Source organism: Romboutsia sp. 1001285H_161024_C4, assembly GCF_015550185.1.
GTDB lineage: Bacteria > Bacillota > Clostridia > Peptostreptococcales > Peptostreptococcaceae > Romboutsia_C > Romboutsia_C hominis.
Genome location: NZ_JADNAJ010000011.1, coordinates 1 through 57,671 on the forward strand (window position 1 = coordinate 1; position 57,671 = coordinate 57,671).

The 57,671-nt window shown below is 28.3% G+C and carries 50 protein-coding genes and 3 tRNA genes (1 of these 53 running past the window's edge); 45 read left to right on the forward strand and 8 right to left on the reverse strand.

Going from position 1 to position 57,671, the window contains the following annotated elements:
• The 3 genes from I1959_RS13365 to I1959_RS13375 all read left to right on the forward strand — a co-directional run.
• The coding region (locus I1959_RS13365; RefSeq protein WP_195238431.1) for a methionine adenosyltransferase domain-containing protein at positions 1-483 on the forward strand (483 nt) is incomplete at its 5' end.
• A gap of 181 nt (positions 484-664) precedes the next feature.
• Positions 665-1,762: a YkvI family membrane protein gene (locus I1959_RS13370; RefSeq protein WP_195238548.1), complete on the forward strand. Its 1,098-nt coding sequence runs from the start codon at positions 665-667 to the stop codon at positions 1,760-1,762.
• Between the two features lie 45 nt (positions 1,763-1,807).
• Positions 1,808-2,674 carry a hypothetical protein gene (locus I1959_RS13375; RefSeq protein ID WP_166504850.1) on the forward strand — a complete coding sequence of 289 codons (867 nt, stop codon included), beginning with the start codon at positions 1,808-1,810 and terminating at the stop codon, positions 2,672-2,674.
• 126 nt (positions 2,675-2,800) lie between these two features.
• Here I1959_RS13375 and I1959_RS13380 read toward each other — a convergent pair whose 3' ends face one another.
• Complete coding sequence (locus tag I1959_RS13380; protein WP_166504851.1) at positions 2,801-3,121, reverse strand: hypothetical protein; 321 nt, start codon at positions 3,119-3,121, stop codon at positions 2,801-2,803.
• A 209-nt stretch (positions 3,122-3,330) separates the two neighbouring features.
• Between I1959_RS13380 and I1959_RS13385 the strand changes: the two genes are divergently transcribed.
• Positions 3,331-4,515: a M20 metallopeptidase family protein gene (locus I1959_RS13385; RefSeq protein ID WP_166504852.1), complete on the forward strand. Its 1,185-nt coding sequence runs from the start codon at positions 3,331-3,333 to the stop codon at positions 4,513-4,515.
• A gap of 310 nt (positions 4,516-4,825) precedes the next feature.
• Positions 4,826-5,854 carry a BMP family lipoprotein gene (locus I1959_RS13390; protein WP_195238550.1) on the forward strand — a complete coding sequence of 343 codons (1,029 nt, stop codon included), beginning with the start codon at positions 4,826-4,828 and terminating at the stop codon, positions 5,852-5,854.
• Between the two features lie 74 nt (positions 5,855-5,928).
• On the opposite strand, the gene feoB is transcribed toward I1959_RS13390, so the two are convergent.
• Both feoB and I1959_RS13400 read right to left on the reverse strand, forming a co-directional pair.
• A complete protein-coding gene (gene feoB / locus I1959_RS13395) occupies positions 5,929-8,055 on the reverse strand; it encodes a ferrous iron transport protein B (RefSeq protein ID WP_166504854.1) in 2,127 nt (708 codons plus the stop codon).
• A gap of 29 nt (positions 8,056-8,084) precedes the next feature.
• Complete coding sequence (locus I1959_RS13400) at positions 8,085-8,312, reverse strand: FeoA family protein (protein WP_092923120.1); 228 nt, start codon at positions 8,310-8,312, stop codon at positions 8,085-8,087.
• Between the two features lie 145 nt (positions 8,313-8,457).
• Here I1959_RS13400 and I1959_RS13405 point away from each other — a divergent pair, with 145 nt between their 5' ends.
• Positions 8,458-8,925, forward strand: a complete 468-nt coding sequence (locus I1959_RS13405) for a metal-dependent transcriptional regulator (protein ID WP_092923123.1) — start codon at positions 8,458-8,460, stop codon at positions 8,923-8,925.
• Positions 8,926-9,035: 110 nt separating this feature from the next.
• A complete protein-coding gene (locus I1959_RS13410) occupies positions 9,036-10,697 on the forward strand; it encodes a ribonuclease J (RefSeq protein WP_195238552.1) in 1,662 nt (553 codons plus the stop codon).
• Positions 10,698-10,787: 90 nt separating this feature from the next.
• Here the strand turns inward: I1959_RS13410 and I1959_RS13415 are convergent, their stop codons facing one another.
• Entirely contained in the window at positions 10,788-11,582 is a 795-nt protein-coding gene (locus I1959_RS13415) for a tetratricopeptide repeat protein (protein WP_166504857.1), read from the reverse strand.
• Positions 11,583-12,238: 656 nt separating this feature from the next.
• Between I1959_RS13415 and I1959_RS13420 the strand changes: the two genes are divergently transcribed.
• From I1959_RS13420 to I1959_RS13440, 5 genes are all read left to right on the forward strand, one after another.
• Positions 12,239-12,418 carry a hypothetical protein gene (locus I1959_RS13420; RefSeq protein ID WP_092923302.1) on the forward strand — a complete coding sequence of 60 codons (180 nt, stop codon included), beginning with the start codon at positions 12,239-12,241 and terminating at the stop codon, positions 12,416-12,418.
• Positions 12,419-12,742: 324 nt separating this feature from the next.
• Positions 12,743-14,251, forward strand: coding sequence for a DUF1846 domain-containing protein (locus tag I1959_RS13425; RefSeq protein ID WP_092923132.1), 1,509 nt, complete (start codon positions 12,743-12,745; stop codon positions 14,249-14,251).
• Positions 14,252-14,531: 280 nt separating this feature from the next.
• Positions 14,532-15,644: a DNA polymerase IV gene (gene dinB / locus I1959_RS13430; protein ID WP_166504858.1), complete on the forward strand. Its 1,113-nt coding sequence runs from the start codon at positions 14,532-14,534 to the stop codon at positions 15,642-15,644.
• 118 nt (positions 15,645-15,762) lie between these two features.
• The gene (locus I1959_RS13435; RefSeq protein WP_092923138.1) at positions 15,763-16,644 is read left to right on the forward strand and encodes a cation diffusion facilitator family transporter; all 882 of its coding nucleotides are present in this window, start codon (positions 15,763-15,765) and stop codon (positions 16,642-16,644) included.
• Between the two features lie 33 nt (positions 16,645-16,677).
• Entirely contained in the window at positions 16,678-17,346 is a 669-nt protein-coding gene (locus I1959_RS13440) for a copper homeostasis protein CutC (RefSeq protein WP_195238553.1), read from the forward strand.
• Positions 17,347-17,405: 59 nt separating this feature from the next.
• Here the strand turns inward: I1959_RS13440 and I1959_RS13445 are convergent, their stop codons facing one another.
• Positions 17,406-18,044, reverse strand: coding sequence for a Crp/Fnr family transcriptional regulator (locus I1959_RS13445; RefSeq protein ID WP_243240048.1), 639 nt, complete (start codon positions 18,042-18,044; stop codon positions 17,406-17,408).
• Between the two features lie 105 nt (positions 18,045-18,149).
• Here I1959_RS13445 and hcp point away from each other — a divergent pair, with 105 nt between their 5' ends.
• The 11 genes from hcp (at position 18,150) to I1959_RS13500 (ending at position 27,583) form a co-directional block, all read left to right on the forward strand.
• Complete coding sequence (gene hcp / locus I1959_RS13450; protein WP_195238555.1) at positions 18,150-19,874, forward strand: hydroxylamine reductase; 1,725 nt, start codon at positions 18,150-18,152, stop codon at positions 19,872-19,874.
• 261 nt (positions 19,875-20,135) lie between these two features.
• On the forward strand, positions 20,136-20,813 hold the full coding sequence (locus tag I1959_RS13455) for an NAD(P)/FAD-dependent oxidoreductase (RefSeq protein WP_195238556.1): 678 nt from the start codon (positions 20,136-20,138) through the stop codon (positions 20,811-20,813).
• Positions 20,813-20,998: a DUF1858 domain-containing protein gene (locus I1959_RS13460; protein WP_092923153.1), complete on the forward strand. Its 186-nt coding sequence runs from the start codon at positions 20,813-20,815 to the stop codon at positions 20,996-20,998. The genes I1959_RS13455 and I1959_RS13460 overlap by 1 nt, the downstream gene beginning before the upstream one ends.
• A 180-nt stretch (positions 20,999-21,178) precedes the next feature.
• Positions 21,179-21,252 (forward strand) — tRNA-Cys (locus I1959_RS13465).
• Between the two features lie 11 nt (positions 21,253-21,263).
• Positions 21,264-21,339: transfer RNA gene (locus tag I1959_RS13470), tRNA-Asn, on the forward strand.
• 4 nt (positions 21,340-21,343) lie between these two features.
• Positions 21,344-21,418 (forward strand) — tRNA-Thr (locus tag I1959_RS13475).
• 173 nt (positions 21,419-21,591) lie between these two features.
• Complete coding sequence (locus tag I1959_RS13480) at positions 21,592-22,992, forward strand: MATE family efflux transporter (protein WP_195238557.1); 1,401 nt, start codon at positions 21,592-21,594, stop codon at positions 22,990-22,992.
• 99 nt (positions 22,993-23,091) lie between these two features.
• Positions 23,092-23,787, forward strand: a complete 696-nt coding sequence (gene sfsA / locus I1959_RS13485) for a DNA/RNA nuclease SfsA (protein ID WP_166504863.1) — start codon at positions 23,092-23,094, stop codon at positions 23,785-23,787.
• Between the two features lie 122 nt (positions 23,788-23,909).
• Entirely contained in the window at positions 23,910-25,175 is a 1,266-nt protein-coding gene (locus tag I1959_RS13490; RefSeq protein WP_166504864.1) for a 30S ribosomal protein S1, read from the forward strand.
• A gap of 229 nt (positions 25,176-25,404) precedes the next feature.
• Entirely contained in the window at positions 25,405-26,115 is a 711-nt protein-coding gene (locus tag I1959_RS13495) for a phosphatase (protein WP_195238559.1), read from the forward strand.
• A gap of 148 nt (positions 26,116-26,263) precedes the next feature.
• Positions 26,264-27,583, forward strand: coding sequence for a hypothetical protein (locus I1959_RS13500; RefSeq protein WP_195238561.1), 1,320 nt, complete (start codon positions 26,264-26,266; stop codon positions 27,581-27,583).
• A 76-nt stretch (positions 27,584-27,659) separates the two neighbouring features.
• Here the strand turns inward: I1959_RS13500 and I1959_RS13505 are convergent, their stop codons facing one another.
• Positions 27,660-28,973, reverse strand: a complete 1,314-nt coding sequence (locus I1959_RS13505; protein WP_195238563.1) for a conjugated bile salt MFS transporter — start codon at positions 28,971-28,973, stop codon at positions 27,660-27,662.
• Between the two features lie 323 nt (positions 28,974-29,296).
• On the opposite strand from I1959_RS13505, the gene I1959_RS13510 reads away from it, so the two are divergent.
• The 10 genes from I1959_RS13510 to ybaK all read left to right on the forward strand — a co-directional run bounded on the left by I1959_RS13510 (position 29,297) and on the right by ybaK (position 43,115).
• Positions 29,297-30,799 carry a helix-turn-helix domain-containing protein gene (locus I1959_RS13510; protein WP_195238565.1) on the forward strand — a complete coding sequence of 501 codons (1,503 nt, stop codon included), beginning with the start codon at positions 29,297-29,299 and terminating at the stop codon, positions 30,797-30,799.
• 418 nt (positions 30,800-31,217) lie between these two features.
• Positions 31,218-32,573: an alanine:cation symporter family protein gene (locus I1959_RS13515; RefSeq protein ID WP_092923177.1), complete on the forward strand. Its 1,356-nt coding sequence runs from the start codon at positions 31,218-31,220 to the stop codon at positions 32,571-32,573.
• 101 nt (positions 32,574-32,674) lie between these two features.
• Positions 32,675-34,327, forward strand: coding sequence for an amidohydrolase (locus tag I1959_RS13520; protein WP_092923180.1), 1,653 nt, complete (start codon positions 32,675-32,677; stop codon positions 34,325-34,327).
• Between the two features lie 367 nt (positions 34,328-34,694).
• Positions 34,695-36,668, forward strand: coding sequence for a YgiQ family radical SAM protein (locus I1959_RS13525; protein WP_195238567.1), 1,974 nt, complete (start codon positions 34,695-34,697; stop codon positions 36,666-36,668).
• A 214-nt stretch (positions 36,669-36,882) separates the two neighbouring features.
• Positions 36,883-37,269 (forward strand): hypothetical protein, encoded by a 387-nt coding sequence (locus tag I1959_RS13530; RefSeq protein WP_092923186.1) that lies wholly within the window; start codon positions 36,883-36,885, stop codon positions 37,267-37,269.
• A gap of 292 nt (positions 37,270-37,561) precedes the next feature.
• A complete protein-coding gene (locus I1959_RS13535) occupies positions 37,562-38,119 on the forward strand; it encodes an ECF-type riboflavin transporter substrate-binding protein (protein ID WP_092923189.1) in 558 nt (185 codons plus the stop codon).
• A gap of 19 nt (positions 38,120-38,138) precedes the next feature.
• Positions 38,139-39,845: an ABC transporter ATP-binding protein gene (locus tag I1959_RS13540; protein WP_195238569.1), complete on the forward strand. Its 1,707-nt coding sequence runs from the start codon at positions 38,139-38,141 to the stop codon at positions 39,843-39,845.
• Entirely contained in the window at positions 39,842-40,672 is an 831-nt protein-coding gene (locus I1959_RS13545; protein WP_195238571.1) for an energy-coupling factor transporter transmembrane component T family protein, read from the forward strand. The genes I1959_RS13540 and I1959_RS13545 overlap by 4 nt, the downstream gene beginning before the upstream one ends.
• A 169-nt stretch (positions 40,673-40,841) precedes the next feature.
• A complete protein-coding gene (locus I1959_RS13550; protein ID WP_092923198.1) occupies positions 40,842-42,632 on the forward strand; it encodes an aminopeptidase P family protein in 1,791 nt (596 codons plus the stop codon).
• Between the two features lie 3 nt (positions 42,633-42,635).
• Complete coding sequence (ybaK, locus tag I1959_RS13555) at positions 42,636-43,115, forward strand: Cys-tRNA(Pro) deacylase (RefSeq protein WP_092923201.1); 480 nt, start codon at positions 42,636-42,638, stop codon at positions 43,113-43,115.
• A gap of 74 nt (positions 43,116-43,189) precedes the next feature.
• Here the strand turns inward: ybaK and I1959_RS13560 are convergent, their stop codons facing one another.
• Positions 43,190-43,402: a DUF378 domain-containing protein gene (locus I1959_RS13560; RefSeq protein ID WP_092923204.1), complete on the reverse strand. Its 213-nt coding sequence runs from the start codon at positions 43,400-43,402 to the stop codon at positions 43,190-43,192.
• 172 nt (positions 43,403-43,574) lie between these two features.
• Between I1959_RS13560 and I1959_RS13565 the strand changes: the two genes are divergently transcribed.
• From I1959_RS13565 to I1959_RS13575, 3 genes are read left to right on the forward strand one after another with little or no spacing between them, the layout of a single operon-like run.
• On the forward strand, positions 43,575-44,414 hold the full coding sequence (locus I1959_RS13565; RefSeq protein WP_195238573.1) for a fumarate hydratase: 840 nt from the start codon (positions 43,575-43,577) through the stop codon (positions 44,412-44,414).
• A 9-nt stretch (positions 44,415-44,423) separates the two neighbouring features.
• The gene (locus tag I1959_RS13570) at positions 44,424-44,972 is read left to right on the forward strand and encodes a Fe-S-containing hydro-lyase (protein WP_166504870.1); all 549 of its coding nucleotides are present in this window, start codon (positions 44,424-44,426) and stop codon (positions 44,970-44,972) included.
• A 16-nt stretch (positions 44,973-44,988) separates the two neighbouring features.
• Positions 44,989-46,167, forward strand: a complete 1,179-nt coding sequence (locus I1959_RS13575; protein WP_092923210.1) for an NAD(P)-dependent malic enzyme — start codon at positions 44,989-44,991, stop codon at positions 46,165-46,167.
• 45 nt (positions 46,168-46,212) lie between these two features.
• On the opposite strand, the gene I1959_RS13580 is transcribed toward I1959_RS13575, so the two are convergent.
• Positions 46,213-47,055, reverse strand: coding sequence for a CvfB family protein (locus tag I1959_RS13580; RefSeq protein ID WP_092923214.1), 843 nt, complete (start codon positions 47,053-47,055; stop codon positions 46,213-46,215).
• Positions 47,056-47,393: 338 nt separating this feature from the next.
• On the opposite strand from I1959_RS13580, the gene I1959_RS15680 reads away from it, so the two are divergent.
• The 9 genes from I1959_RS15680 to I1959_RS13625 all read left to right on the forward strand — a co-directional run.
• Positions 47,394-48,128 (forward strand): GntR family transcriptional regulator, encoded by a 735-nt coding sequence (locus tag I1959_RS15680; RefSeq protein WP_092923217.1) that lies wholly within the window; start codon positions 47,394-47,396, stop codon positions 48,126-48,128.
• An 11-nt stretch (positions 48,129-48,139) separates the two neighbouring features.
• Complete coding sequence (gene nagA / locus I1959_RS13590; RefSeq protein ID WP_092923220.1) at positions 48,140-49,270, forward strand: N-acetylglucosamine-6-phosphate deacetylase; 1,131 nt, start codon at positions 48,140-48,142, stop codon at positions 49,268-49,270.
• 18 nt (positions 49,271-49,288) lie between these two features.
• The gene (gene nagB / locus I1959_RS13595) at positions 49,289-50,038 is read left to right on the forward strand and encodes a glucosamine-6-phosphate deaminase (protein WP_166504871.1); all 750 of its coding nucleotides are present in this window, start codon (positions 49,289-49,291) and stop codon (positions 50,036-50,038) included.
• Positions 50,039-50,378: 340 nt separating this feature from the next.
• On the forward strand, positions 50,379-53,213 hold the full coding sequence (locus tag I1959_RS13600; protein WP_195238576.1) for an immunoglobulin-like domain-containing protein: 2,835 nt from the start codon (positions 50,379-50,381) through the stop codon (positions 53,211-53,213).
• A gap of 379 nt (positions 53,214-53,592) precedes the next feature.
• Positions 53,593-54,132 carry a helix-turn-helix domain-containing protein gene (locus I1959_RS13605; protein ID WP_092923256.1) on the forward strand — a complete coding sequence of 180 codons (540 nt, stop codon included), beginning with the start codon at positions 53,593-53,595 and terminating at the stop codon, positions 54,130-54,132.
• A gap of 17 nt (positions 54,133-54,149) precedes the next feature.
• Positions 54,150-55,193, forward strand: a complete 1,044-nt coding sequence (gene potA, locus I1959_RS13610) for a spermidine/putrescine ABC transporter ATP-binding protein (RefSeq protein WP_092923259.1) — start codon at positions 54,150-54,152, stop codon at positions 55,191-55,193.
• Positions 55,194-55,195: 2 nt separating this feature from the next.
• Positions 55,196-56,035, forward strand: coding sequence for an ABC transporter permease (locus I1959_RS13615; protein WP_092923262.1), 840 nt, complete (start codon positions 55,196-55,198; stop codon positions 56,033-56,035).
• A gap of 104 nt (positions 56,036-56,139) precedes the next feature.
• A complete protein-coding gene (locus tag I1959_RS13620; RefSeq protein WP_092923305.1) occupies positions 56,140-56,817 on the forward strand; it encodes an ABC transporter permease in 678 nt (225 codons plus the stop codon).
• Positions 56,814-57,671, forward strand: partial view of an ABC transporter substrate-binding protein gene (locus tag I1959_RS13625; protein WP_092923265.1) — the 5' portion only. The gene runs 198 nt beyond the window's last position; 858 of the gene's 1,056 nt are visible here — the first part of the coding sequence; it begins with the start codon at positions 56,814-56,816; the stop codon falls past the right edge of the window. The genes I1959_RS13620 and I1959_RS13625 overlap by 4 nt, the downstream gene beginning before the upstream one ends.

Genomic DNA, 57,671 nt, shown 5'->3' on the forward strand with positions numbered 1-57,671 from the left:
CCAACAGGAAGATTCGTTATAGGAGGACCACAAGGAGATACAGGTCTTACAGGAAGAAAAATAATAATAGATACTTACGGAGGATACTCAAGACATGGTGGAGGAGCATTCTCAGGAAAAGATCCAACAAAGGTTGATAGATCAGCAGCTTATGCAGCAAGATATGTAGCTAAAAATATAGTAGCAGCAGGACTTGCAGATAAATGTGAAATAGAGTTAGCCTATGCAATAGGTGTTGCTAGACCATTATCAGTATTTATAGATACTTTTGGAACTGGAAAAGTTGAAGAATCTAAATTAGTAGAATTAGTAAATAAACACTTCGATTTAAGACCAGGAGCAATAATAAGAGACTTAGACTTAAGAAGACCTATATACAAGCAAGTAGCAGCTTATGGTCACTTTGGTAGAACAGATATAGATTTACCATGGGAAAGAACTGATAAAGCAGAGCTATTAAGAAAAGAAGCATTAGGACAATAATAAATAGAGAGGTAATCTTTTAAAAGATTACCTCTTTATTTATTATTGATTCCAATGATTTCATCATAAAAATAGGCTAAATAATATAAACCTTAATATTATTTAGACAAGTAGTTAATATTTATATAGTAAACAAGCATATATATGTAATGAGATTTAATATCTATAAGGAGGAATTACTATGGGAGGTAAAAGTAGTATTAGTGAGATAATTAAATTTGCAGGAACATATATATCTGTATGTATAGGGTCTGGATTTGCTACCGGACAAGAAATAATGCAATTTTTTTCAGCACATGGGATAGTTAGTATATTGTCAAATTTAATATGTATGGGTTTACTAGCATATTGTGGATCTAGTTTATTAGAAATCGGGAAAACTCAAAAACTAAGAAGTAGCAATGATATATTTACATATTTATGTGGAAATTATATAGGTGGATTTTTTAAATTATTTATGCCTATATTTTTCTTTTGTAGCTTTATGGTTATGATATCAGGGGCAGGAGCATCTATAAATCAATATTATGGGATAGATAAACAAATAGGTTCCATAATAATAGGATTGCTAGCATTAGTATCTGTACTTATGGGAATGAATAAGGTTATAGATATCTTGGGTAATATAGGTCCAATTATAGCTATAATGTCAGTAGGAGTTGGAGTAGTAACTATTGCAAGAAATTATGAATCTCTTTGTGATGTTAATCAAATATTAACAACGATAGATGTTACTAAACCAGTAGATCACTGGTTAACTACAAGCATAATATACACAGGACTAAACCTAATAATAGCTACACCATTTTTAGTTGGAGTAGGTTCTACAGCAAAAAAGAAAAGCAGTTGTATATGGGGAGGCATTATTGGTGGAGTATTATTTATGGCAGCTGCTATAGCTCTTAATTTAGGAATAATGTCTGATATAGAAAATATATACATAACTGAAATACCTACTTTATACATGGCTGACAAAATTGGTCCAATCGTAGGGGCTATGTTCTCACTTATGTTAATTGCGGGAATATATACAACTGCAGTTCCGTTACTATGGACTGTATGCACAAGCTATTTTAAGGAAAAGAGTAGTAAGTTCACAGGCATAGCAATATTTTGTACTGTATTAGGAATAATCGGAGGAAGATTACCTTTTGCAACACTAGTAAAACTTATATATCCACTATCAGGTATGTTTGGAGTTATAATACTAATATCCATATTTGTAAATAAGATAAAAAATAATGTATTTGGTATTAATATTAAATATAAAGGTTTATAATATTTGATATAATAAATACATAATTAAAATACTAAGGAGAAAGATATGACAAAACAGCTAGAAATAGATTATGCATTTGGATATGTTTACGACAAAAGCAAGTTAGTAGTAATGTATCCAGTAGGAAGTAATATAATAGATGAAAACGAATATGAGATGGAAGTTGAAGTTGCTTTCTTAGAAGATGGAATAGAGGTTGCATTTGAAGAAAGTGACATAAAAGAAGCAAATGATACTATAAAACCATTAGAAATGTTTTTGATGAAACCAAGCAAAATAATACCATTTGTAACAAGTATAAAAGACTATGAAAGTAAAGAAGAAAATAAAAAATTATTAAAAGAATTTGATGAAGAATATAAAGTAAAGGAAAGTTACATAAATAAAGGATATGAGATAAGAGATGTATATCATGTATTTGAGAATGTGGTAAAATATATACCTCAAGAAAATTTAGATACTTTAAACATATTAAAAATAGAAAAAGAAAAATTTGATATGGACAAATTCATAGAAACTACTAAAAATAATTTAGATGAGGCTATAAACAGTGAATTAATACCTGTTAATATGGAAAAAAGTAACCTAACAAATAGATTATTCCTTAAAACATCAAAAGATACAAGTGCTAAATATGTAGTATTTGGAACAGATATAAGCACATATTCAGAAGGGATACTTTGTGCAAACAAAGAAATAATAAAAGATATGGATTTAGATATGGGAGATCTTGAAGTATCAAATACAAAAGATGTTGGATATCTTATAGAAGAAGTTGATGGATACCTAACATTTAAAATATCAAATTATAATAGTCAAACACCTAATGGAAATCAACTAGCACAAATAGTAGATTATAGCGGCGTATTTAAGAAAATGATGATTGATTTTATAGGTCAATTTATAAAATAAAGAATATATTTACATAAATAAAAAATAGAAAAAGTGTCTAGATTTATAGATACTTTTTCTATTTTTAATAAAAAAATTAAACATTATTAAAATATAAAGTAAGTTAAATAATAATTTTTCAAAAGTTTATCTATTATCATGTATTAATAATAAATAAGCTCCACCAGCTAGTTGATTATTACAATCTATTCTTCCAACTAAATCATTTCCCTTAGATATATAACCATCAGAGTCAACTTTACCAATAGGCGAATTATTTATATGGTGAGAATGAATAGTACCATCTTCTTCTACTCTCCCAATTGGATTATCACTAAGATCATACATAACATTATCACAAACTTTACCAATAGGACAGTCATGATATAAATGATTATGGACAATGTTATTAGCATCTAATCTTGCAACAGGTCTAGCATTATAAGGAAATCTAACCATTTCAAACATACTTATCACACCTCTCAAAATAAATGTAAAGATTTTGAAAATTAATACAATAATAAAATTCTATATTTATTAACTTACACCTTTTAAATAAAACAAAAATACATAATACATGAATTTAGGTATAAACAACAATATATATAAAATATATTTCTTAAAAAGGTTTTTGATACATATATTTTTATATAAATTATTTTTATAAAGGAGATTATATGTATACTGAATATATTAAAAGAAGGATAAAAGATATAGAGCCTTGGTTAATAGAGGTGAGGAGAGAATTTCACAAGTATCCAGAATTATCATTAAATGAATATAATACTAAAAATAGAATATTAAATTACTTAAAAGAAATGAATATAGAGTATACAGAATTTGAAAAACACAACGGAGTTATGGCTTACATTATAAAACCAGAAAATAAGATAACTATAGGAATTAGAGCTGACATGGATGCGTTACCAATAAATGAAGAAAACGAAATTAATTATAAATCAAAAAATAAAGGTGTAATGCATGCTTGCGGACATGATGCTCATATAGCTATGCTACTTGGAGCATGTAAGATTTTAAATGATATGAAAGATAAGTTACATGTAAATGTAAAATTTCTATTTCAACCAGCAGAGGAAACAGTAGGAGGAGCAAAATTTTTAGTAGAAGATAGATGTATGAAAAATCCAGATGTAAATTATATGTTTGGATTACATGTAATGCCATATTTAGAGACTGGATATATAGAGACAAAATATAATATATTAAATGCAAGCACTGATAGTTTAAAAATTATTATAAAAGGTAAAAAATCTCATGGAGCATACCCAGAATCAGGAAAGGATGCTATAGTAGTAGCTTCTAGTATAATTTTAGCACTACAAAGCATAGTAAGTAGAAATATATCACCATTAGATAGTGCAGTTTTGACAATTGGCAAAATTATGGGAGGAGAAGCTCAAAATATTATATGTGAAGAGGTTTCAATGAATGGAATATTAAGAACAATAAACAAAAATACAAGAAAAGAAATGATAAAAAGGATAGAAAATATAGTATCAGATATATGTAGAGCATTTGATTGTAAAGGAGAAGTATTATGGGGAAGCGATGGGTATCCTCCTGTAGTAAATGATGATTATCTAGTAGATATAGTAGCTGAAAGTACAGAAAAATTATTTGGAAAAGATAGATTTATACTAAAGGAGAAGCCATCTTTAGGAGGAGAAGATTTTTCTTATTATTTAGAAGAATGTAAAGGTGTTTTTTATCATATCGGTTGCAGGAATAGTAATCAAGAGGTTACTCAGCTTCATACTTCTACATTTAATATAGATGAAAGATGCTTAGAAGTAGGAACTCTAATGCATATAGCAAATGTTTTATATTTTAATAAAAATTAATTATAAAATTTTGTATATAGAAAAATTAAATAGTTAAACTTAAAAAATAAAATTTAAATTTATTTGTTGTTTTATATATTGACAACTATGTATAAAAATGTAATAATAAATAAAAATGAAAACAAAATAATACTAAATCAGCTTTAAAATAGTCCAGAGAGACTAAAAAGATATTAATGTTTACACTAGTAGTATAGAAATTACTATCCTTTTATCATGCTGATAAAAGGATTTTTTTATGAAATAAAAAAGTTTTATCTTTGGACAACTTAAAAAGGCGGGGTTTTGAATAAAACTAGGAGGATTTATCATGACATTTAAAAAGTTAGTATCATTAGCAACTGTAACTGTATTATCAGCATCATTATTAGTAGGATGTTCAGGCGGAGAAAGTGAAAAGAAAGATGATGGTAAATTAAAAATAGCTATGGTAACAGATGTAGCAGGAGTAAATGATCAATCATTTAATCAATCTGCATGGGAAGGTCTAGAGAAGGCAAAAAAAGATTTAGGAGTAGATGTTACATACTTAGAATCAAAGCAAGATTCAGACTATGCAAGTAACATAGAAACTTTAGTAGACCAAGATACAGATTTAATACTAGGGGTAGGTATGAAATTAGCACCAGCTATAGAAGAAGCAGCTAAAATGTATCCAGACCAAAAGTTTGCTTTAATAGATGAAACATATAAAGAAGTACCTAAAAATGTAGAAGCAGTGCAATTTAACTCAGAACAATCTGCATATTTAGCAGGTATAGTTGCTGGTAAAATGACTAAGACTAATAACGTAGGATTTATAGGTGGTATGGAGTTACCAGTTATAGAAGCATTCCAATATGGATATATGGCAGGGGTAAAAGCCACAAATTCAGAAGCTAAAATACAAGTTCAATATGCAAACTCATTTACAGACCAAGCAAAAGGTAAGGCTATAGCTAAGCAAATGTATTCTCAAGGTGCTGATATAATATTCACTGCAGGTGGAGATGTTGGTACTGGAGCTATAGAAGCTGCCAAGGAAGAAGGTAAATATGCTATAGGTGTTGATAGAGATCAAAGTTCTCTAGCGCCTAAAAATGTATTAACTTCAGCTATAAAAAGGGTTGACGTTGGTGTATATGATGTAGTCGAGAAGTTAAAAGAAGATAAGTTTGAAGGTGGAACAACAACAATATATGGCCTAAAAGAAGGTGCTGTTGGATTACCTGAAAGTACTAAAAACTTAGTACCACAAGATGTAATGGATTATGTAAATCAACAAATTGAAAAGTTTGAAAAAGGTGAATTAAAAGCACCTAAAAATGAAAAAGAATATAATGAAATGGTAAATCAATAGAATAATTTTTAATCTACTATAACTATAAAAATAGAGCTATCTTATAAGATAGCTCTATTTTGTATTTATTAATATTAAGCTAAGCCTAATATGTTAAATAAACAAGTTGTCATAAAGCAAATTGTAAATGCTATTACAGTAGGTAGTAAAAATCCGATTAAAGTCCATTTAGCACTACCTGTTTCCTTTTTTATAGTAATTAAGGTAGTAGCACAAGGCCAATGAAGTAAGCTAAATAACATAACATTAAGTGCTGTTAGATAAGTCCATCCATTATCTCTTAAAACTGTTCCTAAAGCTGAAAGTTCATCTAATTCAATCATTGAACCTGTAGCCAAATAAGACATTAGTAAAACTGGTATGACTATTTCATTTGCAGGTAAACCAAGTATAAAGGCCAGAAGAATAAATCCATCAAGACCTATAAATTTAGCTATTGGATCAAGGAAATTTGCTACATGAACTAGAATACTCATGTCTCCTATATAAATATTAGCAAATACCCATGTCACAATACCAGCAGGTATGGCAACTATAATTGCTCTGTATAAGACAAATAAAGTTCTATCAATAATAGATGTATATAAAACTCTTCCTACTTGAGGAGTTCTGTATGGTGGAAGCTCTAGTGTAAAAGTAGAAGGAACTCCTTTTAATAGTGTCTTTGACAACCCATAAGAGACTAAAAGTGTTATTAATATACCAAATACTACTATCAAAGCAATGCAAAGAGCAGTTACTATACTTGTAGAAGTGGAACTTGCAATGGCTGAAGAGAAAAATATTGTAGCTACAGCAATCAAAGTTGGAAATCTACCATTACAAGGAACAAAGTTATTGGTAAGTATTGCAATTAGTCTTTCTCTTGGAGAATCAATTATTCTACAACCTATAACACCAGCAGCATTACAACCAAATCCCATACACATAGTAAGACATTGTTTACCATGACAACATGCTTTTTTAAATAAATGATCTAAGTTAAATGCAACTCTAGGAAGATACCCAAAATCCTCAAGTAAAGTAAATAGTGGGAAAAATATTGCCATAGGTGGCAACATTACAGAAACAACCCAAGCCAGAGTTCTATACATACCAAAAGTAAGCATTTCATTTAACCAAACAGGTAGATGTATAGTTTCTAAAAAATTATATATATGTGGTTCTATACCAAAAAGTACATTAGATATCATCTGTGAAGGATAGTTTGCACCTTGTATAGTTAACCAAAGTATAAAAGCAAGACACAATAGCATTAAAGGAATTCCAAATACTTTAGATGTAATAATCTTATCTATTTTATCATCTCTCTTGTACTTTATATCACTTTTTATATTTATAGATAAATTATATAGTTCAGAAGCATATTCATAATTAGTCTTACTTATACTATCTCTTATTGATTTTTTATCTATATTTAGTGGAAGTTTTGATTTAATTAAATCAATTGATTTGTTACAGTCACCATCTACATAGTCATTCATAGATTTATAAATACTATTATCTCCATCAATAAGCCTTAAAGCAAGCCATCTAGATTTTATAAAAGGAATATATTCTTTTAAGTCTTTTTCTATAATACTTACATAACTCTCAATTTCTTTATTATATTTTATAATTTTATTATTATACTCGTATTGATTTAATACTACTTTATCTAAAGTACATAAAAGTTCATCAATTCCTTTTTTATTTCTAGCTGATGTCAAAACAACAGGTATTCCTAGATATTTTTCTATTTTGTCCTTATTAATAGAAATACCTTTTTTCTCAGCTTCATCAATTAGATTTATGCAAAGTATAACTTTATCAGTTAATTCCATAATTTGAAAAACTAGATTGAAATTTCTTTCTAAAGATGTAGCATCAGCAACAACAATAACTGCGTCTGGATTTCCAAAACAAGCAAAATCCCTAGCCACCATTTCTTCCTGTGATGCAGCAAATAGAGAGTAAGTACCTGGTAAATCTACTAAAGCATATTCTTTATTATTGTATTTAAAATCCCCACGAGCAGTGCAAACTGTTTTACCAGGCCAATTGCCAGTATGTTGCTTTAAGCCGGTTAAAGTATTAAAAACAGTACTTTTACCAGTGTTAGGGTTACCAGCTAAGGCAATGACATACTGGTTGGGCTTTCTTTCAATGTCAAACATATCTTTTAAGGATTTTGCTTTTGTAGAGTCATGAGTTAAACCCATAATAAATCCCCCCTTTATAAAACTAAAAATTAAATTCTAGAAACAATAATGTTATCTCCCTCTTCTTTTCTAAGGGCTATTTTTGCTCCTCTTATATCGTATACTGTTAAATTATTTTTAGGTCCTTTTCTTATAACATGAACTAATGCACCATCTGTAAGACCTAGAGCAAGCATTCTTTCTCTTATATATCCATCAGTTAAAAGTTGTTTAACTATAACTGTAGAGTTTATATCTATATCACTGAGCTTAGTCATAATGCACCTCCATAAAATTCAAACTTAGTCTAAGCTAACTTTCACACTAAATACTATGAAAAAATTATAAGAAATGTTACATAAAAGTACTATTAAAAATAGGCATTTAATATATTTAATATAAGACACATAGGAGGTTAAAACAATGAATAATGAGTATTACACATTTAATGAATATATAAAAAATAATAAACTTAGTCCTAGCGAAGAAGACTATATTGAGATGATATATAGATTATATCTAGAAAATAAGAAAATTAAAGTTGCTGAAGTTGCATTAGCGCTAAATGTAAAAATACCATCAGCAAGTAAAATGGTAAAAAGGCTGAGCGGTAAAAATTTATTGGAACATGAAAGATATGGATGTATAAATTTAAGTCGTGAAGGCAAGAAAATTGGAGAAAAATTATTAAAAAGGCATGACACTATAGAATCGTTTTTAAAAATTATAGGTGTTCAAAATAATCTTCATGAAGAAACTGAAAAAATTGAACATACTATTAGGGAAGAAACATTAGAAAAAATAAGTTTATTAGTAGGATTTTTAGGTGAAAATAAATCTATATTGAAAGAGTTTAAAGACTATATATTAGAAAAAGGCGATGCATATTAATAAAAATAACTAATAATTAAATATATATTGTTAAAAATAACTTATAGAATGATTGAATACAAAATATTAAATTTAACATAAATTGAACAAAAGAAAAGGAGACATACTTTATGAATAAGGATAGCATAAAAGTTATTCCACTTGGAGGTCTTGGAGAAATAGGAAAAAATATAACTGCGATAGAGTATAATAATGAAATAATCATTATTGATTGTGGGATATCTTTTCCGGATGAAGATATGTATGGAGTAGATTTAGTTATACCAGATATACGATATCTGTTAGATAAAAAAGATAAAGTAAAGGGAATGTTTTTAACACATGGACACGAAGACCATATAGGAGCTATACCATATATATTAAAACAGTTAAATATACCAGTATACGGAACGAAACTTACAATAGGACTAGTAGAGAATAAGTTAAAGGAACATGATTTGTTAAATCATGTAGATTTAAACCCTGTAAAAGCTGGTCAAAGTATAAAATTAGAAAATATGAAAATAGAATTTATCAGGGTGACTCATAGTATAGCCGATGCGTGTGGATTAGCCATACACACACCTTTAGGTATAATACTTCATACAGGAGACTTTAAGATAGATTACACTCCTATAGATGGGCGAATGACAGATTTAAACAGAATAGCTACACTGGGCAAAAAAGGTGTACTACTTTTAATGGCAGATAGCACAAATGTTGAAAGAAGTGGACATTCTATATCTGAAAAAACTATAGGAGAAACATTAAATAGAATTTTTACAAATGCTAAAGGAAGAATAATTGTAGCTACATTTGCTTCTAATATTCATAGAATGCAACAGATAGTAAATGCATCTGTAATGCAAAATCGTAAAGTAGTATTTAGTGGGAGAAGTATGGAAAATATATCTCAAGTAGCTATGGAACTAGGATATTTGCATATACCTACAGAATACATAGTAGATATAGATGATATAAGTAAGTATCCAAATAATGAAATAACTATAATAACAACAGGAAGCCAGGGAGAATCAATGGCGGGTCTTTCTAGAATAGCTTATGGATCACATAGAAAGATAATTATAGAACCAGACGACTTTTTTATAATATCTGCATCACCTATACCTGGTAATGATAAGTTAGTTTCTAGGGTTATAAACCAATTATTTAAAAAAGGTGTAGATGTTATATATGAGGATTTAGAAGAAATCCATGTGTCAGGACATGCCTATCAAGAGGAGTTAAAGCTTATTCATAGCTTAGTTAAGCCTAAGTACTTTATGCCAGTACACGGAGAATATAGACACTTAAAACATCATAAAGATTTGGCTATAAAGTTAGGAATGAAGCCTCAAAATGTATTTACCTTAGAAACTGGACAAGTGTTAGAAATAACTAATGAAGGGGTAAATGCAAATAAAAGAGTTCATACAGGGGTTATATTTGTAGATGGTTTAGGAGTTGGTGATGTAGGAAATATTGTACTTAGAGATAGAAGAGATTTAGCTAAAGATGGAATGGTAACTATTGTAGTTGCTATAAATAGAGATAGTTATAGTATAGTAGCAGGTCCAGACGTAATAACTAGAGGATTTATATACGCTAGAGAAGCAGAGGATTTAATAAATAAAATAAAGGAGGTATCAAAAGAAGAGATAGAAAAATGCCTAGAACAAGAAATATTGGAGTGGCAAATACTAAAAACAAATATTAAAAGATCCATAGAACAATTGCTATACCATAAAACTAAAAGAAGACCTATTGTTTTCCCTATAATAATGGAAGTATAGTATATAAAGATATATTAAATAATATAACAAAAAATTAAAAAGCCTTCTATTTGTTTATTTTAAACTAATAGAAGGCTTTTTAATTTTTTACTACTTATTAGAGTTAGAAAGTGCTTTTGAGTACCACTTTAAAGATTTAGTATAGTCTTTTTCAATACCAAGTCCATCTTTATACATATTAGCTACTTTTATCTGTGCATATCCGTTCCCACCTTCAGCTAATTTAAGGTATATATCAAATGCTTTAGTATAGTCGATTTTACCTAAAGTCCCATTATAGTAGTTATCAGCATCTATTAGTCTTTTATCCTCAATATCATCGCTAAAATTAGAATTTTCAATAACTAACTCTTCAAAGTTGCCAAAATCTTCAATAGTGTAAGGAATATTAATATCATTATTCATATTTATATTAGAAAAATCTAAGATATCATTATTAATCCAATAATTTAATGCTTTATTATAGTCTTTATTTTCTCCATAGCCATTATAGTATAAATAGTCCAAAACATCTTTGGCTAATATATAGCCTAAATCGACAAGTTTCTCTAAATAGGCATGAGCTTTACAATAGTCTTTTTTATCTTCAGAGAAAACATAGATTAATGCTAGGTTAAACATAGCAGTTAAATTTCCTAAATCCTTAGCCTTTTCAAAGTAATATACACTATCTTCTAAATTTTTATTTACCCCTTCTCCATTAAAAGATAAAACACCGAGCATGTTAAAAGCTTCAGCTATATTAAAAGTGGAAGCTTTTAAATATAAACCAAATGCTTTTTTAAAATTTTTTTCTACATCTAGACCATAATAGTATATATTTCCTAAATTAAAAAATCGAATCCCATTATTTATATATTTATTTTCTGTATTTATAAAACTCAAATATATCTCCTCCAATAAAGTTACATAAGACTTTAACACTTATTATATTACTAAATATAATATGAATGAAATTTATAAAGGGTGAATTAAAATATACTATATGTAGGACTATAGTGGAATTGTTTACGATATAGAAATTACCATATAAAATGAAAAAGGTTAAGGTTATAGGCATAGCTGAGAATTATGTATCTCATTATGTTTAGATGTTTAACAAATACTATATAAAGTTTAAATTATGTAGTTATTATAATGACAGTATCAATAGGAGCTTTAGCCTTTATGCTTCTTTATAAACTGGCAAATGTAAATATTTCAGAAATAATGAGAAAAGTAATTACGATAAAAGTCTTGGGATTTTATGATAATGAGGTAAGTATTTATATACAGAGAAAGTATAATGTTTGGTAGAATAGCAGGTTACAAAAGTTATATAATTGCATTTATATTTAAAATAGTATTATGATTAATTATCAATATATCCATGTATCATAATTAAAAAATGTAGAAATAGTGGAATTTCTCAAATCTGTCGATTAATGATGTAAATTGCAAATATAAAATTATATCAAAAATAAACCGTCCTACATAATATATCTTAAGAGTATAAAAACTCTAGAATATAAATGACAACAGGAGGTAAATATATGAGTAATATGTTAGACAGATTCTTTGGAGGCTGTGAAGGTGGATTTGGAGCATGGTGGATAATAGTACTATTTTTCTTATTCCTAGCATTTGGAGATGTATGGTGTGAAATAGATATATGTTCATGGATACCATTTTTAATATTATTATTAATAATATGTGGACAAGAAGGATTCTTTGATTGTTAAATTAAACTAAATATAATTAAATTAAAAGCTAAGAGTAAAATCTTAGCTTTTTAAATTATTTTAAAACAAAACTTAAAAAAATAAGTATTTTTGCTGATTTACTTGTATATTTTAATATATTTGTGAATACTTAATATATATAAATATATATATTAAAAATACAAAAAATAATCTTGAAATATTGAAAAGTTGAATGTATAATATAACCTTAAAGTGAAAATAAGAGAAAAAATATTACATTTTTAAACAAATTTCACTAATACGAATAAAAATATATATAAAAATACGGTTATCAAAAATTAAATAATTTAGTGAGGTGCAAAGATGAAGATAGGATTCGATCACAAGAAATATCTAGAAGAGCAATCAAAATATATCTTAGAAAGAGTTAATAATTTTGACAAACTTTATTTAGAATTTGGTGGTAAGCTAATAGGAGATTTACATGCTAAAAGAGTATTACCAGGTTTTGATGAAAATGCCAAAATAAAAGTACTTCAACACATAAAAGAAAAAGTAGAAGTTGTGATATGTGTTTATGCAGGAGATATAGAAAGAAATAAGATAAGAGGAGACTTCGGTATAACTTATGATATGGAAGTTCTAAGACTTATCGATGATTTAAGAAGTTACGAATTAGATGTAAACAGCGTTGTTATAACAAGATATGAAGGACAACCTGCTACAACAGTTTTCATAAATAAATTAGAGCGTAGAGGAATAAAAGTATATAAGCATGCCCCAACAAAAGGTTACCCAACAGATGTTGATACAATAGTAAGTGATGAAGGATATGGAGCAAATCCATACATAGAAACTACTAAGCCTATAGTTGTTGTTACAGCTCCAGGTCCAAATAGTGGTAAGCTTGGTACTTGTTTAAGTCAGTTATACCATGAAAACAAAAGAGGAAATGCTGTTGGATATTCTAAATTTGAAACATTCCCAGTATGGAATGTACCTTTAAAGCATCCTTTAAATATAGCTTATGAAGCAGCTACAGTAGATTTAAAAGACGTAAATATGATAGACTCGTTCCATCTTGAAAAATACGGTGAAATGTCTGTAAACTACAATAGAGATTTAGAATTATTCCCAGTTCTTAAAAAAATAATCGAAAAAATAACAGGAAAAGAATCTATATATCAATCACCAACAGACATGGGTGTTAATAGAGTTGGATTTGGTATAGTAGATGATGAAGTTGTACAAGAAGCATCTAGACAAGAAATAATAAGAAGATATTTCAAGACTGCTTGTGAATACAAAAAAGGACAAGTTGATAAAGGTGCTTTTGAAAGAATACAAGTTATAATGCAAGGACTTAACTTAAAGCCAGAAGATAGAACAGTTGTTATGCCAGCAAGAGAGTACAGCAACAAATTAAAAGAAGCTGCAAATAAAAATGATATGTGCCCAGTTGTTGCAATAGAATTAAATGATGGGGTAATACTTACAGGTAAAGGTTCAGAATTAATGGATGCAACTGCAGCAGCAACATTAAATGCTATAAAACATTTAGCAAATATAGATGATGAATTACATCTAATATCACCAGCTATACTTGAGCCAATTGTAAACTTAAAAACTAAAACTTTAGGAAGTAGAAATCCGGAGTTAAGTTGTGAAGAAGTTTTAACTGCACTTAGCATATGCGCTGTTACAAACCCAACTGCACAAGTTGTACTTGACAAATTACCTTTATTAAAAGGAGCTCAAGCACACTCAACAACTATATTAAGTAAAAGTGATGAACAAACATTTAGAGAACTTGGAATAGATGTAACATCTGATCCAGAGTATCCATCGCAAAATCTTTACTACGCAAATTAAAAATTGATATAAAAAATCAGACCATATTACAAATAGTAGTATGGTCTTTTTGTATACAATTACAAAATAAAAATAAATATAAAAATACGGTCATCAAGAACTAAAAATAACTTAGTTCCTTGGAATAACTATTTTAAAGGTTTTTTCAAAAATTTGCAAGTTATTTTTTAAAAAACTTTAAATAATATATAAAAAGCAGAATTGAGGCAAATAAAATATAAAAATAAACCAAAATTAATGTAAGATATATATATAAATCAAGATTTAAAAGGTGATTAAATTGGTAGATAATAGAAAAATAATTCATATAGATATGGATGCCTTTTATGCATCTATAGAGCAAAGAGATAACCCAAGTTTAAGAGGGAAACCTGTGATAGTTGGAGGGAGACCAGAAAGTAGAGGAGTTGTAGCTACTTGTTCATATGAAGCTAGAAAATATGGGATTCACTCAGCTATGCCATCAAAAACTGCATATAAGAGGTGCCCATATGCATATTTCATAAGGCCTAGATTTGAAGAATATCATAAAGTATCACAAAAGATAAGAAATATATTTTATAGATATACAGATTTAGTAGAGCCTTTATCTTTAGATGAGGCATACTTAGATGTTACTAAAAATAAAAAAGGAATAAAATATGCAACACAAATAGCTAAGATGATAAAGAAAGATATTTTAAGAGAAGTTGGATTAACTTCTTCTGCAGGGGTATCTTATAATAAATTTTTGGCTAAGCTAGCATCAGACTACAAAAAGCCTAATGGATTAACGGTAATAACACCAGAAAATAAACAAGAATTTTTAGACAAGCTCCCAATAAACAAATTTTTTGGAGTTGGCAAGGTAACAGCAAAAACACTAAATAATTTAGGAATAAAAAATGGATATGATTTAAGGCAATTAGATATTAGTGAATTAGAATCAATATTTAAAAATAGAGGTTATGTATTTTATCAATTTGCAAGAGGTATTGATTATAGAGAAGTTAAACCGCATAGAGAAAGAAAATCAGTTGGTTCAGAAACTACTTTAAAAAATAACTTAAGTATAGATGATGAGGAAGTTCTAGAGATACTTTCACAAATATGTGAAGATGTATCACATAGACTATCATATTCTAATAATTTAGGAAAAACTATAACTTTAAAAATAAAGTATGATGATTTTAGTCAAATAACAAGGAGCTTAAGTTTAAGAAATCCAATATATAAAAAAGAGGATATTAGAACTAATGTATATGAATTATTAAAAAATGTGGATACTAAAAATAAACAGATAAGATTACTAGGAGTAACCGTATCTAATTTAGTAGATTCTAAAAAAGAATGCACAAATGTAACTATATTTGAATATATAAATAATATGAATAACAATACTAATTTAAATTAAAATCCATGAAAAGCATAAATATGCTTTTCATGGATTTTTTAGTTTAAAGGTAAATGATAGTTATTACCAGATTTTAAGAGATTTCATATAATTTTATTTATTACTAAAAGGAGGCACTATGAATAGTAATCTAAGAGAAGTAAAAAAAATATTATGGATAATTTTATTTGCAAATTTAATCGTAGCTTTGTTGAAGATAATAATAGGAGGTTTTATTAAAAGTGCTAGTATGATGGCTGATGGATTTCACTCCTTATCAGATGGAGCGTCAAATGTGGTAGGAATAGTAGGCATAAGTATAGCCATAAAGCCTAAAGATAGAGAGCATCCTTATGGACATAGGAAGTTTGAAATTCTTGCAAGTATGTTTATAGGAGCTATGTTAACTCTGGTAGGAATAAATATAATCATAGAGTCTATAGATAGATTTAAAAATATTGTAGAACCATCAATTACAATTGAAAGTCTGCTTATATTAATTTTCACATTATTTATAAATATATTGGTGAGTAAATATGAGTATAAAATGGGAAAAAAATTAAATAGTCATATCCTAATAGCAGACTCAATGCATACAAAAAGTGACGTGTTTGTATCGATAGGAGTTTTAATAACTTTATTTGGTATAAACATGGGTCTTCCTCCAATTATTGACCCGATAGTATCAGTAGTAGTAGCTTTATTTATACTTCATTCCGCATATGAAATACTAATATCGTCTATAGGCGTATTAGTAGATAAAGCTATTATAGATGAAAAAGTTATAAATGATATTGTAATTAGATTTGATGAAGTTAAAGATGTGCATAAAATTAGAAGTAGAGGAAGTCAAAATGATATTCATATTGATATGCATGTATTAGTAAATCCAAATTTAAGCACAGAAGAGGCACATATATTAGGTCATAAGATAGAAGATGTTATAAGAAAAGAAATAAATGAAAATTGTCAAGTTATAGTTCATACAGAACCTTATTATAACGATAGAATTAATGTATAATAGTTATAAATTATACTTAAAAAGGGAGAGAATATGTTAGAAATAATAGGGATGTCAGTTGAAGACGCTAAAACTATAGAAGCTTGTGGAGGTGATAGAATAGAACTTATTAGTGCGCTAACAGAAGGAGCTTTAACTCCAAGTTTTGCTACTATAGAAAAGGTAGTAAATAACGTAAATATACCTGTTAACGTTATGATAAGAAATCATGAAAATAGTTTTGTATATAGTGAGTATGATATAGAAATAATGGAAAAAGATATAGAGATAGCTAAAAGTTTAGGTGTAAATGGAGTAGTGTTGGGGCTTTTAGACAAAGAAAATAATATAGATGAAGTAAATCTACAAAGATTGCTTAAAAAATGTAAAGGAATTGATGTAACTTTCCATAAGGCTATAGATTTTACAAATGTGATTAAAAGTACTGAGATATTAAATAAATATAATATAACAAATATATTAACAGCAGGTGGTACTAAACGTATAGATTATAATATAGAAAAAATAAAGTCTATGATAGAAGTATCAAAAGATATAAATATACTACTAGGTGGGGGACTCAACTTTGAAAATATAAACACAATAAAAGAATCAACAAATGCCACGGATTACCACTTTGGGACAGCTATAAGAATTGATAATAGTCCTTTTGGTAGAATAGATGAAAATAAATTAAAAGAATTAATTAAAATAATAAAATAGACAATAAAATATAAAAGAGCAAAGAAGACATAATTGTTAAGTCTTACTTTGCTCTTTTTTTACTCCATTAATAACTCTTCTAAAGTTTCTATATCCAATATTTTAATTGTATCTTTTGAATAATCTATAAGTCCATCAGATTTCATTTTCATAAGCTCTCTAGATAAAGAAGGTCTAGGGATACCAAGCATTTCAGAAAGCTTTTGTTTTGTTATGCCAAGTTTTATAAATTTACTTTTCTGAATAGTATGTTGTGTAATTAGATAGTTACTTAGTTTTTGACGTATACTTGAAAAAGATAAATTTTTTATAGAATTATTAAGTTGTATAATCTTATTACTTAAGTCATTTAAAAACATATCTAAAAAATCTGGATTTTTAGTACAAAAGATTATAAATGAAGTTTTATGTATAAACATTATTTCACAATTACTAGATGCCATTATAGTAGCAGGGTACGCATTAGTATCTGAGAACGCTATAATTTCTCCAAAAAAGTTACCTACAGATAAAGAAGACATATGTATAACATTATTACTGGTTAATATACGTTTTACATCAATACTACCTTGTAATATTAATCCTACTTTGTCGCAAGGAGAACCTTCAATAGCTATAATATCATTTTTATTATATTTAGATATGGTATAAGTTGAATCTTCAAAAAAATGTAATGCTTCCTCTCTAGTTTTAAACAAAAAATCACCTACTTTTATAATTTTTTTATTAGTGTAACGTATGTTACAGAAATATATACTATTATAACATATAATTATTACATAAAATAAAGAGGAGGACATGAAATGGAAAATAAAATGTTTTGTTTTCAGTGTCAAGAAACAGCAGGATGTACAGGATGTACAAAATTTGGAGTATGTGGAAAATCACCAGATCTAGCAAGAATGCAAGATCTATTAATATATACAACTAAAGGATTATCAGAGGTTACTACTAGACTAAGAAATGAAGGAAAAAAAATAGATAGTACTGTTAATCATCTAATAACTATAAACTTATTTACAACAATAACTAATGCAAATTTTGATGATGAAATATTCTATGAAAGAGTAAAACAAACTTTAAAAACTAAAGAAGAATTATTATCAAAATTAAAGAACAAAGAAAATTTATCAGAAGCAGCGTTATGGAATGCATCAAATAATGAAGAATTAGATGCTAAAGTATCTGTATTATCTAAACTAAAAAACACGATACTAGGAAGTGGTAAGAAAGAAGTAGAAATAGATACAATACTAGACGAAAAATCAACTAAAGTTGGTGTATTAGCTACAAAAGATGAAGATATAAGAAGTTTAAGAGAACTTATAATATATGGATTAAAAGGCTTATCGGCATATATGAAGCATGCTAATGCTTTAGGGTATGACAATGAAGAAGTTAATGCATTTTTACAAAGCACTTTAGCTAAAACATTAGATGATAGCCTAACTATTGACGAATTAATAGCATTAACATTAGAAACAGGTAAGGTTGGGGTAGACGGAATGGCTTTACTTGATAGTGCAAATACTGGAACTTATGGACATCCAGAAATAACTAAAGTTAATATAGGTGTTAGAAATAATCCAGGTATATTAGTATCAGGACATGATTTAAAAGATTTAGAATTATTACTTAAACAAACAGAAGGAACAGGAGTAGATGTATATACTCATTCTGAAATGTTACCAGCTCATTATTATCCAGCGTTTAAAAAGTATCCACACTTTGTAGGTAACTATGGAAATGCTTGGTGGAAGCAAAAAGAAGAATTTGAAAGCTTCAATGGTCCAATATTAATGACTACAAACTGTATAGTTCCGCCAAAAGATAGCTATAAAGATAGATTGTATACTACTGGAGCAGCAGGATTTGCTGGATGTACACATATAAAAGGAAATGCAGAAGATGATAAAGATTTCTCTGTTATAATAGAACATGCTAAAAAGTGTAAAGCTCCTATAGAGATAGAAACTGGAGAAATAATAGGTGGATTTGCACATAATCAAGTTTTCGCTCTTGCAGATAAAGTAGTAGAAGCAGTTAAAACTGGTGCTATTAAGAGATTCTTTGTAATGGGTGGATGTGACGGAAGAGCTAAGTCAAGAAACTACTACACAGAATTTGCTAAGGCTTTACCACAAGATACAGTTATATTAACAGCAGGATGTGCTAAGTATAAATACAACAAGCTACCTTTAGGAGATATAAATGGTATACCTAGAGTATTAGATGCAGGACAATGTAACGACTCTTACTCATTAGCACTTATCGCATTAAAACTTAAAGAAGTATTTGAATTAGAAGATATAAATGATTTACCAATATCATTTAATATAGCTTGGTATGAACAAAAAGCTGTAATAGTATTATTATCATTATTATATCTTGGAGTTAAAAATATACATTTAGGACCAACATTACCAGCATTCTTATCACCAAATGTTGCTAAGGTTTTAGTTGAAAACTTTGGAATAGGTGGGATAACAAATGTTGAAGATGATTTAAATATGTTCTTAGGAAACTAATTTTAATAAAGAAGATACCATATAAAATGGTGTCTTTTTTATATAAAATATTTTATGCTAAGCTAAAACTATTTATAACTCATACAGACGATACAATACACTTTAAAATATTAATGAAAAAAATTTCATATTTACAGTAATAATTTGAGTTTTATGTAACATATGTTACACAAGTTTTACGAAAAATAGGATATAATAAGGTTAAATAAAATTTAAATAGATGTAACTTAACTTTATAAGAAAGGTAAAGTGTAGATATAGATGAGTAATCATGGGAATTTACAAAAAATAAGGGATGGTAAAAGAACATATGGAATAACTCCTCATATACCAGGAGGGTTTGTATTACCAGATACTCTTATAAAAATAGCTAATGTAGCTAAAAAATATAATGGAGTATTAAAAATAACATCAGGTCAAAGAATATTAATAACTAATTTAAAAGAAGAAGATCTAGATGATATATGGAAAGAACTTGATATGAAACCAGCAGTTACAAATCAATATTCTGTAAAAAATGTAGAGATGTGTCCAGCAAATTTTTGTAAAAGGTCAAAGTATCCAACGATAGGTATAGCTATGAGAATAAGTAAAAACTTTCATGGAATGCCACTTCCAAACAGAACAAAAATAGGAGTTGCGGGATGTAGAAATGCATGTACAAGTGTATATTCTAAAGACATTGGAGTTTTAGTAGATATTGATGGAACTTTCTTTGTATGTGCAGGAGGAAGTGCAGGTTTTTATCCAAGAATAGCTGATATAATAACTAAAAAATTATCAGAGAAAGAAGCATATACCTTAGTTGAAACTTTACTTAACTACTATAATGAGCATGGTCAAATGGGCGAAAAGTTAGGTGAATTCATAGATAGAATAGGTATAGAAAGTTTTAGAAAAGATGTATTAGAAATAGCAAATTTAAAGGAGGAATTATAATGATAACTAAAGATTCTATAATAGGAGATATAATAAAAGAAAAACCAGAGGCAGTAAAAATACTTATGGACTATGGTATGGGATGCTTAGGTTGCCCTTCAGCTGCAATGGAGAGATTAGAACAAGCTTGTGAAATACATGGAATAGATTTAGATGAGGTTTTAGCTAAGATAAATAGCCTTTAATATTAAAATAATAAATATATCAGTAAGAAATGTACATATATTTCTTACTGATATATGAAATTACCACACATATTATAAAGCTCTAAAATAGTCGAAAAAAGTATAAAAATTTAATTAAAAAAATAATGAAAACAGTTGCAAAAAAATGTTTAAAATAATATAATAGTATTGTGTTGATAAGGCGACATAGCCAAGTGGTAAGGCAGTGGACTGCAACTCCTTGATCCCCAGTTCGAATCTGGGTGTCGCCTCCAATTTAATATATGGGAATATGGCTCAGTTGGTAGAGCAATTGACTGTTAATCAATGGGTCACAGGTTCGAGTCCTGTTATTCCCGCCAATATGCTGGTGTGGCTCAACGGTAGAGCAGCTGACTTGTAATCAGCAGGTTGTAGGTTCGATTCCTATCACCAGCTCCAATTTGAATAACTCTAATCATATGATTAGAGTTATTTTTTTATAAAATAAAAAATATTTTAAAATTAAATAATTATGTATTATAATTAAAAGTATTAGTAAAATAGTATATATTTAAATTTGAAATAGTTGACAATGTAAACTTAAAATATAATAAATCTAGGAGGGAATTTGGATGAGTAATAATGTCACGGACTTGGGAAAGGGAAGCATTCCTAAATTAATATTTAAGCTAGCAACACCTGCAATAATAGCTCAACTAGTAAATGTACTATACAATATAGTTGATAGAATATTTATAGGGAGAATGCAAGGTGGAGATATAGCAATGGCTGGTGTTGGAGTTGCATTCCCAATAACATTAATAGTAGCAGCTTTTGCGGCTTTAGTAGGGATGGGGGGAGCTCCATTAGCTGCAATAAAAATGGGTGAAAAGGATAATGATGGCGCAGAAAAAATAATGAGCAATAGTTTTTCTACACTTGTACTGTTAGCAATATTACTAACTCTAGTATTTTTAGTATTTAAAGAACCATTACTTTGGGCGTTTGGAGCAAGTGAAGCTACTATAGGTTATGCAATGGATTATTTAAGTATATATCTAATAGGAACTATATTTGTTCTTGTTGCACTTGGTATGAATCCATTTATAAATACACAAGGTTTCGCAAAAATAGGTATGATGACAGTATCTATAGGTGCGGCTATGAATATAATACTTGATCCAATATTAATATTTGGATTAGATATGGGCGTTAGAGGTGCTGCTACAGCTACAATTATATCTCAAGCAATATCAGCAATGTGGGTACTAAGATTTTTACTAAGCGGTAAGACAACATTAAAAATAAGAAAAAAATACTTAAAAATAGATTTTAGAATAATGGGAAGAGTAATGGGGCTTGGAGTTGCACCATTTATAATGCAAGCTACGGAGAGTTTAGTTTTAATAACATTAAATACAAAGCTTCAAATGTATGGTGGAGATTTAGCTGTAGGTGCAATGACTATAATGAGTAGTATAATGCAGATAATAATGCTTCCGACAATGGGAGTTACTCAAGGTTCTCAACCTATAATGAGTTACAACTATGGAGCAAAACAAATTGGTAGAGTTAAAAAGGCTTTTAAATTAACAATATTAATTACTTTAGGATATACGGCAACAATGTGTACAGCGCTTATGATAATGCCGGAGATGTTTGTTAGGATATTTAATAGTGATCCAAAATTAGTTGAAATAACAGTTTGGAGTATAAGGATTTATTTTGTTGGAATAACTATATTTGGAATACAAGTAGCATGTCAAAATACACTACTTGCGCTAGGGCAAGCTAAAATTTCTCTGTTTTTAGCATTACTTAGAAAAGTAATTTTATTAATACCATTAATATATATACTACCAACATTTATGGAAAATAAGTTATTTGCAGTGCTTTTAGCACAACCTATAGCAGATATAACGGCAGTTATAACAACAGCAATATGCTTTATGGTGTTTTATAAGAGAAATTTAAGCAATATAGAAAGTAAAAGCATAAACACTAATGATAAAGAAAGCTTAAATACAAATTAATAGAGTTAAAAAATCTCTTATGGATATATATATTTATAAGAGATTTTTTATTGTAAATAATTATTGTAATAAAATTGAATTTTCATTAAGGAGAGATATATGAAGTATAATAAAATCGTAAAGGGAAAATTTATAGAAAGGCCAAATAGATTTATAGCTTATTGTGATATAGATGGAAAAGTAGAAAAAGTACATGTTAAAAATACAGGGAGATGTAAAGAGTTATTAATAGAAGGTTGTACTGTATATTTAGAAGAAAGTGATAATCCAAATAGAAAGACAAAATATTCACTAGTTTCAGTTGAAAAAGGAAAACGTCTAATAAATATGGATTCTCAGATACCAAATAAAGTAGTATATGAAGCATTAGAGAAGGGTTTAATACAACTTCCTGGCCTTAATGAAGAAATAACCTATATTAAGCCTGAACAGAAATACCATGATTCAAGATTTGATATATATTTAGAAACTAAAAATAAAAAGGTGTTTATAGAGATAAAGGGAGTAACACTAGAAGAGAATAGTGTGGTGATGTTTCCCGACGCAAAAACTGAAAGAGGAGTAAAACATATAAATGAATTAATAAAAGCAAAAGATGATGGATATGAGTGCTATATATTTTTTTTAGTTCAGATGGATAATGTAAAATATTTTACTCCTAATAAAAAAATGCACTTTGAATTATGGGAAGCATTAAAAAGAGCAAGAGAAAAAGGTGTAAATATAGTATCCTATGATTGTAATGTAGATAAAGAAAGTATAGTCATAAAAGAAGCTGTAGAAGTTATTTTATAAAATAACATATTTTTAAAATTTAGCATATAACTTTAAAATGTTGTAAGAAAAATATAAGTATTTGAAATATTAATGGTATAATATTTGTATATGATATTTATTATGAAAGGAAGTTTATAACTATGACGAATAATTTATCAATGCAAGAACTTTTAGAACAACAAGAAAAAGAACTAAACAACATAAAAGTTGGGGAAACTATAAACGGTAAAATATCTAAGGTAAGTAATGACGGTGTTAGCTTAGAACTTAACTTTGGATTTGATGGGATAATACCTACAAACGAATTAAATCTTCCTAAAGGAAAATATACTAGTGATGTATATAATGTAGGAGATGAAATAAGTGCTGTTATAACAAAGGTTAACCATAAAGATGGAACGATACAATTATCAAAATTAAGATTAGATAAAGAAGCAGATATAAAAGAATTAGAAAAAATACATAATGAACATAGAATAATAACTGTTAATGTAAATAAAAACATAGAAAGAGGAGTATTTGCTACTTACAAAACGCAAACGTTATTTATACCAATATCTCAATTAGATACTAAGTTTGTAAATGATACAAAAGAGTATGTTGGACGTAATTTAGAAGTATATATAAAAGAGCTAGATTTAAAGAAAAATAGATTAGTAGCTAGTCATAGAGAAGTATTACAAGAAAGAATTGATAAAGAAAGAGAAGAAAGAAGAGCAAGAATAAAGGCGGAAAAAGAAGCTGAAAGAGCTAGAATTAAAGCTGAAAGAGAAGCTCATATAGCAAAAGTTAAAGCGGATAAAGAAGCTTTATTTGAATCTTTAGAAGTTGGACAAAAAAGAGACGGTAAAGTTGTTAAAATGATGCCTTATGGAGCTTTCGTTGATATCGGTGGAATAGAAGGTTTACTTCACCAAAACAATTTATCTTGGGAAAGAGTAGAGTCTGTAGAAGATGTAATTCAAGAAGGACAAGAAGTACAAGTTTATGTATTAGATATAGATAAAGAAAACAAAAAGTTTGCATTAGCGTTAAAAGATATAAACAATGATCCATGGGAATTAATAAAGCAAGAAGTGCAATTAGATGATATAATAACTGGAACTGTAGTTAGAACTATAGAAAAAGGTGCTATTGTTAAGATAAGAGAAGGTGTAGAGGCATTCTTACCAATATCTGAATTAAGTGAAGAAAGAGTTATGAGAGTTAATAATGTAGTAAATGTTGGCGATGAAGTTAGCGCTATGGTTATAGAATTTAAGCCAAAGAATAGAAAAATGATATTATCTATAAAAGAAGCTAATAAAGAACCAGAAGAAGATTACTCAGAATTTTTAGAAGTTGAAGAATCATTAGGTTCATTAGGCGAATTATTTAAAGATAAATTTAAAAATTTACAAAAATAACATTATATGAAGAGCCATGTTGTGAAACAATATGGCTTTAACTGTATATTATTAGGGGAATATAATATTTACACCGAGTAGTTCTAAGTTTGAAACGATGTTATTTATAGTATTTGATTTTTTGGGAATAATGAGTTTAGTAGTATTAGGATTAATTTTATTAATATTATTATGGTCTTTATTTAAGAAAATAACACAGTAAAAATTATAATTTATAGGGAGAATTTAAATGAAAGCATTAATAGATTTACATACACATACAATAGTAAGTGGACATGCATATAGTACAGTACAAGAAAATATACAATCGGCTATTGATAATGGATTAAAGTATTTAGGGTTATCAGAACATGCACCAAATATGCCAGGTGGACCACACCCATATTACTTCCATAATATTCATTGTATACCAAGAGAAGTTAATGGACTTAAGGTACTTAGAGGAATAGAAGCAAATATTGTAGATTTTGAAGGAAATACAGATGTAGATGATGACATGCTTACACATATAGATTATGTTATAGCTAGCTTACACACACCATGTATAGATGCTGGAAGTGTAGAAGAAAATACACAAGCTGTACTTAATGTAATGGATAAATCAAAAGTTAAGATAATAGGACATTTAGATGATAGTAGATATCCAGTTAATTATGAAAAAGTAGTAAAAAAGGCAAAGGAGAGAAACATAGCATTAGAAATAAATAATTCATCTCTAAAGCCGACGACTTTTAGACAAGGGGCTTGGGATAATGTAACTACACTACTTGAATGTTGTAAAAAATACAATGCAAAAGTAATACTTGGAAGTGATGCACATATATCTTATGATGTAGGTAAATTCCCATATTCTGAAAAGGTAATAAATGATGTGAAGTTTCCTAAAGAGTTAGTTATAAATTATAGTGAAGAAAGTATAATAGAGTTTTTAAATTTATAAATATATGATAGATTAAAGTTAAGTAAATTTAGGAAATAAAGAGTATAAAAGAAGGACAAACTATATTTAAAATATAGTATAATATAAGAGTAACACTTATTGATAAGTGTTACTTTTATTATGCTTTAATTTAAAGGAGAGAGTTGACATGGAGTATATTGCGAGGGTAGTGTCTAATGTTGTTTGGCCTATGTTTATACCTTTTTTGCTTTTACTTGGGACATATATATGTTTGCAAGTTTTTTTTAACATAAGGCAACGCATTACGACAAAGGGGAAAATAAATTACAAGTACATAATTCCACAGAGTACCGTAGCCTTGGGGACTATGATGGGAACAGGAACAGTCGTTGGTTTTTTAACTGGACTTAGTAAGCTTTCTATAAGTGGGCAAATATATGTTGAATCAATTGCTATATGGGCATTACTTGGATCGATAATATTAATACCTATATCATATTGTGAAACTTTAATATCTAAAGTTGTGAGAATGCAACCCAAAGAATATATAAAAGTATTTATATCAACTAAAGCATCAAAATTGTATGTTACATCTTTAGTTTTATTATATATATTTGCTATAGGGGGAATACAGTTAAGTGGGATAGATGCAGTAGTAACTACTAGTATAAATAAAATAGTAAGTTTAGAATTTAATGAACTACAAAGATATATGTATATCGTTATTCCAGTAATAATTATATTAATAACCATTATACTTAAAAACAGACAGAGTATATTTTTAAGAATTTTAGTGACTATGGTAATATTATCATTTTCAACTTATTTATTATCATTTTTCATATTTCTTTATAAAACACAAGAGTATATACCTATATTTGTAGAGCGTATTATTATAGGATTTAAAAATCCTGTATCTGTGTTGTTTGGAATACCACTAGGTCTTATATTTGGACTTCAGAGAGTTATACAAATAGCAGAACCAGGTCTTGGAACACTTGCATTAGCATCTATGAAATCAAATGCTAAACCAAGGGAAGCTGCTTTAATATCTTCTATACTAACAACAGTACTTATTGTTATATCGGTATTAGTTACTTCATATATAGCATCTTATGGACTTAGTGAAGGAATAATAAATTTTTCAGTTAATGGATACGAGAAGCTAGTGTCATACTTTGATACTATAATTAGTGTAACGGGTAAATTTGGGATATTAATACTATTTACATTTATAGCTTTATCTGCATTAACCACCTTATTAGGAGGGTATCTTGTACTTATAAATGTAGCCAATTTTAATGTTAAAAATAATTATCTTGTTTATGTAGGTTTATTGATATTAGGAGGTGCATTATCTGTATTTAATGTAGAATTAGTATTTTTACTATTAGAGATATTATTATTTATATCAACATCTATTAATATTATGGCACTTGCTATGTTCACAGAGTTTGAATGGAAAAAATATAAAATAAGAAATTTAGAAATTAGGAAAGCTGCATAAAAATATGCATTAAATCATAATTAAATATAAAATAAAAATTAAAAAGGAGTGTATTTTATACACTCCTTAATTATTATTAAGCAACTCCTTGAGAAGAAGCATCTTTTTGTAATTTAGCTATTCTTTCTTTGTTTAACTTAGACATACCTATAGAAGCAGTTATTAAAGATACATAACATACAACTATAAATGTTAAAACGAATATCCAAGCTACGCTGTATCCCATTTTATCAACTAATAATCCAAATATTGATGAACCAGCAGCAAATCCTACTGCGAAGAATATTTGAACTACACCAAGTATAGCACCAAATTCTTTTTTACCGAAGAATGATCCTGCAAGTAAAGAAGGTCCCATCATGTAAGCGAATACTGATAATCCTTTTAAAGCCGCAAATATTGGAGCTAACATAGGTATTAAACCTGCATTCATTAGAGCTAAACAAGAAGTAGCAGCTAATGCAAAGGCAACCATAAGCCCTTTAGTTATACCTAATTTATCAAATATTACTCCACCAAATAAGTTTCCTCCAAGAGAGAATATAGCGAATGTAGAACCTACCATACCAACTATCATAGGATCAACTTTTAAGAAGTTCTTTAAGTAAGCAGGATATTGTACAGCAAGTACAGAAACATACATACCTAAGAAGAATAATCCTAAAGCAAATAACCAGAAGAATTTAACATTTTTAACTTCTTTTAAAGAGTATCCCCAATCAACTGAAACAGTACTTTGCTCTTTTTCTTCTTTTCCATTGTCTTTTTTCTTACCTCTAACTATTTCGCCATCATTCTTTGGCATTCTTAAGAATAATAAAGTTATAGGTATACCCACGATTAATGATAAAGCACCAAACATAAAGTATGATTTAGATATACCGAAATTAGTTAATGAATAAGCAGTCATACTTTGAAGGAATATATTACCTATAGATCCTCCAGCGAAAGCAAGTCCCATTGCCTTACCTTTTGATAGTTCATCGAACCATCCATTTATTAATAACGGAACCCCGATTGAAGATATAGCAGCTGTACCAACTTGAACTATACCAGCAACAAGGTAAAATTGCCATAATTCTTTACACATAGAGAATGCTAAGAATCCTCCACCTGAAAGTATAGAACCCATTAAGTACATTGTTTTAACACTAACTTTATTAAACATTGCTCCTATAAATGGAGATGCTATAGCAGATACAACTGTACCTAATGTAAATATTAATGAGAATCCAGCTTGTGTAAATCCATATCCTGAATCAGGAGATAGGATGTAAGCCATAAATTGTGGTTGGATATTTGCAGCAACTCCAAATGGTATAGCTTGTATAAGCATACATGCAACTACTATTAACCAACCAGTTGCGAATTTTTTACTTTTAGTGTTCATTGTATGATTTCTCCTTTGTTGTTGTTTTTTGTAAATAGACACATTAAAATGGATATAAATGTAAAATTTAAGGTTAAAATGAAATATATCCTAGAAAAAGGATATCATAAGTGATATATTAAAAACAAAGGAAGGTTGATGAACAAAATTGAAACTTGATTCAAGAATATTCAACAACTTCAATTAAAAATCAACTTTGATTAATTTATACTTAGTATGTTATTGTCAGATATACTATAAAATGGAGTCATAGTAATAAATAAAATATATAATAATATTAAGAAATCATAAAAGAATGAGCGAAAAAAAGGATGGTGAATAGGTTGAAAAATATTGCATTTGGTCAACTACTAGAAAAGTTACTTTATTTATCAAATCAAAAAAAGAGTACATTAGCAAAAGAGTTAGGATACGATATATCTTATATAAGTAAATGGATTAATGGGAGAAACCTACCAACTCAAAAAAGTATATCTAGTATATGTAAAATTACATCAGAGTTTATAGTTAAATCTTTAAATTCTACATCAAAGCAAGAACTTAAACACTACTTTGAAATAGAGGTAGAAGTAAAAGACGATACTGTATTAGCTCAATATATAGAAAGAAGTTTAAAAGAATCATATATGGTTACGGCACAAAAAAGTTCTTCTAATATATATAAGAATACACATTCTGAAGATAATTATAATAGTATGATGCATATAAACCCAAGGCTTAGAAAACAGTATTTAGCAAAGGATGCAATACTTCATATAAGTAAATCGAGTAAGCTAGATCTAATATTATCTGCAAACCTATATAGACTTAATGGAAATGATAAAGTTTCTATATCAGAAATGAAAACAGCGTTATATAGCATACAAAAAGACAAAGAAGTAAAAGCAAGGGTATTAACTGGGTTTGAAGGGAATCAAAATGATAAGGTACTAAATACACTACTTATAATTGACATGATAACAACATATCCTAATTTAGATTTTGAAGTATATAACTGTAATGTAGATAATAGTAACATTTTAGCTGTTATAAAGGATAGAATTTTCCATAGTGCCATATTTGCAAGTAATGGACAATGCTTATTTACAAATATGTCTAAAGAAAAGGCTATCATAGATGAAGTTTATTATAGTTTAGAAGAAATATTAAAAAATCAAGGTAAATTGCTTGTAGAGAAAGAAACTCCACTAGATTTATTAAAGAATAAAACTTATATACAATATATAATGGGGCAAGACTTAAAGTGGGTATTAGGAGTTATGAATGAATTCTTTATGCCATCTGATTTATTTATAGAAATTGCAGAAGATGTATTTGGAAATGACAAAGAGTTATTACAAGAGTTGCGTCAAATAAATGCATTTTTACAAAATGTAACATATCAATCTAACATAAAAGTATTAATTTATGAAGCAAAACTAATGAAGTATATATCGACAGGAGAAATAACATTCTTTAATAAACCAGTAAAATTGACTTTAGAACAAATGGAGAGACATATTAAAAATATAGAAAAAATAATAAAAGAACATGAAAATATAGAAATTAAACTTATTGAAAATAGCTCCATAGAAGAATTTGATACAGGTTTAAGTCCATCTATGTATTTATCTAAGAATCTAAAGTTAATAAAAACACATCCTATGGATGGGGTAAATGATTATGCAATAATTAAAGATAATGAATTCAAAAAAATATGCGATGAAGTATTTGATATTGTATGGAGTGAAAAAGAAAATATGCTAGTAAGTGAAAAAGAAGAAATTTTAGAAAAAATATCAAAAGCATTAGTTTACACTAGAATAATAAATGGTGAAATCAATTAATAATTTACTAGAAATTATGTTGACGAATTTCGAAAATATTTGAATTTGTTGAAAAAAGAAAACAAGGGTCAAAATAATTTATTGACTTAAATAATAAAAAATTGATATTGTAGTAACTGTAAATAGGCACTAACAAAATCATTAATGATCCAATAATTTTATATAGTTAATCTTAAAAGTTTTATAATTTTTATTTAAATCTTAAAACTGCTATAGATATACCGTTATTATTTAATTAATAAAATACGTAAGAATAGTCAGTTTTTTGATGGAAAAATACAATGGATAAGATTAACTTTTATAAATTGTTGTATTTCTTAATGAATGTGAAGCCTATTTTTTTTGTATATTTTAAAGGGGGAGATATACAAAAAACAAATAAAAATCAAAATAAATATTTACAAGGAGAACATAAAAGATGCTACATCAGTTAGAAGTTGCAATAACAAAAGTATCTGAAGCTATATGGCCAGTATTCTTACCATTTATATTAGTTGTTGGCGCTACAATGGCTATAAGAACAATCTTCATGATACAAAAACAAGCTACAAAGCCTGCTAAATTACAAATGAAAAATGTAATCGGGCCAGCTTCTATATCTTTAGGGGCAATGATAGGTACAGGAGCAATAATAGGTGTTCTTGGTGCATTATCAAAATTATCAGCAAGTGGGCAAGCAAATATAGAAGCTATGGCTATATGGGCGTTAATAGGTTCATTAATAATGCTTCCTGTTTCATATTCTGAAACATTAAACTCAAAAATAATGGGGAAAACTCCAAAGGAGTATATATCTACTCTAATAAGCCCTAAATTAGGAATAACATATGCTGTATGTTTCGTTGCATTAGCAGTATTCGGATTTGGTGGATTCCAATTTAGTGGTATAGATTCAGTTTTTGCTACAGTATTAAATGATAAGTTTGGAATCGAATTATCATTAGTTCAAAGATATTTATTTATAGTTATACCAGTAATAGCGGTAGTTGCTGCATTAGTATTATCTAAAAAGCATGAGTTATTCATGGGAGCAATGACTTATATGATAGGAACAGCAGTTGCTGGATACTTCATATTCTTTACAATGTTTGTTCTTAAGACTTCTGATTACATACCTACTTTCTTTGGAAGTATGATAAAAGGTATGATGAATCCAGTTAATGCAATGATGGGTGTGCCATTAGGATTTATATTAGGTATGCAAAAGGTTATACAAACAGCAGAAACTGGTCTTGGAGCATTAGCAATGGCTGCTCAAGAATCTGACTCACAACCAAGAGAAGCAGCTATGATATCGTTATTACCAACAGCTGTAACAGTATTCGTTTCTATAGTTGTTACTTCATATATAGCTTCTTATGGAGTTGAGGTAGGAACTTTAGCATTAGTTGATGCTAATGGAAATGCAGCAGGTACTGTTGCAAGATTAGGTGGATACTTTGCTACTGCTGAGCATGTAGTTGGTATATTTGGATTAATTGTATTAGCAGCATTCACAGTATTATCAGCATTAACTACAATACTTGGATCTTACTACTACATGACAAAGTTATTTAAGCAAAATCCAGTTAACAAAAATATAGCAATATATTTAGTATTAATAATAGCTGCTGGTACTTTAGCAGTATTTGGAGCTAACGTGGTATTTGAAGCTGTTGACTTATTATTATTTGTACTTTCAGGAATAAACGTAACAGCACTAGCTATATTTACATTCAAACATTGGGAAGCTTACAAGTTAAGTGGATCAGTTAAAAAAGACAAAGTAGCTTAATGATATACTAATTATTTAAATAAGCTAAAAAGCTACTTGCTATATTAGTAAGTAGCTTTATATATATACATTAAAACTTGCCTGGTGAAGGGAGAAATACAATGACTAAAAAGATTTACTTCAATGGAACAGTGGTAACTGTTGATAAAAATGAATCAATAGCACAAGCTATATTAGTTGAAGAAGGAAAAATAAAAGCAGTAGGAAGTAATGAAGAAGTTCTTGCGTTAGCAGATGAAACTACTGAAAAAATAGACCTAGATGGGAAAACAATTCTTCCAGGGTTTATAGATCCTCATGGACATGTAGTTGCTGTAGCTCAAACTTTAATGATAGTAACATTAGGAGATGTAACTTCTAAGGAAGAACTATTATCTAGACTAAAAGAAGCCTTCGAAAGTGATCCTCCAACAGATGGAAACTGGTTAATAGGATTTGGATATGATAACACTAAATTTGAAGGTGGAGAACATCCAACTAAGTTTGACTTAGACCAAATAAGTACAGAAGTACCGATAACTGTTTCTCATGCATCAGGGCATTTATCAGCTGTAAACTCTAAAGCATTAGAATTATATGGATATGTAGGTGATGACTATATAGTTCCAGAAGGTGGAGTTGTAAGAACTGTATCACCTGACTCAAAAGAACCAAATGGAGTATTAGAAGAAAATGCTATATTAGATAGTGAAAAGAAAAAAGTTATAAAAGCTCCAGGATTCGAAGAAGTTTTAAAGGCTGTTGTTAAAGCTCAAAAGATATATGCATCATTAGGTATTACAACAACTCAAGATGCTTCAGTAGAAGAAGCTAATCATTATAATCATATATTAGGAGCATGTGCTCAAAATAATATGTTAATGATAGATATAGTTGGACTTGCTACTCAGCCATCAACAATGAATTTAATGAAAAATGAAGGAACTCCAAAGAGAGAATACTTCAATCATTATAAGTTAGCAGGAGCTAAGACTTGGTTAGATGGATCTCCACAAGGATTTACTGCTTGGTTAAGTAAGCCTTATCACGTTGTGCCAGAAGGTCAACCAGCTGATTACTGTGGATATGGAACTCAAACTGATGAAGTTGTAACTAATTACTTTGTTGATTGTATAAACTTAAATGTACAAGTTCATACTCATGTAAATGGTGATGAGGCTTGTGCTCAATTCTTAAGATGTTACAAAAAAGCTTTAGAAATAACAGGAAGTAAAGCAGATTTAAGACCTGTTATGGTTCACTGTCAAGCATTAAGAGAAGACCAATTAGATGATGTTAAAGAAATAGGTGCAATACCAACATTCTTCAATGATCATGTAAGATTCTGGGGAGATTTACACCATGATCAAGTATTTGGACCAGAAAGAGCTCAAAATATATCTCCAATAGGATGGGCGTTAGAGAAGGGTATAAAGTTTACGCTACACCAAGATCCACCAGTAAAAATGCCAAACCAAATAATAGCTATGCATACAGCTGTTAATAGAACTACAGAATCAGGAAGAGTATTAGGAGCGCATCAAAGAATATCAGTTATGGAAGCTATAAAAGCTGTAACTATAAATGGTGCATATCAATACTTCGAAGAAGATGTAAAAGGTAGTATAGAAGTTGGTAAATTAGCTGACTTAGTTATATTAGATAAAAACCCTCTTGAAGTTGATACTATGGAAATAGAAAACATAAAAGTATTAGAAACTATAAAAGAAGGTAAAACTATATTTGTTAAAGAAGCTGAATTACAAAACGCATAATATAAAAAATAGCGATGAGATATCTCATCGCTATTTTAAATTTTAAGCAAATTAAAAATTTTTTATAGCCTAAAAACTAATAAATAAACATTTTAACTAATACTTTTGTTTGATATTTATATTAAGTGGTTAATAATAATTAAGAGTATCTATTTTGTGTAGTAAAATATAAAATGAGACAGTAAGCATAAATATTTTCCAGGAAATTATATAAAATTACCATACTTATTTTAATTTTGATAAAAATAAACAAATAATGATTAAAAATAAAGTAAATTAATGATATAATTAAATCTTAAGACCTAAAGACAGAAAATGAATTTTTAATATGTTAAAATAGACAAATATAGATTAAGCAGGTGATAAAATGGAAAACAAATTTTTACCTATATGCAAGCAAGATATGATAGATAGAGGATGGGAACAACTAGATTTTGTTATAGTTACAGGAGATGCTTATGTTGACCACCATAGCTTTGGTACAGCTATAATATCTAGAGTATTAGAAAATGCAGGGTATAAAGTAGGAATAATAGCACAACCAGATTGGAAAAGTACTGATGATTTTATGAAGTTAGGAGAACCAAGGCTAGGTTTCTTAGTTAATTCAGGAAATATGGACTCGATGGTTAATCACTATTCAGTAAGTAAAAAGCGTAGAGACAAAGATATGTACTCTCCAGGTGGCAAAATGGGACTTAGACCTGATAGGGCAGTAATAGTTTATTGTAATAAAATTAGAGAAGCTTACAAAGATGCTAACATAGCAATTGGAGGGCTTGAAGCAAGTTTAAGAAGATTTGCCCATTATGATTATTGGGGAGATAAAGTAAGAAAGTCTATACTAATAGATAGTGGTGCAGATTTATTAGTTTATGGTATGAGTGAAAGACAAATAGTAGAAGTAGCTAATGCTTTAAATGATGGATTTGATCCTAAATATATAAGACATATAAATGGAACTTGTTATATAGCAGATAGTAAAGAAGAAATATATGATGATTATGTAGAGATACCATCATATAAAGATGTATGTTCAAGTAAAGAAGAATATGCAAAAGCATTTAAAATTCAATATGATGAGCAAGATCCATATAGAGGAAAAGTTATAATACAAAGACATGGTGATAAGTACTTAGTTCAAAATAAACCAGAACCACCATTAAATAGAGAAGAGCTAGATAAAGTTTATGCACTACCTTATGCTAAAGATTATCATCCTATATACAAAGAAATGGGTGGGATACCTGCTATAGAAGAAGTTAAATTTGGCATAGTAAGTTCAAGAGGTTGCTTTGGAAGCTGTTCATTCTGTGCGATAACATTCCATCAAGGTAGAGCAGTACAAAGTAGAAGCCATGAGTCTATACTAGATGAAGCTAAATATATAACAGAACTTCCAGATTTTAAAGGATATATACATGATGTTGGAGGACCTACAGCAAACTTTAGACATGAAGCATGTAAAAAGCAAATAACTAAAGGGGCGTGTAAGCATAGACAATGTTTACACCCAGATCCATGTAAGAACTTAAAAGTTGACCATACAGATTTCTTAGAATTATTGAGAAAAGTTAGAAATTTACCTAAGGTTAAGAAGGTATTCGTACGTTCAGGAATAAGATATGACTATGTAATGGCTGATAAAAACGATAAGTTCTTTAAAGAGCTTGTTGAACATCATGTTAGTGGGCAATTAAAAGTTGCTCCAGAGCATATAGCAGAAGAAGTTTTAGAACATATGCAAAAGCCAGCAGGAAATACTTATGATAAATTTAGAGAAAAATTCTTTAGATTAAGTGAAAGAGCTGGCAAAAAACAATATATTATACCTTATTTAATGTCGTCTCATCCAGGTTCAACATTAAATTCAGCTATAGAGCTTGCAGAGTACTTAAGAGACATTAAATATCAACCAGAGCAGGTACAAGATTTCTATCCAACTCCAGGGACATTATCAACTACGATGTTCTATACAGGAATAGATCCGTTAACTATGAAACCAGTATATGTTCCTAAGTCTAAACAAGAAAAGGCTATGCAAAGAGCATTACTTCAATATAGTGCTCCAAGAAACTATGATTTAGTGCATGCAGCATTAGTTGAAGCTGGAAGAGAAGATTTAATAGGATTTAATCCAAGATGTTTAATAAAACCAAGAGAAGCTAGAGGGTATTCAAATAGAAGCATGAATTCTAAAAATTCAAATAATAAGGTTTCAAGAGGAAGAAATTCTTCAAGAAATAATGAATCAAAATCTAGAGGTAAAAACGATAGAAATAATCAGTCAAGTAAAAAGTTTTCTAAAAGTTCTAAGCCTATGAAAAAGAAAAGAAGATAAATATATAAAGGATATGACATAAGTTCATATCCTTTTATTATCTTTATAGTATTTTATATAAATTAATGATAAAAGTTTATTGAAATATTGGAAATTTAAATTAATAGCAAAAAATGTAAAAAAAGTCGATTAGTGTAACGAAATTTTATCTAAAACATATTATATTAAAGGACAAGCAAATAAGCTGTCCTAATTAAAAGGAGGTTAATATAATATGTGCAGAAATAATAATTGTGAATATTTCCAAAGAGACGATTTTGAGGATATAAGAGATGAAGTATGTGATATAGAAAGTAGATGCTGTGAAGGATTTGTTAAGGAACAATTTACTATAAGATCAACTGCTACACCTGCTGGAGTAGTTGTTTATGACTCATCTGATCCAGCTACTACACGTGCTACAATAAAGATTAGAAACTTATCAAGAACTGTAAGTATTAGAGTTCAAGCAAGTCCTATTGACATTGTCATAGCACCAAATCAAGAAGCGGTAATTTCAGTAGCTCAATTAAATGCTGTTGTAATTACAGCATTATCAACAACTATGACTGCAAGAGTATTACTATGCTTTGATTTACAATTTGACTCACTTGGAAATTAATGCTGTTATTTATTATCTAATAAAATAAATAAGTTACCTTAAGAATAAAATCAATAATTTCTTAAAGGCAGAGATTTTTCTCTGCCTTTTTTGTTTTTGTTATAAGCATAAAATATATTAATTATTTAATTAAAAGATTAAGTATTTATAAAAAATAACGTAAATAATAAAGGTATAAATATGGTTAAAAAATCGACTAACATTGACATTTTTTTTAGTAAGGGTTATACTAAAATTTGTGTTTAATTTAAATAAATATAAATGTATACATCTAAAATAGAGAGGTATAAGTATGAATAAAAGTAAACTTTCAATAAAAACTATAGTTGCTATAGGAATTGGAGCTGCTGTATTTATGATATTGGGAAGATTTGGTTCTATACCAAGTGGTATACCAAACACTAACATAGAAACAGCATATGCTTATCTAGCGTTAATGGCAGTAATTTATGGTCCTATAGCAGGATTTTTAATAGGGCTTATAGGACATGGATTAAAAGATTTAGTGTTTTATGGAATGCCTTGGTTTAGTTGGGTAATATCATCGGCTATAGTGGGTCTTATAATAGGTATAATGTATAAAAGAATAAAAGTAGATGAAGGAGATTTCTCCATTAAACAAATTATAATTTTTAATATAACTCAAATTGTAGCAAATATAATAGCTTGGTTTGTTGTAGCACCTACTTTAGATATAGTTATATATGCAGAACCTGCAAATAAGGTATACATACAAGGAGCTATAGGTGGAATATCAAACATGGTTACAATAGGTATATTAGGAACATTAATATTAAAAACATACTCTAAAACAAAAATAAAGAGCGGGAGTTTAAGAGTAGAAGAATAATAGGCGAAAGGAGGCATTTATGAAAAAGAAAATAATTGAGTTTAAAGACTTCAATTTTAAATACAGAGTTCAAGCTGAGCCAACATTAAAAAATATAAACTTGACTATTTATGAAGGTGAAAAAGTATTAATAGTAGGACCATCAGGTTCAGGTAAAAGTACTTTAGCACATTGCCTTAATGGGCTAGTACCATTTTTCTATAGTGGAGAGATGAGTGGAGAATTAAGAATAAATAATGAGGATATAAAAAATAAAAATATATTTGAATTATCTAAAGTAGTTGGGACTGTTCTTCAAGATCCAGACAGCCAGTTTATAGGTCTTACAGTAGGAGAAGATATAGCATTTAAACTAGAAAACTATTGTGTAGAGCAAAATGAAATGATAGATAGAGTTAACAAAGCTGCTAAGTTAGTTGATATAGATAAGGAATTAGAAGCATCACCATACAAATTATCTGGGGGTCAAAAACAAAGAGTAACTTTAGCTGGAGTAACAGTAGATGAAGTTAAAGTATTACTATTTGATGAGCCTTTAGCAAGCTTAGATCCTGCGACAGGGAAAAGTGCTATGGAACTTATAGATAGTATACAACAAAAAGAAAATAAAACAATGGTAATAATAGAGCATAGATTAGAAGATGTTCTTCATTGTAAAGTAGATAGAATAGTAGTTATGGACAAAGGATGTATAGTAGCAGATACTACTCCAAATGAACTCTTATCAACTAATATCTTAGAAGAAGTTGGGGTAAGAGAGCCTTTATATATAACTGCTTTAAAATACTCAGGTTGTGAGATAAGTAAAGACTTAAAACCTGAAAGTATAAATACATTAGATATAGAAAAGTGTAAAGATAAAGTCAATGACTGGTATGAGAATACTAAAAAAGAAGAATTTAAAACTAAAAACGACTATATATTAGAACTAGATAACATAAACTTCTCATATTCTCCTGAAAAACAAATACTTAAAGATGTATCTTTTAAGATAAGAAAAGGTGATATAGCAAGTATAGTAGGTAAAAATGGTGCAGGTAAATCTACTATATCAAAATTAATATGTGGTTTTTACAAACCTACTAGTGGAAGAATATTATTTGATGGGAAAGATATAAAAGATGAATCTATAAAAGAGCGTTCGGAAAAAATAGGATTTGTTATGCAAAATCCTAATCAAATGATATCTAAGACTATGGTATTTGATGAAGTAGCTTTTGGTTTAAAGATAAGAGGATATAATAAAGAAGAAATAAAAGAAAAAGTAGAAAATGTACTTAAAACTTGTGGACTTTATGGTTACAGAAATTGGCCCATATCAGCACTTAGTTTTGGTCAAAAGAAAAGAGTTACAATAGCATCTATATTAGTATTAAATCCAGAGGTAATAATACTAGATGAGCCTACAGCAGGACAAGACTTCAAGCATTATACAGAAATAATGGAATTTTTAGTAGAGTTAAATAAAAAGGGTGTTACTATAATTATGGTAACTCATGATATGCATCTTATGCTAGAATATACAAGTAATGTAGTAGTTTTATCAAATGGTCAAAAAATAGGTGATGATAAATCAACTAAGATATTAACAAATAAAGAGATAATAGAAAAAGCAAATTTAAAAGAAACATCACTACAAGAACTAGCTATAAAATGTAAAATAAAAGATTCTGTAGAATTTGTAAATAGATTTATTGATTATGATAGGAGGGTTAGAAACATATGAATACAGAAATGTTGTCATATATAAAGAAAGACTCACCTATTCATAGGTTAACTGGAGCTACAAAGTTAATATGTTTTTTACTTTGGACAATAGCGGCAATGATAACATATGATACAAGAGTTTTACTTGGACTTTTTATTGTTGGAATAGTAGTATTTAAAATGTCAAAAATTGAATTTAAAGAAGTATCTTTTGTGCTTTATTTTATATTATTTTTCTTACTACTAAACGCACTTTTAATATTTATATTTGCTCCATATCAAGGTGTAGAAATATATGGAAGTAGGACGGATTTACTTCACTTAATAGGCCCATATACAATAACAAAAGAACAACTATTTTATGAGTTAAATGTAGTATTGAAATACTTTGCAACAATACCTATGGCGCTTTTATTTATACTTACAACGGATCCAAGTGAATTTGCAGCATCATTAAATAAGATTGGTGTAAGTTATAAAGCTGCATATACAGTATCAATCGCTCTTAGATATATACCAGATGTTCAAAGGGACTATAAGGATATATCTTTTGCTCAGCAAGCAAGAGGAATTGATTTATCAAAAAAAGAAAAGTTATCTAAAAGAATAAAAAATTCGGCAGCAATACTTATGCCTTTGATATTCTCTAGTTTAGAAAGAATAGATAAAATAAGTTTAGCTATGGAGCTAAGAGCTTTTGGAAATAACAAAAAACGTACTTGGTTTAATAGAAGAAAATTTGAAAAAAGAGATTATATATCTATACTAGTGTTAATAATAATTTTATTAATATCTATAGTTATGATTAAGGTCGATGGTTCGAGATTTTATAATCCTTTTATATAATATAAAATTGCCAGATATATACTATTTAAAATCCATAGATGATAGCCTATATGAAATTTCATATAGGCTATTTTATATTTGATAAATTATAATATAAATTAATTAGTTAAAATTACTAAATAGTGTTAAAATAGTACATAAGATAATCAAAATTGAAAGGAGTAAGACTATGATAAAAGAAAGAATCAATAAATTAAGAGCGTTAATGAACGACAAAGGGATATATGCTTACCTAATACCATCTTCAGATTATCACCAAAGTGAATATGTAGGTGATTACTTTAAATCAAGAGAATATATATCAGGATTTACAGGTTCAGCAGGTACAATAGTAATTACTCAAGATGAAGCAGGTTTATGGACAGATGGAAGATATTTCATACAAGCTGAAAATGAACTTAAAAATAGTACTATAAAGTTATTTAAAATGGGAGAAGAAGGTGTCCCTACTATAGAAAAATATCTAATAGATAATATGAAAAAAGATTCAAAACTAGGTTTTGATGGTAAAGTAGTATGTGCAAAAGAAGGAAAAAATTTAAAAGATAAATTAGAATTTAAAAATATTGATATAGAATATAACTATGATTTAGTAGGTCAAATATGGGAAAATAGAACGGAATTACCAAAGGAAAAAGCTTTTTTATTAGATGTTAAATACACAGGAGAAAGTTTTTCAGAAAGATTAAAAAGAGTAAGAAACGCTATGAAAGAAAAAGAAGCAAGTGTGCATATCATAACAACATTAGATGATATAGCGTGGTTATTTAATATAAGAGGTGGAGATATAAAACACAATCCAGTAGTATTATCTTATACAGTTATAACTTTAGATGAAGTTTATTTATTTATAGATGAAGACAAATTAGATGAAACTATAAAAAATGAATTAAATAAAGAGAAAGTACAAGTTAAACCATACGACTCTATATATGAATTTGTTAAAACTATAGATGAAAAAGAAGTTGTGTTACTTGATTCAAATAAAGTAAATTATGCTATTTATAACAATATATCAAAATCTATTAGAAAGATAGATACACAAAATCCTACTATTATGTTTAAAGCAATAAAAAATGAAATAGAGCTAAAGAATATAAGAAATAGCCATATAAAAGATGGTGTAGCTTTCACTAAATTTATGTATTGGCTTAAAACTAATGTAGATAAAGAAGAAATAACTGAAATAAGTGCGGCTCAAAAACTAGAAGACTTAAGAAGAGAACAAGATAAATTTATAGAACCAAGTTTTAATACTATAGCTGCATATAGAGAACATGCTGCTATGATGCATTATAGCGCATCAGAAGAAAGCAACTATAAACTAGAACCAAGAGATTTATTCTTAATAGATTCAGGTGGGCAATATTATGATGGTACTACAGATATAACAAGAACTATAGCATTAGGTGAAATAACAAGAGATGCTAAGACTCATTTTACAAATGTGGTTAGAGGTATGATTAGATTATCTAAAGCTAAATTTTTATATGGATGCAGAGGGTATAATCTTGACATATTAGCTAGAGGTCCACTTTGGAATTTAGGAATAGATTATAAATGTGGAACAGGTCATGGTATAGGATTTGTACTAAATGTTCATGAAGCTCCAAATGGATTTAGATGGAGAGTAGTACCAGAAAGAGATGATAGTTGTGTGCTTGAAGAAGGTATGGTAACTACTAATGAACCAGGGGTATATATAGAAGGTTCTCATGGTATAAGAATAGAAAATGAAGTAGTTACAAGAAAAGCTGAGAAAAATGAATATGGTCAATTCATGGACTTTGAGGTTATAACTTTTGCGCCAATTGATTTAGATGCAGTAGATGCAAGTTTAATGTTAGAAGATGAAAAGAAATACTTAAACAATTATCACAAAGAAGTATTTGATAAAATATCACCATTCTTAAGTAAAGATGAGTGTGAGTGGTTAAGAAATTATACAAGGGAGATATAATAAGTGAGTAAGGTAAAAACTAATGTATGTAGAATACTAGACTCTAAAAAAATAAAATATAATATGTACTCTTATGAATTCAAAAAAGGAGAACATGTAGATGGAGTTGAAGTAGCTCAGAAGATAGGTAAAGATGTTAGCATAGTATATAAAACATTAGTAGCTATATCTCAAAGTAAAAACATATATGTATATGTTATACCTGTAAATGAACATTTAGACTTAAAAAAAGCAGCAAAAGTAGCTAACGAAAAAAGTATAGAGATGATTAATGTAAATGATATAAATAAGTTTACTGGATATATAAGGGGGGGATGTTCACCTATAGGTATGAAAAAACTTTATAAAACTTTTGTAAATGAAAGTGCAAAAGAACTTGATAACATTATAGTTAGCGCTGGTAAAATAGGTTACCAAGTAGAGATTTCACCAAAAGATTTAAAAGATATAATTAATTTAGAGTTTAGAGATATTATAAAATAAAAAAGAGGGTAAATACCCTCTTTTTTATTTTATATAAAAAATTATGTTTTTATAAAGTTAGGTAAATATAAATTTTACATCATAGCCATAAAGTAATCTATTGCTATATAAATCCCTGAAAGTCCTACTAAGCCGTATACTATTTTGCTTAAAGTATTTATATTACCAAATCTTCCTCCACCAGCACAAATTGCTGCAACTAAATCAAAATTAGCGATACTTACTAGACCCCAATTTATAGCACCAATAATAACTAGTATAAGAGCTATATCATATAACATATCCATAGTTATACCTCCAAAAAAATTATTTGTATATTATATGATTAACAAATAATTACATTTTATACATAATATTAAAATAATTAAAATATAAGCAATATATTGTTAAAATTTGTAAAAAATGATAAAGTCTAATTGTGTTACGAATATTAAAAATAAAAATGGGGTGTATGTTCGAGTGAGAGAAATTAAATCTCATAAAATTACAGAAGTAGTAAAAAAAATGTGTATAGACGCTAACATAAATTTAGGAGAGGATGTTGTATGCGCTATACATAATAATTTAGAAAAAGAGGAAAGTGAATTAGGGAAGAATATATTACATGTACTTTTAGAAAACATACAAGTAGCAAATGAAAAAAAAATACCAATCTGTCAAGATACTGGTATGGCAGTGTTTTTTGTAAAAGTAGGTCAAGAAGTATTAGTAAGAGGAAGTACAATAGAAGTTGCTATAAACGAAGGTGTTAGACAAGGATATGAAGAAGGATACCTTAGAAAATCTGTAGTAGATCCTATAAATAGAATTAACACGAAAGATAATACTCCAGCTATAATACACTATGAAATGGTAAAGGGAGATAAGATAGAGATAGAATTTGCTCCTAAAGGTTTTGGTAGTGAAAATATGAGTAAAATGAAGATGCTAAAACCATCTGATGGGGTAAAGGGGATAAAAGAATTTATAATAAATACAGTATCAGAAGCTGGTCCTAATCCATGTCCACCTATAGTTGTAGGTGTTGGTGTAGGTGGTACTATAGATAAGTGTGCTCAAATATCAAAAAAAGCTTTACTTAGAAACATTGGAGAACATAGTAAAGATAGATTTATAGCAGAATTAGAGAGGGAATTATTAACAGAAATCAATAAATTGGGAATAGGACCACAAGGTTTAGGTGGAAATACGACAGCTCTTTCTGTAAATATAGAAACATTTCCAACTCATATAGCAGGTCTTCCTGTTGTAGTAAATATAAACTGTCATGCTTCAAGACACAAAAAAGTTATAATATAGGGGTGGTTTATGATTAAATTAAATATGTCGTTATCCAATGAAGAAATAATCAAGTTGAGATGTGGAGATGTAGTAAGTTTAAGTGGAACTATATATACTGCAAGGGATGCTGCTCATAAAAGACTTATTGAAACTATAGAAAGAAAAGAAAAAATGCCTTTTGATATATGCGGACAGGCTATATATTATGTTGGACCAACTCCAAATAAGCCAAATGAGGTGATAGGTTCAGCAGGGCCAACTACAAGTTATAGAATGGATGACTTAACTATTCCTCTATTAGAAAGGGGTCTTAAGGTTATGATTGGAAAAGGCAAAAGAAGTGAAGCTGTAATAGAAGGTATCAAAAAACATAAGGCTGTATACTTTGCGGCGATAGGTGGTGCAGGTGCTTATATATCAAATTCTATAAAATCTTGTGAAGTTATAGCTTATGATGATTTAGGTGCAGAGGCAATAAGAAGATTAGAAATAGAAGATTTGCAATTAATTGTAGCTATAGATAGTTATGGTGAAAATATATACGAAAAAGGTAGGAGACTTTATTGTAAAAGATAAAACACGGAGGTAGAATATGTCTAAAGATTATGCACAATTAGCTTTAAAAATGCACGAAGAAAACAAAGGGAAAATAAGTGTAGTAAGTAAGGTAAAAGTAGAGAATAGAGATGAATTAGCAGTAGCATACACTCCAGGTGTTGCCAGACCTTGTCAAGAAATACATAAAAATAAAGATGATGTTTATAGATATACATCAAAAGGGAATATTGTTGCGGTAGTTAGTGATGGAAGTGCTGTTTTAGGACTTGGGAATATAGGTGCAGAAGCATCTATACCTGTTATGGAGGGAAAAGCAATATTATTTAAAGAGTTTGCGAATGTAGATTCATTCCCTATATGTCTTAAAACAAATGATGTAGATGAAATAGTAAATACCGTAAAATTAATGGAGCCAGTATTTGGAGGAATAAACTTAGAGGATATAAGTTCTCCTAGATGTTTTGAAATAGAATCTAGATTAAAAAAAGAAATGGATATACCTGTATTTCATGATGATCAACATGGTACGGCTATAGTTGTTGCATCAGCTATAATAAACTATTCAAAATTATCTGGTAAAAATATCGAGGATTTAGAAATAGTAATAAACGGACCGGGAGCTGCAGGATTAGCTATAGGAAAGATACTATTAAGTATGAAGGTTAAGAATGTAATATTCTGTAATGAATATGGTGCTATAAATGAAGAAATGGACAATCTAAACTGGGCACAGAAAGATATGTTAGATATAACGAACATTAGAAATGAAAGAGGAACTTTAAAAGAAGTAATAAAAGGTAAAGACGTGTTTATAGGTGTATCTGCGCCAAACTTATTAGATAGAGAAGATATAAAAACTATGGCAGATAAGTCTATGGTTTTAGCTATGGCAAATCCAATACCTGAAATAATGCCAGATGAAGCTAAAGCAGGAGGGGCTCTTGTAGTTGGAACAGGAAGGTCAGATTTTCCTAATCAAGTAAATAATGTATTGGCATTTCCAGGTGTATTTAGAGGGGCATTAGATGTTAGGGCTAGTGATATAAACGAAGAAATGAAAATTGCGGCAGCTTATGCAATAGCAAATACAATAGGAAAAGAAGAAATATCTTCAGAAAATATAATACCAGATCCGTTCAATAAAGATGTTACTAATAATGTAGCAAATGCTGTTAAAAAAGCTGCTATAAAAACTAAAGTTAATAGAATCTAATAAAAAATGGAGTTTACAATTAAGTAAACTCCATTTTTTATATTTTTATTTTAAATATGTTCCATTTTCATTTTGATATATATAATCTTTTTTCATTAGTACTCCAAGAGCACGTTTAAAGTTTTTCTTACTGCTTTTAAATTCTTTTGATATATCTTCTGGAGAACTTTTATCATTAAAATTCATATGACCATCATTACTCTTTAAATAATCTATTATTTGAGACTCAAGAGAATCTAGTTCATTTTTTCTTTCTTGTCTAGGAGTAAGTCCTAACTTTCCATCTTCATAAATCTTTATAACTCTTAGATTTTCAAGTTTATCTCCATGTTTTAAATCTGTAAAGTATTCATTAGCAAGTATAACTGCAGCATATTTATTATCTACACATACCATAGCGCTATTATTAGTTTGGAATCCATAAACTATACCAGAAACTGTATCTCCTATATTATAACTGTGGTCTGTTGTTAATAAACTATCTATATCTGTCGTAGCAGCAAGCCTACCTGTTTTATCAAGATATATATTGAATAAATATCTATTCCCCTTTTCTAAATCGTAAGTTTTAGCTTTAAAAGGAACTAATATATCTTTTGGAAGTCCAATATCTATAAAGCTACCTATTTTAGTGTGAGCAACAACTTTTAAGTAGCATATTTCATCTACTTTACCTTTAGGAGGTATAAGTGTAGCTGTACGTCTACCTTCTGAATCTATATAGATAAATGCATTTACTACATCTCCAAGTTCTATTTTGTTATGTCCTATAAATCTTTTATGAAGTAAAATATCATCCTTTGAATTAGATGTTTTTCCATCTAAAAAATAACCAAAGCTTGTTTCTCTCTTAACTTCAAGTTTATTGAAATCACCTATTTTTATCAAGTTTTATCATCTCCTTAAATTTTGATTTAATATATACGATTAAAATAATTAAATACTATGCTTTTATTAAAATTAAAATATGTAAGTTTAATAGTGTATCTTAATATAATACCATAGAAAGCACACATGTTAAATAAAATATTACATATAACATATAAAGAACATGATGCAAAAACATTATTTTTATCGTATAATGAATTATTTAAAATTTGTCATTGTATATACTTAAAAATATTTTATGCAAATTTTAAATAAACTATTGAATAGATAGATAGAAATAAAGTACAATTGGTATATACCAAAATAAATATTACAACATAAAAAGAGTGGTGAAAAATATGGAAATAGTAGATAAAAATATTACCACTCCACTTCACATACAATTAAGTTCTATAATTAGAAAAATGATAGAAGATGGAGAATTAAAAGAAGGAGACGCTATAATACCTGAAAGAGAGCTTTGTTCTAGACAAAATGTAAGTCGCATGACTGTCAATAAGGCGATTATGGGTCTTGTAAGTGAAGGAATATTATATAGAGTACAAGGTAAAGGTACATTTGTTGCTAAGGAAAAGAAAAAATATGAGTTCTCAAATGTAAAAGGATTTACAGATGTAATGAAAGAAAAGGGTATAAACATAAGGACTGATATACTATCTTTTGAAATGGAAGTACCAAGTGACTTAATAAAAAATAAATTAAACATAAAAGATGAAAAGACTAATGTATATAAGGTAGTTAGACTAAGGTATACAGATGGAGAGCCATTTGGTATAGAAACTGTCTATCTGTCGGAGCAAATGTGCAAAGGTTTTACTAAAGGGATGTTAGATAATAATTCGTTATATAAAATGCTAAGTGAAAACTATAACTATAAGATAACAAAAGCTAGGCAGACTATGGAGCCAGTGATTTTATCAGAAGAAGAATCTAATATATTAGATACAGAAGAAGGATCATTAGCACTTAAGCTTCAAAGAAATTCATATAATACTGAAGGTAAGCCAATAGAATATACAATATCTATATTTAGAAGTGATAAGTATCAATATGAGTTAATATTAAGTGAGTAGGGGTGATAAGTATGAAATGTATAGTTAATGGAAAAATAGTTTTAGAAAATCAAATATTAGAAAATAAAGTACTAGTATTTAATGAGAAGATAATCAATATAGTTAATGAAGCACCAAAAGATTGTGAAATAATAGATGCCAATGGAAATTATGTATGTCCTGGATTAATAGATATACATATACATGGCAACATGGGAAAAGATACAATGGATGGCACTGATGATGCTATTTGTACGATAGCTAAATCCATAGCAAGACATGGTGTAAGTTCATTTTTACCAACAACAATGACTATGGATGAAAAGAGTATAACAAATGCCATAGACACTATAAAGAAATATATGGATAAAGATACTAAAGGGGCCCAAATTATAGGGACTCATTTGGAAGGGCCATTTATAAATAAAGATTATAAAGGAGCTCAAAATGAAAAATTTATAGTTGCTCCAACTTATGAATTTATAGAAAAATACAAGGATGTAATAAAGATAATAACTTATGCGCCAGAAAAAGATGTAGATATGGAATTTACAAAAAAAATTAAAGCTAACACAGACATAGTTTTATCAATAGGTCATAGTAAAGCTACGTATGATGAAGCAAAAGAAGCTATAAATATGGGAGCGAGTAATATAACACATACATTTAATGGAATGAGCGGACTAAATCATAGAAATCCTGGGGTTGTTGGAGCTGCTCTTACAACTAATGTATATTGTGAGGTAATAGCTGATGAGATACATATAATGAAGGATTTATTCCAATTTATCTTGAATAATAAAGGTGAAGATAAGATAATTCTTATAACGGATTCAATAGAAGCTGGTGGATTAGAAGATGGAGAATATTCTTTAGGTGGTCAAAAGGTCATTGTTAAAAGTAATCAAGCAAGGTTAGAAAGTGGAAGTTTGGCAGGAAGTGTTATGCCTCTTAATAAGATGGTTTACAATTTTATGAATAATACTAATTTAGATATGAGAAAAGTTATAAAATTAGCATCAATAAACCCTGCCAAGTCAATAGGCATAGATAACAAAAAGGGTAGTATAGAAATAGGAAAGGATGCAGATATAGCTATATTTGATAAGGATATAAACTGTCATATGACTATAAACTGTGGAAAAGTAATATACAAAAAATAGATGAGGGGATAATTTATCATGAGAATATTAGTATGTAAAGATTACAATGAAATGAGTAAAAAAGCTGCACAAATGATAGCGAGTCAATTAACACTAAAGCCAGATTCTGTTTTAGGATTAGCTACAGGAAGTACTCCAATAGGAATGTATAAAGAATTAGTAAGTATGTATGAAGAAGGTCTTATAGACTTTTCTGAAGTTAAAACATTTAATTTAGATGAATACTTTGAACTTCCAAAATCTAATGAGCAAAGTTATGACTATTTTATGAGAGAAAATTTATTTAATCATATAAATATAAAAGAAGAAAATATACATATACCAAATGGTATGACTGATAATATAGAAAAAGAATGCAAAAACTATGATGAGGCTATTAAGGAAGCTGGAGGAGTAGATATACAAGTGTTAGGTATAGGTCACAATGCCCATATAGGATTTAATGAACCTACAATAAACTTTGAAAGAGGAACTCATCTAGTTAATTTAAAGGAAAGTACAATAGAAGCTAATGCAAGATTTTTTGATAGCATAGATGAGGTACCTAAAAAGGCTATAACTATGGGGACTGGTTCAATATTTAAGTCTAAAAAAATAATGCTTTTAGCATCAGGGGAAGGAAAAGCAGAAGCTATATACAATACAGTTTACGGAAAAGTTTTACCAGAAGTACCAGCATCAATATTACAATTTCATAATGATATAGTATTAATCTTAGATAAAGACTCAGCAAGTAAGTTAGATCCAAAAGATTATAAGTTAGTATAAAAAATAACACCTCATATGAGGTGTTATTTTTTATTAATTAAAATTATATTTTAAGTATTTATATTTCATTAAATGGTATAAAAAATTGTACAACTGGGTTTTAGATGATTATTTAACCAATAGAGAAATTTTTTAAACCTATACTAATTTTCATATGAATTTAAGTATTATAAATCTATATATGAATATTAGGTATCAATAATTTTATTTTTTGAAATTTGATTTTAAAAAGTTTTTAGGGGTAAGAATGGTAAGTAGCAATAATTTCCATTATTTTATAATGTTCTATTTAATAAAACTTTTATTTGAATCTTAATTAAATAAAGGGGGGAAAAATCTAATGAGCAAAAAAAATAATATTAAAAAGACATTTGTATTAGTAATTACAACAACAGTAACTATACAATCAATGATGGTAAATGTACTAGCAGATGAAATAGAGTCTAGTAATAAAGATACAACTGGAATTGGTTTGAATAAAGAAGAACATTTAGATCCAATTTCTATAGATAAAAAAAATGAGCCATCTACAGAAATTTCTAACACAGAAAGTATAGATACTAAAAATGAAATTAAAGATAATAATTTAAAAATTGAAAATAAACCTATAGTAAATAGCGATGCTAAATCTGTAGATGAAAAGTTTAAAGAAAGTAAAATAATTGATATTAAAGATATAAATTTAAAAAGAGCAATAAATAAACAGTTAAGAAAGAAAGATTTGGATGCAGATATAAGTAAGTCTGAATTAGAGTCATTAAAAAGATTAACTGTAATTGATTCAAAAATATCAGATTTAGAAGGGCTGCAATATTGTGTGAATTTGACTTACTTATACTTAGATGGAGATCAAATAAATGATATAAGTCCTATAAAAAACTTATCTAAATTAACTATTTTGCACTTAACCAATAATCAAATAAGTGATATAAGTCCTATATCAAAATTAACTAATTTAGTTACTTTGAACTTAGCTAGAAATCAAATAAGTGATATAAGTCCTGTATTAAATTTAATTAATTTAGCTGATTTGGATTTAGCTAATAATCGAATAAGTGATATAAGTTATGTATCAAATTTAACTAAATTAACTAATTTATCTACTTTTGACTTAACTAATAACCAAATAAGCGATATAAGTCCTATATCAAATCTAACTAATTTAGTTACGTTGCGCTTAACTGAAAATCAAATAAGTGATATAAGCCCTTTATCAAAATTAACTAATTTAAATTATTTATATTTAAATCACAATCAAATAAGTGATATAGCTCCTTTGTCAAACTTAACTAAATTACATGGCTTGCATTTGTCTTACAATCACATAAGTGATATAAGTTCTATAGGAGGATTGACTAAATTAGCAGGATTATATTTAAGTGATAATGAGATAAATGACATAAACTCTTTAGAAAATTTGACTAATTTAGATTTTTTAAATTTAAATAATAATCAAATAAGTGATATAACTCCTTTATCAAATTTAACTAAATTAACTATCTTGCACTTAGCTAATAACCAAATAAGTGATATAAACATCTTAGAGAGATTATCTAAGTTAATTATTTTAGATTTAGCAGATAATAAGATAAGTGATATAAGTCCTATAGCTAATCTAAATAAACTGATTTTTTTAAAATTAAACAATGATCAAATAAGCAATATAACTCCTTTAGCTAGTTTGAACCATTTAAATTACTTACAATTAGATAACCAAAATATAAAATTAAAATCAAAAAAAGTAAAGCAATTGGGGTCAATAGAAATTGATGACATAATAGTAGATGAAAAAGGAAATAAAATAGAACCATCAAATATTTCTGAAAATGGATTATATAATAAAGATACTAACAAAATCTTATGGAAAGATATAAATGTTAATAGTGAAAATTACTCTTTTTCAAAGAATGTAAATATTGGTAAATGTAATGCTGAATTTTCAGGTAATGTAATTCAACCAATCGAACTTATAGTAAATAAAGCACCAACGATAAATGCAGAGAATAAAACAATAAAGGTTGGAGAAAAGTTTAATCCATTAACAGGAGTAACTGCTAATGATAAAGAAGATGGAAATATTACTGACAAAATTAAAGTAGTGGAAGATACAGTTAACACAAATAAGGTAGGTACTTACACAGTTAAATATGAAGTAACAGATAATGAAGGAGCAACAGCTACTAAAACAATTACAGTCACAGTAAAAAGTAATGATAAACCAGTAATAACTGGAGTTGATAATATAAGTATAAGAGAAGGAACGGAATTTGATCCAATGGCTGGAGTAACTGCTACAGATACTGAAGATGGTAATATAACTAAAGATATTAAAATAACAGGAAATGTAGATGTTAATAAGCCAGGTAAATATGAATTAATATATACGGTAACAGACAGTGATAGAAATACTACTACTGTAAAAAGAGTGATTATAGTTAATCCTAAAATGGTAGAAATAAATGCAGTGCCAACGATAAATGCAGAGAACAGGATAATAAATGTTGGAGAAAAGTTTAATCCATTAACAGGGGTAACTGCTAATGATAAAGAGGATGGCAATATTACTGATAAAATTAAAGTAGTGGAAGATACAGTTAACACAAATAAGATAGGTACTTACACAGTTAAATATGAAGTAACAGATAGTAAAGGAGCGACAGCTACTAAGACAATTACAGTTACAGTAAAAAGTAATTATAAACCAGTAATAACTGGAGCTGATAATGTAAGTATAAGAGAAGGAACGGAATTTGATCCAATGGCTGGAGTAACTGCTACAGATACTGAGGATGGTAATATAACTAAGGATATTAAGATAACAGGAAATGTAGATGTCAATAAGCCAGGTAAATATGAATTAATATATACGGTAACAGACAGTGATGGAAATACTACTACTGTAAAAAGGATAGTTACCGTTTTACTAGATTCTATTAAAAATGATACAAATAACAATCAGACTGAAAATAAATCAGGGTCAAATGAAAGTAGTGTAAGCTCAAATAGTATTGTAAGCGCGAATAAACCAAGTAGTTTACATCAACCTAATAAAATCGAGATAAACGATAATTTTAATCCTCAAACAGGAGATACAGGTAGTTTAGGATATATTGCTTTAGTACTAGTAGCATTATTAGGACTAGTTGTAAATAAAATAAAAAAAAATAAGGCTTAGTTAAGCCTTATTTTTTTGTTTTTATTTTAATCTAAATTATTTATGCGATTTTATTTTACATTAGTATAGGGTTTACAAATTTAAGGAAAATAGATGATATATATACTTTAAGAAAAATAAAAAATATAAAAGAGTTAAAATTTTTTAGATTATAAAAGTGAGTTAGAGATACTAAACTTTATGAATATTAATATAAACAAATGTAGAGGTATTTTACATATAAAACCAGTAAAATACTTGATTTATATGTAATGCTTTAAAAATGAAAAAATTAAAAAAACTATTGAATTATATATAGAAGTTTTATATAATAAACTTTGATGTTTAGGTATTTTAAACAATATGTTTACTAAAAATATGAAAATTAGGAGGTGGAAAGATGGATATAGGTGAGAAAATAAAGAGAATGAGAATTGAAAAGCAATTGACTCAAGAAGAATTAGCTAATAGATGTGAATTATCAAAAGGATTTATATCTCAATTAGAAAATAATTTAACTTCACCATCCATAGCTACACTTATAGATATATTAGAAATATTAGGAACAAACTTGAGAGAATTTTTTAATGAAATAGATGATGAAAGAATTTGTTTTACAAAGGATGATATGTTTGAGACAGAAGATGAAGATCTTAAATATACATTTAAATGGTTAGTTCCAAATTCACAAAAAAATGAAATGGAGCCTGTAATAGTAACTCTAGAACCAGGCGGTAGGTATAAGGAAGAAAAGCCACATGAAGGTGAAGAGTTTGGCTATGTTCTTTCAGGAGCCATATACCTTCATATAGGAGATAAATATAATAAAGTAAGAAAAGGAGAGAGTTTTTACTTTAAGCCAAGAGCTAATCACTACATATCAAATGCAGGAAAAACTACTGCAAAAGTGATTTGGGTATCAACTCCTCCATCATTCTAGGAAAGAGGTGTTAATAATTGGGTGAAAATATAATTGAATTAAGAAATCTATCAAAACAATATGATGATTTAAAAGTTTTGGATGATTTATCTTTAGATATAAAGAAAAATGAATTTTTAACGTTACTAGGTCCAAGTGGATGTGGTAAGACTACAACGCTTAAAATAATAGCAGGGTTTGAGCAGGCAGATGAAGGTAGTGTATTATTTGAAGGAAAAGAGATTAATGAAATACCTCCATACCAAAGACCTGTAAATACAGTTTTCCAAAAATATGCATTGTTTCCTCATATGAATGTATATGAAAATATAGCATTTGGACTTAAGATAAAGAAAATGCCTAAAGATAAAATAGATGAAAAAGTAAAAGAAATGTTAAAATTAGTGGCATTAGAAGGAAAAGAAAATAGAAAGGTTGATTCACTAAGTGGAGGGCAACAACAAAGAATTGCTATTGCTAGAGCATTAGTAAATGAACCTAAATTATTATTATTAGATGAACCTTTAGGGGCATTAGATTTAAAGCTAAGACAAGAGATGCAAATAGAATTAAAGAGAATGCAAAAGAAGTTGGGAATAACTTTTATATTTGTAACTCATGACCAAGAAGAAGCTCTTAGTATGTCAGATACTATAGTTGTAATGAACAAAGGTAAGATACAACAAATGGGAACACCAGAAGATATATATAATGAACCTAAAAATTCATTTGTTGCAAGATTTATAGGAGAAAGTAATATATTTGATGGAATTATGTTAGAAGATTATAAAGTTGAATTTTGCGGTAAAGTATTTGAATGCGTAGACAAAGGGTTTGAAAAAAATGAAAATATAGAAGTAGTAATAAGACCAGAAGATATAAAAATGGTAAATCCAGAGGATTCAATGTTAAAAGGGACAGTTACATCTAGTATATTTAAGGGTGTTCATTATGAAATAGAAGTTAAAGAAAATGATAGAAAATGGATTCTTCATAATACTAAAAATGCACAAGTTGGATCAGAATTAGGAATGGATATATATCCAGAAGATATCCATATAATGAGAAAAGAGCAAAATTAATTATGAAAAATAAAAAATCTATACTAGCATATCCATATATAGTATGGAGTGCAATATTTATTGTAATCCCTTTAATACTAGTATTTGTTTTTAGTTTTACTATAGAAACAGATAATGGTCGAGTGTTTTCTTTAGCTAACTACAAAGAATTGATGGACCCTATTTATTTTAAAGTATTTTTTAGATCGATAACATTAGCTGGAATATCTACAATTATATGTCTTTTAGTAGGATACCCAGTAGCATATTTAATATCAAAAGCAAATGTAAATAGAAGAGGAACATTAATATTATTATTTATACTTCCTATGTGGATGAACTTTTTATTAAGAACTTATGCATGGGTTGCTATACTTGGTAAAAATGGACTTTTAAACTATTTATTAGGAATATTTGGAATAGAACCTGTTAGCATATTATATACTAATGTAGCAATATTACTTGGAATGGTTTATAATTTCTTACCATTTATGGTTTTACCTATATATACATCTTTATCTAAGATGGATAATGATTTAATAAATGCTGCAAGAGATTTAGGAGCAAATAGTTTCCAAGTATTTACCAAAGTGATATTCCCATTAAGTTTGCCAGGCGTAGTTTCTGGAATAACAATGGTATTTATGCCATCTGTAACAACATTTGCTATATCAAGATTACTTGGTGGTGGTAAATTTATGTTAATAGGTGATTTAATAGAACAACAATTTACTGTTGTAGGAGATTGGAACTTTGGTTCAGCAGTCTCTATATTTATGATGATAGTAATACTTATATCAATGGCAGTAATGTCTAAAGTTGATGATGAATCAGATAAAGAAGGCGGTGGGTTATTATTTTAAAGTTAAAGAAAGTAATATCTAATGTATATTTGTTTTTGGTATTCTTATTCTTATATGCACCAATATTTGCACTAGTTGTATTTTCATTTAATGATTCTAAATCAATGGCTCACTGGAGTGGATTTACGTTTAAGTGGTACCAAAGATTAATACATGATGAGAATATAATGAGTGCACTATACTACACTATAATAGTTGCTTTAATTTCATCTATAATAGCAACTATAGTAGGAACTATAAGTGCAATAGGAATACAAAAGATGAGAACAAGAGGAAGAAAGGTAATGTTAAATGTAAACTATCTTCCTATGCTAAACCCAGATATAGTAACAGCAGTAGCTCTAATGAGTTTATTTGCTTTTTTAAACATAGAGTTTGGTTTTACAACTATGTTATTAGCTCATATAATGTTTAGTATACCATATGTAATATTGTCGGTTCTTCCTAAGGTTAGGTCGATGCCACAAAACATAGAAGAAGCAGCAATGGACCTAGGTGCTACACCTATGTATGCACTTAGGAAAGTAATACTTCCTCAAATAAAACCAGGAATAATATCAGGATTTTTAATTGCATTTACGATGTCAATAGATGACTTTATAATTAGTTTCTTTAATACAGGAAATGGAGTTAGTAATCTTTCTATAGAAATATATGGTATGGCAAGAAGAGGTATAAAACCAGAAATAAATGCTTTATCTACTATAATGTTTACAGTAGTATTAATATTGCTTTTAATATCAAATAAAAAACAATCTATAGTAGCAGGGAGTGACAAATAGTGAAAATAAGAAAAAAGATAATATCGCTTTTAACTATAGGTATAATAAGTTCAGTAGCATTAACTGGATGTAAAAGTTCTACAGATTCTACAAAAGTACTTAATGTATACAATGTTGGGGATTATATAGACGAAGATCTTATAGCTAAGTTTGAAAAAGAAACTGGAATAGATGTATTATATGAGACTTATGATACAAATGAGATGATGTATCAGAAAGTTAAAAGTGGAAGTACTAATTATGACTTAGTTTTCCCTTCAGATTATATGGTTGAGAAAATGAGAAATGAGGACTTACTTCAAAAGATAGACTTTAAAAATATACCAAATATGAAATATATAGATAAGAGTTTTTTAAATCCAGTATATGATCCAGATAATGAGTACAGCGTACCATATATGTGGGGAACATTTGGAATATTATATAATAAGAAAATGGTAAAAGAGCCTGTTGATAGCTGGGACATATTATGGGATCCAAAATATAAAGGAAACATAATGATGTTTGACTCAGTTAGGGATACTATGGCAATAGCATTAAAAAAACTTGGATACAGTATGAATACTACAAATCCAAAAGAAATAGAAGAAGCAAAAGAACTTCTTATGAAGCAAAAAGATTTAGTTTTAGCATATGTTAATGATGAAGGTAAAGATAGATTATTAGGCGAAGAAGTTGCTATGGGAATAATTTATTCTGGAGATGCAGTTACCTTAATGGAACAAAATCCTAACTTAGCTTATGCAATACCAAAAGAGGGAACTAATAAATGGGTAGATGCTATGTGCATACCCAAAACAGCACAAAATAAGAAAGAAGCTGAAATGTTTATTAACTTTTTATTAGAACCTGAA

Coding starts and splice junctions, on each gene's coding strand:
- I1959_RS13390 (WP_195238550.1), top strand. CDS start 4,826: ATGACATTTAAAAAGTTAGTATCATTAGCAACTGTAACTGTATTATCA.
- I1959_RS13440 (WP_195238553.1), top strand. CDS start 16,678: ATGTTAGAAATAATAGGGATGTCAGTTGAAGACGCTAAAACTATAGAA.
- I1959_RS13480 (WP_195238557.1), top strand. CDS start 21,592: ATGAGTAATAATGTCACGGACTTGGGAAAGGGAAGCATTCCTAAATTA.
- I1959_RS13425 (WP_092923132.1), top strand. CDS start 12,743: ATGAAGATAGGATTCGATCACAAGAAATATCTAGAAGAGCAATCAAAA.
- I1959_RS13525 (WP_195238567.1), top strand. CDS start 34,695: ATGGAAAACAAATTTTTACCTATATGCAAGCAAGATATGATAGATAGA.
- nagB (WP_166504871.1), top strand. CDS start 49,289: ATGAGAATATTAGTATGTAAAGATTACAATGAAATGAGTAAAAAAGCT.
- I1959_RS13600 (WP_195238576.1), top strand. CDS start 50,379: ATGAGCAAAAAAAATAATATTAAAAAGACATTTGTATTAGTAATTACA.
- I1959_RS15680 (WP_092923217.1), top strand. CDS start 47,394: ATGGAAATAGTAGATAAAAATATTACCACTCCACTTCACATACAATTA.
- I1959_RS13615 (WP_092923262.1), top strand. CDS start 55,196: ATGAAAAATAAAAAATCTATACTAGCATATCCATATATAGTATGGAGT.
- I1959_RS13400 (WP_092923120.1), bottom strand. CDS start 8,312: ATGACTAAGCTCAGTGATATAGATATAAACTCTACAGTTATAGTTAAA.
- I1959_RS13435 (WP_092923138.1), top strand. CDS start 15,763: ATGAATAGTAATCTAAGAGAAGTAAAAAAAATATTATGGATAATTTTA.
- I1959_RS13520 (WP_092923180.1), top strand. CDS start 32,675: ATGACTAAAAAGATTTACTTCAATGGAACAGTGGTAACTGTTGATAAA.
- I1959_RS13385 (WP_166504852.1), top strand. CDS start 3,331: ATGTATACTGAATATATTAAAAGAAGGATAAAAGATATAGAGCCTTGG.
- I1959_RS13605 (WP_092923256.1), top strand. CDS start 53,593: ATGGATATAGGTGAGAAAATAAAGAGAATGAGAATTGAAAAGCAATTG.
- I1959_RS13500 (WP_195238561.1), top strand. CDS start 26,264: ATGGAGTATATTGCGAGGGTAGTGTCTAATGTTGTTTGGCCTATGTTT.
- I1959_RS13620 (WP_092923305.1), top strand. CDS start 56,140: ATGGCTCACTGGAGTGGATTTACGTTTAAGTGGTACCAAAGATTAATA.
- I1959_RS13530 (WP_092923186.1), top strand. CDS start 36,883: ATGTGCAGAAATAATAATTGTGAATATTTCCAAAGAGACGATTTTGAG.
- hcp (WP_195238555.1), top strand. CDS start 18,150: ATGGAAAATAAAATGTTTTGTTTTCAGTGTCAAGAAACAGCAGGATGT.
- I1959_RS13495 (WP_195238559.1), top strand. CDS start 25,405: ATGAAAGCATTAATAGATTTACATACACATACAATAGTAAGTGGACAT.
- I1959_RS13540 (WP_195238569.1), top strand. CDS start 38,139: ATGAAAAAGAAAATAATTGAGTTTAAAGACTTCAATTTTAAATACAGA.
- sfsA (WP_166504863.1), top strand. CDS start 23,092: ATGAAGTATAATAAAATCGTAAAGGGAAAATTTATAGAAAGGCCAAAT.
- I1959_RS13405 (WP_092923123.1), top strand. CDS start 8,458: ATGAATAATGAGTATTACACATTTAATGAATATATAAAAAATAATAAA.
- I1959_RS13420 (WP_092923302.1), top strand. CDS start 12,239: ATGTTAGACAGATTCTTTGGAGGCTGTGAAGGTGGATTTGGAGCATGG.
- I1959_RS13410 (WP_195238552.1), top strand. CDS start 9,036: ATGAATAAGGATAGCATAAAAGTTATTCCACTTGGAGGTCTTGGAGAA.
- feoB (WP_166504854.1), bottom strand. CDS start 8,055: ATGGGTTTAACTCATGACTCTACAAAAGCAAAATCCTTAAAAGATATG.
- I1959_RS13460 (WP_092923153.1), top strand. CDS start 20,813: ATGATAACTAAAGATTCTATAATAGGAGATATAATAAAAGAAAAACCA.
- I1959_RS13455 (WP_195238556.1), top strand. CDS start 20,136: ATGAGTAATCATGGGAATTTACAAAAAATAAGGGATGGTAAAAGAACA.
- I1959_RS13380 (WP_166504851.1), bottom strand. CDS start 3,121: ATGTTTGAAATGGTTAGATTTCCTTATAATGCTAGACCTGTTGCAAGA.
- I1959_RS13550 (WP_092923198.1), top strand. CDS start 40,842: ATGATAAAAGAAAGAATCAATAAATTAAGAGCGTTAATGAACGACAAA.
- I1959_RS13570 (WP_166504870.1), top strand. CDS start 44,424: ATGATTAAATTAAATATGTCGTTATCCAATGAAGAAATAATCAAGTTG.
- I1959_RS13515 (WP_092923177.1), top strand. CDS start 31,218: ATGCTACATCAGTTAGAAGTTGCAATAACAAAAGTATCTGAAGCTATA.
- I1959_RS13545 (WP_195238571.1), top strand. CDS start 39,842: ATGAATACAGAAATGTTGTCATATATAAAGAAAGACTCACCTATTCAT.
- I1959_RS13560 (WP_092923204.1), bottom strand. CDS start 43,402: ATGGATATGTTATATGATATAGCTCTTATACTAGTTATTATTGGTGCT.
- I1959_RS13490 (WP_166504864.1), top strand. CDS start 23,910: ATGACGAATAATTTATCAATGCAAGAACTTTTAGAACAACAAGAAAAA.
- nagA (WP_092923220.1), top strand. CDS start 48,140: ATGAAATGTATAGTTAATGGAAAAATAGTTTTAGAAAATCAAATATTA.
- I1959_RS13535 (WP_092923189.1), top strand. CDS start 37,562: ATGAATAAAAGTAAACTTTCAATAAAAACTATAGTTGCTATAGGAATT.
- I1959_RS13505 (WP_195238563.1), bottom strand. CDS start 28,973: ATGAACACTAAAAGTAAAAAATTCGCAACTGGTTGGTTAATAGTAGTT.
- I1959_RS13370 (WP_195238548.1), top strand. CDS start 665: ATGGGAGGTAAAAGTAGTATTAGTGAGATAATTAAATTTGCAGGAACA.
- I1959_RS13575 (WP_092923210.1), top strand. CDS start 44,989: ATGTCTAAAGATTATGCACAATTAGCTTTAAAAATGCACGAAGAAAAC.
- I1959_RS13375 (WP_166504850.1), top strand. CDS start 1,808: ATGACAAAACAGCTAGAAATAGATTATGCATTTGGATATGTTTACGAC.